General features: G+C 66.4%; 52 protein-coding genes (1 of these 52 running past the window's edge). 26 read left to right on the forward strand and 26 right to left on the reverse strand.

Annotated features, from left to right (window positions below; translation table 11 throughout):
• Positions 1–421: 421 nt before the first annotated feature.
• The 3 genes from GR702_RS13465 to GR702_RS13475 form a co-directional block, all read right to left on the reverse strand.
• Entirely contained in the window at positions 422–1531 is a 1110-nt protein-coding gene (locus tag GR702_RS13465) for an S-(hydroxymethyl)glutathione dehydrogenase/class III alcohol dehydrogenase (RefSeq protein WP_160986421.1), read from the reverse strand.
• 215 nt (positions 1532–1746) lie between these two features.
• Complete coding sequence (locus GR702_RS13470; RefSeq protein ID WP_160986422.1) at positions 1747–2037, reverse strand: metal/formaldehyde-sensitive transcriptional repressor; 291 nt, start codon at positions 2035–2037, stop codon at positions 1747–1749.
• A 285-nt stretch (positions 2038–2322) separates the two neighbouring features.
• Positions 2323–3312, reverse strand: a complete 990-nt coding sequence (locus GR702_RS13475) for a zinc-dependent alcohol dehydrogenase family protein (RefSeq protein WP_160986423.1) — start codon at positions 3310–3312, stop codon at positions 2323–2325.
• A gap of 96 nt (positions 3313–3408) precedes the next feature.
• Between GR702_RS13475 and GR702_RS13480 the strand changes: the two genes are divergently transcribed.
• Entirely contained in the window at positions 3409–4029 is a 621-nt protein-coding gene (locus GR702_RS13480; protein ID WP_160986424.1) for a TetR/AcrR family transcriptional regulator, read from the forward strand.
• A 251-nt stretch (positions 4030–4280) separates the two neighbouring features.
• A complete protein-coding gene (locus tag GR702_RS13485) occupies positions 4281–5111 on the forward strand; it encodes an aldo/keto reductase (protein ID WP_202408261.1) in 831 nt (276 codons plus the stop codon).
• Positions 5112–5634: 523 nt separating this feature from the next.
• On the opposite strand, the gene GR702_RS13490 is transcribed toward GR702_RS13485, so the two are convergent.
• The 6 genes from GR702_RS13490 to GR702_RS13515 all read right to left on the reverse strand — a co-directional run bounded on the left by GR702_RS13490 (position 5635) and on the right by GR702_RS13515 (position 11353).
• Entirely contained in the window at positions 5635–6687 is a 1053-nt protein-coding gene (locus tag GR702_RS13490) for an NAD(P)-dependent alcohol dehydrogenase (RefSeq protein WP_160986425.1), read from the reverse strand.
• A 176-nt stretch (positions 6688–6863) separates the two neighbouring features.
• The gene (locus tag GR702_RS13495) at positions 6864–7691 is read right to left on the reverse strand and encodes an SPOR domain-containing protein (RefSeq protein WP_160986426.1); all 828 of its coding nucleotides are present in this window, start codon (positions 7689–7691) and stop codon (positions 6864–6866) included.
• A gap of 3 nt (positions 7692–7694) precedes the next feature.
• Positions 7695–9443, reverse strand: coding sequence for an arginine--tRNA ligase (argS, locus tag GR702_RS13500; protein WP_160986427.1), 1749 nt, complete (start codon positions 9441–9443; stop codon positions 7695–7697).
• A gap of 94 nt (positions 9444–9537) precedes the next feature.
• Positions 9538–9915, reverse strand: a complete 378-nt coding sequence (locus GR702_RS13505; protein WP_160986428.1) for a VOC family protein — start codon at positions 9913–9915, stop codon at positions 9538–9540.
• Between the two features lie 82 nt (positions 9916–9997).
• Positions 9998–10936, reverse strand: coding sequence for an iron-containing redox enzyme family protein (locus GR702_RS13510; RefSeq protein WP_160986429.1), 939 nt, complete (start codon positions 10934–10936; stop codon positions 9998–10000).
• A 90-nt stretch (positions 10937–11026) separates the two neighbouring features.
• Positions 11027–11353 (reverse strand): hypothetical protein, encoded by a 327-nt coding sequence (locus GR702_RS13515; protein ID WP_160986430.1) that lies wholly within the window; start codon positions 11351–11353, stop codon positions 11027–11029.
• A gap of 147 nt (positions 11354–11500) precedes the next feature.
• Between GR702_RS13515 and miaB the strand changes: the two genes are divergently transcribed.
• Both miaB and GR702_RS13525 read left to right on the forward strand, forming a co-directional pair.
• Positions 11501–12835: a tRNA (N6-isopentenyl adenosine(37)-C2)-methylthiotransferase MiaB gene (gene miaB / locus GR702_RS13520; RefSeq protein ID WP_160986431.1), complete on the forward strand. Its 1335-nt coding sequence runs from the start codon at positions 11501–11503 to the stop codon at positions 12833–12835.
• Between the two features lie 10 nt (positions 12836–12845).
• Positions 12846–13541, forward strand: a complete 696-nt coding sequence (locus GR702_RS13525; RefSeq protein WP_160986432.1) for an alpha/beta fold hydrolase — start codon at positions 12846–12848, stop codon at positions 13539–13541.
• A gap of 61 nt (positions 13542–13602) precedes the next feature.
• On the opposite strand, the gene GR702_RS13530 is transcribed toward GR702_RS13525, so the two are convergent.
• On the reverse strand, positions 13603–14094 hold the full coding sequence (locus GR702_RS13530) for an RcnB family protein (RefSeq protein ID WP_160986433.1): 492 nt from the start codon (positions 14092–14094) through the stop codon (positions 13603–13605).
• A 264-nt stretch (positions 14095–14358) separates the two neighbouring features.
• On the opposite strand from GR702_RS13530, the gene GR702_RS13535 reads away from it, so the two are divergent.
• Together GR702_RS13535 and chrA are read left to right on the forward strand one after the other, a co-directional pair.
• Complete coding sequence (locus tag GR702_RS13535) at positions 14359–15384, forward strand: PhoH family protein (protein WP_160986434.1); 1026 nt, start codon at positions 14359–14361, stop codon at positions 15382–15384.
• A 276-nt stretch (positions 15385–15660) separates the two neighbouring features.
• The gene (gene chrA / locus GR702_RS13540; RefSeq protein WP_160986435.1) at positions 15661–16872 is read left to right on the forward strand and encodes a chromate efflux transporter; all 1212 of its coding nucleotides are present in this window, start codon (positions 15661–15663) and stop codon (positions 16870–16872) included.
• Positions 16873–16879: 7 nt separating this feature from the next.
• Here the strand turns inward: chrA and GR702_RS13545 are convergent, their stop codons facing one another.
• From GR702_RS13545 to GR702_RS13565, 5 genes are all read right to left on the reverse strand, one after another.
• Positions 16880–17671, reverse strand: a complete 792-nt coding sequence (locus GR702_RS13545; protein WP_160986436.1) for a DUF2059 domain-containing protein — start codon at positions 17669–17671, stop codon at positions 16880–16882.
• Between the two features lie 118 nt (positions 17672–17789).
• On the reverse strand, positions 17790–18674 hold the full coding sequence (locus GR702_RS13550) for a LysR substrate-binding domain-containing protein (protein WP_202408262.1): 885 nt from the start codon (positions 18672–18674) through the stop codon (positions 17790–17792).
• A gap of 58 nt (positions 18675–18732) precedes the next feature.
• Positions 18733–19650 (reverse strand): hemolysin family protein, encoded by a 918-nt coding sequence (locus GR702_RS13555; protein WP_160986437.1) that lies wholly within the window; start codon positions 19648–19650, stop codon positions 18733–18735.
• Between the two features lie 22 nt (positions 19651–19672).
• Positions 19673–20164, reverse strand: coding sequence for an rRNA maturation RNase YbeY (gene ybeY, locus GR702_RS13560; protein ID WP_160986438.1), 492 nt, complete (start codon positions 20162–20164; stop codon positions 19673–19675).
• A 139-nt stretch (positions 20165–20303) separates the two neighbouring features.
• On the reverse strand, positions 20304–20774 hold the full coding sequence (locus GR702_RS13565) for a peptidylprolyl isomerase (protein ID WP_160986439.1): 471 nt from the start codon (positions 20772–20774) through the stop codon (positions 20304–20306).
• Between the two features lie 311 nt (positions 20775–21085).
• Between GR702_RS13565 and mgtE the strand changes: the two genes are divergently transcribed.
• From mgtE to GR702_RS13580, 3 genes are all read left to right on the forward strand, one after another.
• The gene (mgtE, locus tag GR702_RS13570) at positions 21086–22522 is read left to right on the forward strand and encodes a magnesium transporter (RefSeq protein WP_160986440.1); all 1437 of its coding nucleotides are present in this window, start codon (positions 21086–21088) and stop codon (positions 22520–22522) included.
• Between the two features lie 24 nt (positions 22523–22546).
• A complete protein-coding gene (locus GR702_RS13575) occupies positions 22547–22951 on the forward strand; it encodes a DUF1489 family protein (RefSeq protein ID WP_160986441.1) in 405 nt (134 codons plus the stop codon).
• 127 nt (positions 22952–23078) lie between these two features.
• On the forward strand, positions 23079–23300 hold the full coding sequence (locus GR702_RS13580; protein ID WP_160986442.1) for a hypothetical protein: 222 nt from the start codon (positions 23079–23081) through the stop codon (positions 23298–23300).
• Positions 23301–23325: 25 nt separating this feature from the next.
• Here the strand turns inward: GR702_RS13580 and nudC are convergent, their stop codons facing one another.
• From nudC to GR702_RS13595, 3 genes are read right to left on the reverse strand one after another with little or no spacing between them, the layout of a single operon-like run.
• The gene (gene nudC / locus GR702_RS13585; RefSeq protein WP_160986443.1) at positions 23326–24258 is read right to left on the reverse strand and encodes an NAD(+) diphosphatase; all 933 of its coding nucleotides are present in this window, start codon (positions 24256–24258) and stop codon (positions 23326–23328) included.
• Positions 24230–25537: a serine hydrolase domain-containing protein gene (locus GR702_RS13590; RefSeq protein WP_160986444.1), complete on the reverse strand. Its 1308-nt coding sequence runs from the start codon at positions 25535–25537 to the stop codon at positions 24230–24232. Before GR702_RS13590 ends, nudC begins: the two co-directional genes overlap by 29 nt.
• Positions 25534–26634 carry an A/G-specific adenine glycosylase gene (locus GR702_RS13595; RefSeq protein WP_160986445.1) on the reverse strand — a complete coding sequence of 367 codons (1101 nt, stop codon included), beginning with the start codon at positions 26632–26634 and terminating at the stop codon, positions 25534–25536. The genes GR702_RS13590 and GR702_RS13595 overlap by 4 nt, the downstream gene beginning before the upstream one ends.
• 41 nt (positions 26635–26675) lie before the next feature.
• Between GR702_RS13595 and GR702_RS13600 the strand changes: the two genes are divergently transcribed.
• From GR702_RS13600 to GR702_RS13625, 6 genes are all read left to right on the forward strand, one after another.
• Positions 26676–27248, forward strand: coding sequence for a DUF721 domain-containing protein (locus tag GR702_RS13600; protein WP_160986446.1), 573 nt, complete (start codon positions 26676–26678; stop codon positions 27246–27248).
• Between the two features lie 23 nt (positions 27249–27271).
• Positions 27272–28009, forward strand: coding sequence for a thioredoxin domain-containing protein (locus GR702_RS13605; RefSeq protein ID WP_237449707.1), 738 nt, complete (start codon positions 27272–27274; stop codon positions 28007–28009).
• Positions 28010–28130: 121 nt separating this feature from the next.
• The gene (locus GR702_RS13610; protein ID WP_160986447.1) at positions 28131–28898 is read left to right on the forward strand and encodes a DsbA family protein; all 768 of its coding nucleotides are present in this window, start codon (positions 28131–28133) and stop codon (positions 28896–28898) included.
• Positions 28899–28925: 27 nt separating this feature from the next.
• A complete protein-coding gene (locus GR702_RS13615; protein ID WP_160986448.1) occupies positions 28926–32363 on the forward strand; it encodes an AAA family ATPase in 3438 nt (1145 codons plus the stop codon).
• Positions 32364–32457: 94 nt separating this feature from the next.
• Entirely contained in the window at positions 32458–34293 is a 1836-nt protein-coding gene (locus GR702_RS13620) for a cation:proton antiporter (protein ID WP_160986449.1), read from the forward strand.
• Positions 34290–34925 (forward strand): OmpA family protein, encoded by a 636-nt coding sequence (locus GR702_RS13625; protein WP_160986450.1) that lies wholly within the window; start codon positions 34290–34292, stop codon positions 34923–34925. Before GR702_RS13620 ends, GR702_RS13625 begins: the two co-directional genes overlap by 4 nt.
• A 39-nt stretch (positions 34926–34964) precedes the next feature.
• Here GR702_RS13625 and GR702_RS13630 read toward each other — a convergent pair whose 3' ends face one another.
• Positions 34965–35636, reverse strand: a complete 672-nt coding sequence (locus GR702_RS13630; protein WP_160986553.1) for a hypothetical protein — start codon at positions 35634–35636, stop codon at positions 34965–34967.
• A 212-nt stretch (positions 35637–35848) separates the two neighbouring features.
• The gene (locus tag GR702_RS13635; protein ID WP_160986451.1) at positions 35849–36778 is read right to left on the reverse strand and encodes a LysR substrate-binding domain-containing protein; all 930 of its coding nucleotides are present in this window, start codon (positions 36776–36778) and stop codon (positions 35849–35851) included.
• A gap of 131 nt (positions 36779–36909) precedes the next feature.
• Between GR702_RS13635 and GR702_RS13640 the strand changes: the two genes are divergently transcribed.
• A complete protein-coding gene (locus GR702_RS13640; RefSeq protein WP_160986452.1) occupies positions 36910–37608 on the forward strand; it encodes a pirin family protein in 699 nt (232 codons plus the stop codon).
• 42 nt (positions 37609–37650) lie between these two features.
• Here GR702_RS13640 and rfbB read toward each other — a convergent pair whose 3' ends face one another.
• The 5 genes from rfbB to GR702_RS13665 form a co-directional block, all read right to left on the reverse strand.
• Complete coding sequence (gene rfbB / locus GR702_RS13645) at positions 37651–38706, reverse strand: dTDP-glucose 4,6-dehydratase (protein ID WP_160986453.1); 1056 nt, start codon at positions 38704–38706, stop codon at positions 37651–37653.
• Complete coding sequence (gene rfbD / locus GR702_RS13650) at positions 38699–39556, reverse strand: dTDP-4-dehydrorhamnose reductase (protein ID WP_160986454.1); 858 nt, start codon at positions 39554–39556, stop codon at positions 38699–38701. Before rfbD ends, rfbB begins: the two co-directional genes overlap by 8 nt.
• The gene (gene rfbC / locus GR702_RS13655) at positions 39553–40107 is read right to left on the reverse strand and encodes a dTDP-4-dehydrorhamnose 3,5-epimerase (protein WP_160986455.1); all 555 of its coding nucleotides are present in this window, start codon (positions 40105–40107) and stop codon (positions 39553–39555) included. The genes rfbD and rfbC overlap by 4 nt, the downstream gene beginning before the upstream one ends.
• A gap of 12 nt (positions 40108–40119) precedes the next feature.
• On the reverse strand, positions 40120–40989 hold the full coding sequence (gene rfbA / locus GR702_RS13660; RefSeq protein WP_160986456.1) for a glucose-1-phosphate thymidylyltransferase RfbA: 870 nt from the start codon (positions 40987–40989) through the stop codon (positions 40120–40122).
• Between the two features lie 313 nt (positions 40990–41302).
• Complete coding sequence (locus GR702_RS13665; RefSeq protein ID WP_160986457.1) at positions 41303–42136, reverse strand: inositol monophosphatase family protein; 834 nt, start codon at positions 42134–42136, stop codon at positions 41303–41305.
• Positions 42137–42404: 268 nt separating this feature from the next.
• On the opposite strand from GR702_RS13665, the gene GR702_RS13670 reads away from it, so the two are divergent.
• The 6 genes from GR702_RS13670 to GR702_RS13695 all read left to right on the forward strand — a co-directional run bounded on the left by GR702_RS13670 (position 42405) and on the right by GR702_RS13695 (position 49194).
• Positions 42405–43409, forward strand: a complete 1005-nt coding sequence (locus GR702_RS13670; RefSeq protein WP_160986458.1) for a KpsF/GutQ family sugar-phosphate isomerase — start codon at positions 42405–42407, stop codon at positions 43407–43409.
• 23 nt (positions 43410–43432) lie between these two features.
• Positions 43433–44242: a 3-deoxy-manno-octulosonate cytidylyltransferase gene (locus GR702_RS13675; protein WP_160986459.1), complete on the forward strand. Its 810-nt coding sequence runs from the start codon at positions 43433–43435 to the stop codon at positions 44240–44242.
• Positions 44235–45944 (forward strand): glycosyltransferase family 2 protein, encoded by a 1710-nt coding sequence (locus GR702_RS13680; RefSeq protein WP_237449708.1) that lies wholly within the window; start codon positions 44235–44237, stop codon positions 45942–45944. Before GR702_RS13675 ends, GR702_RS13680 begins: the two co-directional genes overlap by 8 nt.
• Positions 45941–46729, forward strand: coding sequence for a DUF5672 family protein (locus GR702_RS13685; RefSeq protein WP_337192607.1), 789 nt, complete (start codon positions 45941–45943; stop codon positions 46727–46729). The genes GR702_RS13680 and GR702_RS13685 overlap by 4 nt, the downstream gene beginning before the upstream one ends.
• A 121-nt stretch (positions 46730–46850) precedes the next feature.
• The gene (locus GR702_RS13690) at positions 46851–48239 is read left to right on the forward strand and encodes a hypothetical protein (protein ID WP_160986460.1); all 1389 of its coding nucleotides are present in this window, start codon (positions 46851–46853) and stop codon (positions 48237–48239) included.
• Complete coding sequence (locus GR702_RS13695) at positions 48229–49194, forward strand: hypothetical protein (RefSeq protein ID WP_160986461.1); 966 nt, start codon at positions 48229–48231, stop codon at positions 49192–49194. The genes GR702_RS13690 and GR702_RS13695 overlap by 11 nt, the downstream gene beginning before the upstream one ends.
• 64 nt (positions 49195–49258) lie before the next feature.
• On the opposite strand, the gene GR702_RS13700 is transcribed toward GR702_RS13695, so the two are convergent.
• The gene (locus tag GR702_RS13700; RefSeq protein WP_160986462.1) at positions 49259–49978 is read right to left on the reverse strand and encodes a glycosyltransferase; all 720 of its coding nucleotides are present in this window, start codon (positions 49976–49978) and stop codon (positions 49259–49261) included.
• 207 nt (positions 49979–50185) lie between these two features.
• Here GR702_RS13700 and GR702_RS13705 point away from each other — a divergent pair, with 207 nt between their 5' ends.
• The 4 genes from GR702_RS13705 to kdsA form a co-directional block, all read left to right on the forward strand.
• Complete coding sequence (locus GR702_RS13705; protein WP_160986463.1) at positions 50186–54361, forward strand: hypothetical protein; 4176 nt, start codon at positions 50186–50188, stop codon at positions 54359–54361.
• Positions 54358–55845 carry a hypothetical protein gene (locus GR702_RS13710; RefSeq protein WP_160986464.1) on the forward strand — a complete coding sequence of 496 codons (1488 nt, stop codon included), beginning with the start codon at positions 54358–54360 and terminating at the stop codon, positions 55843–55845. Before GR702_RS13705 ends, GR702_RS13710 begins: the two co-directional genes overlap by 4 nt.
• Positions 55842–57002, forward strand: a complete 1161-nt coding sequence (locus tag GR702_RS13715; RefSeq protein ID WP_160986465.1) for a hypothetical protein — start codon at positions 55842–55844, stop codon at positions 57000–57002. Before GR702_RS13710 ends, GR702_RS13715 begins: the two co-directional genes overlap by 4 nt.
• A 67-nt stretch (positions 57003–57069) precedes the next feature.
• Positions 57070–57671, forward strand: partial view of a 3-deoxy-8-phosphooctulonate synthase gene (gene kdsA / locus GR702_RS13720; RefSeq protein WP_237449709.1) — the 5' portion only. It continues 238 nt past the right edge of the window; 602 of the gene's 840 nt are visible here — the first part of the coding sequence; the start codon lies at positions 57070–57072; the stop codon falls past the right edge of the window.

The following is a 57671-nucleotide window of genomic DNA, read 5'->3' on the forward strand; positions in this document are numbered from 1 at the left end:
ACCGGCCTCCTGCTCGCGCAGGATCCCGATGATCTGCTCTTCTGTGAACCGTGATCGCTTCATTCTGTCCGTCCTTTCGAGGGGCGGACTCTAGCTATTCCTGGAGGAGTTTCAGGGGGTCACGTCACATCCAACGGCCACGATGGCCCGAGCTTCGAAACCTTTGGAATATTTTCCAGCACTAAACTAAGGTACGACAAAGCCTTTTTCCGTCGGGTCGCGCGACGAGGCCACACACCCCGCAGGTAAGCGCACGGGTTAGGCGGCCGTGGTCCGTGCCGCTATCGGCGTGTAACGACTGCACTTCGGCGGTTGTACCGCATCGCTCAGTTGCCAGGGAGCCTTCATCATGGCCGGGGTCGGGCCATGATGAAGGCTGGCTTGTCGATCCGAGCGCCTGGCGCCGCTTCGGATCGGCGGGTCAGTAGTGAATGACCGTGCGGATCGACTTGCCTTCGTGCATCAGTTCGAACGCCTCGTTGATCTCCTCCAAACCCATGGTGTGGGTCACGAACGGGGCCAGATCGATATCGCCTCTCATGGCGTCCTCGACCATGCCGGGGAGCTGTGTCCGTCCCTTGACGCCGCCGAAAGCGGACCCCTTCCAGACGCGGCCCGTAACGAGCTGGAATGGACGGGTGGAGATTTCTTCGCCCGCGCCGGCAACGCCAATCACGATCGACTGACCCCAGCCACGGTGCGCTGATTCAAGAGCGGCGCGCATGACATTGACGTTGCCGATGCACTCGAAGGTATGATCGATGCCCCATCCCGTCATCTCGATCAGCACTTGCTGGATGGGCTTGTCATGGTCCTTGGGGTTGATACACTCGGTCGCACCGAACTGGCGTGCCAGCTCGAACTTGGACGGATTGGTGTCGATGGCGATGATGCGACCCGCCTTCGCCTGGCGCGCACCCTGAATCGCCGCGAGGCCGATGCCGCCCAGGCCGAACACGGCGACCGAGTCTCCGGGCTGGACCTTGGCGGTATTGTGGACTGCGCCGATGCCGGTCGTGACGCCGCAGCCCAGCAGACAGACATGTTCGGGGTTAGCCTCGGGATTGATCTTGGCGAGCGAAACTTCGGCGACGACAGTATATTCACTGAAGGTTGAACAGCCCATGTAATGATAAAGGGGCTGGCCATTGTACGAAAAGCGGGTGGTGCCATCGGGCATCAAACCCTTGCCCTGCGTTTCGCGGACAGCGACGCACAGGTTGGTCTTGCCCGACACGCAGAAATCGCACTTGCCGCACTCGGCTGTGTAGAGCGGAATCACGTGATCGCCCGGCCTGACGCTGGTGACGCCCTCACCGACCTCGACAACGATGCCCGCGCCCTCGTGGCCTAGAACCACCGGGAAAACGCCCTCCGGATCACTGCCCGCCAGCGTGTACGCATCGGTGTGGCACACACCGGTGTGCGTCACCCGGATGAGCACTTCACCCTTCCGGGGTGGGGCGACATCGATTTCGACGATTTCGAGTGGCTTGCCCGGCTCGAAGGCTACAGCGGCGCGAGATTTCATGTTGGGATACCCTCGTTGATGGAAACTGATTGCCGGTGCGAGGCCGTTGCGCCATCGCAAATTCGTCGACGTTCTCATACTGTCAGGGAGTATCTTTGTCATACTCCCTGACAGTATACAAGAGGTGTCCTACCGAGGATCTCAAACCAGAGAAGGCAGCAGGGGCTGGCTTCTAAGTGCGAGAGAACACGGGCAAGAAAATGAGCCTGAAATCGTCATTTAAGATAAGTACGCAGAATCTTCATTACGCCCTCCACGCCGTCATCGTGATCGCCACCCTCGCTTTTGAGGGCCGGATCTGCGCCGGAACCGAATGTTTCCCTGAGGTGACTCTCCATCACTTCTGCCATCAGCCCGTTTGTCGCGCCACGCATGGCGACAATTTGCTGCAGCAGGGGAGCGCAATCGGCCCCGGCTTCGATCGCGCGTTCCAAAGCGTCCGCCTGGCCCTTGATACGACGCAAGCGTGTGATGGCTCGCTTCTTGTCCTCTGGTGAATGTGGCATCGCGCTTTCCCAAGAAATCGCTTCAGCATACTATACAGGGGGGGAGTTTCAATCCTATCCAGAGACTGGCGCTTCTGTAATCAGGCGAGGTTGCCTGGCCAATCTCCAAATTCGCCCCCAGATCGGGCAGGCATAGCCGCCATGTTACCCTGAGACAGGTCTGGCACGCGGACGAGGAGCATCATGCTCTCAAGCCTGCGCCACAAGCAACGACGGCATGCGCGCTTAGGGTCCGATCCTGTGTCCGGGAGGGGGAGCCATCGCTCGCTCCCCCAGGTTTGCCGGTCAGACCGTAACGACGACCTTGCCGATCTGGTCATTCGATTCGAGGAAGCGGTGTGCGTCTTGGATGGCGTCGAGCGAGAAGGTGCGCGCGATCCGCGGCTTGAGCGCGCCCGATTCCAGTCCCGCCACAATGAACGCCTTGGCGCGATCAAGGGCGGCGTCGTCCGAGACGATCTCGCTGTAGAGATAACCCTTGAGCGTGAGGCTCTTGCCCAGCACGGAGAACAACGGGAACGGCGTCGGCTCGCCGCTGAGCGCGCCATATTCAAGCAGAATGCCGCCGCGCGCCATGCTCGCGGTCAGCGGCTCGAACGACGGGCCTCCGACCGGGTCGAGCACCACGCGCGCACCTGCACCATCGGTTATCTCCATCACCTTTGCTACCAGATCCTCTTCCCCGGTCGCGACGACATGATGTGCACCGGCATCAAGCAGGGCTTGGCGCTTGGTGCCGGTACGCGTCGTCGCGATCACCGTCGCGCCGACCATCCGCGCAATCTGGAAGGCAGCAAGACCGACGCTGCTGGAAGCAGCGGTGACGATGACGAAATCGCCCTCGCCGAGCTTCGCCTGCTCCACCAGCGCACCCCAAGCGGTGACATACTGCATCCACACGGCCGCCGCTTCCTCGAACGAAAGCGCCGCCGGATGCTTGACGACGAGGCGGGCAGGCACGTTGGCGACCTCGCCATAGGTGCCCCAGCGCGCGATATCGAGCGGGGGGATGAGGCTGACGGCTTCGCCTTCCGCAAACCCGGTCACGTCCGCCCCGACCGTAACGACAGTGCCGGCAGCCTCGTAGCCGAGGCGGCTCGGGAACTCGGCTTCCTGAAGGTAGGCATGGTTGCGGAACATCACTTCGGCGCGGTTTATGCCTATCGCCTTGACAGCGATCTGCACCTCGTCGGCCGCGGGCGCGGGCACTGCCACATCTTCAATCTTGAGGACGCTGGCGTCGCCATATTCGTGGATCCGAACGATGCGGCTCATGGACCATTCCTTGATTATTGAACGATCGTTCTGTATCGATGTCAGCGACGAGGTTCAAGATATTATTTATCGATCATTCCATATCGGGCGCCAGACATGACAGAGACGAAAGCACGTCGCGGCGCAGGTCGCCCTCGCGTGTTCGACACTAACGCAGCGCTCGACAAGGCGGTACGGCTGTTCTGGCAGCGCGGCTACGAGGCGACTTCGATGGCCGATCTGGTGGCGGAGACTGGCGTCGCCGCCGCCAGTCTCTATGCGGCGTTTGGCAACAAGGCGGGGCTGTTCGCGGCGGTGATCGAGCGCTATGCCGCGACGTTCAGCGTCCACCTCTATGCCCCCATCAACGACCCGGCGTTGTCCACCTTCGAGGCCGTCAAAGGCCTGCTGGAGCGAGCGGCGTCATCGTTCTCGGAGCCTGGAACGCCGGCCGGCTGCTTCATGTATTCGGCAGCGGCAGCCGTTTCGCCGGCGTCCGCCGCCATCGAATGCCTGCTGCGCGACAAGCGTATCGCGGCGGAGGCCCTCCTGATCGAGCGTCTGCATCGCGGCGCCGCGCAGGGCGAGCTTGCGGCCAATGCCGATCCGGCCGTGCTAGGCAAATTCATCAATACGGTCATGGAAGGCATGTCCGTTCAGGCGCGCGACGGCGCTACGATCAACGAACTGCTCTCCATCGCCAAAATGGCACTCGATCGATGGCCGGCTGCGGTGTGATGGTCGAAGCGTGCTCGTCCTCGGTGTTCTTGCAACAAGCCTCTGTCGATCTGCAGCAAAGCCCACTCCGACCGAAGTCCGCATGCCCAAATCATCATCCCATTCCGGGAGACCGCAGCGTTCGACAGGATTTTTGAACAGCCGCGGAAAGTTGTGACACCAAGTATCGATATTTATTTGTGCGTGGCGGGGATCTACCTATCCGCCTCGCTCGAACGAATAGCCGAACACATCTGATAGGATGAAAGCACATGAAACGCGTGACGCTGCCAGGCGGGGAAGTCGTTCCTTCAATGGGTCAAGGCACCTGGAAGATGGGCGAACGTGCCGAGCGGCGATCCGATGAGATCGCCGCGCTACGCGCCGGTGTCGAGTTGGGCCTGACGCTCATAGACACCGCCGAAATGTACGGCGACGGTGCGGCGGAAACGCTGATATGCGAGGCGCTGGGCAGCTTTCGCGACCAGTTGTTCCTCGTCAGCAAGGCATATCCGCAGAATGCATCGCGCTCCCGCCTTGCTGGTGCGTGCGAGGCGAGCCTGAAGCGGCTCGGCACCGATCGGCTCGACCTCTACCTTCTCCACTGGCGGGGATCGGTGCCGCTCACTGAAACAGTGGAGGCATTGGAGACGCTGAAATCGGCGGGAAAAATTCGGCACTGGGGTGTCAGCAACCTCGATACCGATGATATGGACGAGCTTGTCGCTGCCGGCGGGGGGGGCTGCGTGACCGATCAGATCCTTTACAATCTGGTCCGTCGGGGCCCCGAATTGGACCTTTTGCCTTGGCTCGCCGAGCACAAAGTGCCTGTCATGGCGTATAGTCCGGTCGAGCAGGGACGACTTTCTACGCACCCCGCTCTCGACAAAATTGCAGCCGAGGTTGGTGCAACCCCTGTGCAGGTCGCACTTTCCTGGACGTTGCGGCACGATGGCCTCATCGCCATCCCGAAAGCGAGTTCAGTCGCACATGTGCGGGAGAACCGCGCGGCCGCCGATATCGTTCTTTCCGATGCCCAACTTGCGACGCTCGACGCGGCATTTCCTAGGCCAGGCAACCGTCGTCCACTTGAAATGCTGTAGCGTCAGATGGCGATATTCTCTCTCGAAGGCACTGACGTGACCCGCGTGATAGTTGGCCGCATTGATGATAGAGCTACGTCGTGAAATCGGCGGAATGCATGGATCGGATCGGATTGTTTCCTGTGTTTCTCGCTTGACGATAGATCCCGAAAGTACGGTTTTTCGGGGCATCTCGGAAAAACCCAATAAATTCATAAGCCGGCCAATTTTCCAGGATGTATGACGGTATATCGCCGCAAGAAATATTTTTAATTGCTATATTTCAAGGATTTATGCTTTCAATCAATAATCGAGTGGGAATGATCGCCCTTCCGGCGATTTGAGCCCGCTCCCCTACCTGAACGCAGGAAAGCCGACTGCGCGGCATACCGCCATCGCGGATGCCCTGCCACGCCTGCTCCGGTAGACGCCGGCACGACCAGCGGCATCGCGACGCCGCTGGTGAGCACATCTCCGATGGTGGGAAGTGCACGCGCTCTGTCTGTAGGGACCGGCCCGGGCGTGCCGGAGCCGGTCCCCAGAATCAGGCCGCCAGCGTCGCGTTGTCGATGACGAAGCGGTACTTCACGTCGCTGCGCTGCATGCGCTCGTAGGCTTCCTCGATCTGATCGGCGCGGATCATCTCGATATCGGCGACGACGCCATGCTCGGCGCAGAAGTCGAGCATTTCCTGGGTTTCGGCAATGCCGCCGATCAGCGAGCCGGCAATGGACCGGCGGCGGAAGATCAGGGCACCGACGTTCGGCGAGGGGTGCGGATGCTCGGGCACGCCGACAAGGGTCATGTTGCCGTCGCGCTTCAGCAGCGCCAGGAACTGGTCGAGGTCATGGCTGGCCGCAACCGTGTTCAGGATGAAGTCGAAGCTGTTTGCATGCGCCTGCATCTCCTCGGCATTGCGCGAGACCACGACTTCGTCCGCGCCGAGCTTCAAGGCGTCTTCGCGCTTCGATTCAGACGTGGTGAAGGCCACGACGTGCGCGCCCATGGCGTGGGCCAGCTTGACGCCCATGTGGCCAAGGCCTCCGATGCCCACGATGCCCACCTTGGAGCCCGCACCCACGTTCCAATGGCGCAGCGGCGAGTAGGTGGTGATCCCGGCGCACAGCAGCGGAGCGACGGCCGCAAGCTGGTCCTCGGCATGGCTGATGCGCAGCACGAAGCGGTCGTTCACGACGATCGACTGCGAGTATCCACCCAAGGTGTGGCCGGGCGCGTCGTCGGTGGCCCCGTTGTAGGTACCGACGAAACCGTTGTCGCAGTACTGCTCCAGACCCTCGTCGCAGGAGGCGCAGTGCTGGCAGCTGTCGACCATGCAGCCCACGCCGACGACGTCGCCCACCTTGAACTTGGTCACGCCGCCGCCCACGGCCGTCACCTTGCCGACGATCTCGTGCCCGGGGACGCAGGGGAACAGGGTGCCGGACCATTCGGCCCGCACGGTATGAAGGTCCGAATGGCACACGCCGCAATAGGCGATGTCGATCGCGACGTCGTGCTCGCCCGGTGTGCGGCGCTCGATCGTCATGGGTTCCAGCGGCTTGTCACCGGCGGTGGCGCCATAGGCCATTACTGTCATGTGGAGGTTCCTCGCAAATCGCCCCGGCGAACTCTTCCGCCGGCGCCTGCGAGATAGGGTTCATTCGCGTCTGCAAAAGACGCACTACGCAGAACGCGGCGTTGAGCAATACTCGTCATGCCGCAGCGCAACGAAGGATCGCGACGAGGGGATCGCGCCGCCGAGCGGCTGCCGCGTCAGTTCTTGACCTGGCAGTTCAGCCCTGCGGCCTTCATTCCCGAGCAGAGCGCTCGTGCCGCATTGCGATCGCCCGGAACCGCCTGGAGGCGGTAGACGGTGCCGATGTCGGCCTGACCCTGCACGATCCGGTGGCTCACGCCCGCAAGCGGCTCGTACTGGCCCTTGAGTGTCGCCCAGCCCGCTTCCGCCTGCTCGCGCGAGGCATAGGCGCCGATCTGGACGCCCACGCCGGAGACCGGCGCGGTATTGGTCGCGGCAGTGGCCGTAGTAGCGGCCGTGGCTGCCGGCGAGGGCTTCGCCTGGGGCGGAGGGGGCGCCATCGTCTCGAACCCGGGGCCGGGCGCCTGTGACCGTCCATCGATCTGCGGGCTGCGCGACTGCCCCTCGGCGACCGCGAAGCTGGTGTCTCCCGTGCCCGCGACCACTTCGCCGCCGGGATTGTCGGGCCGCACCTTGTAGGGCTCGGTGGGAGCGGCGATCACGCCGCCATCGGCGACCAGCGGCTGCTCCGGACGGCTGTTCACCACCCATACCACCGCGGCGACGATCATGCCGAGCGCGACGACGCCGAGCCCGCCAAGCAGCAGGCCCTGTCCAAGGCCGCCCTTCTCTTCCTCGTAGTCGTCCTCGTCGCCCTCGAGCCAGGGCAGGCGCACCTCCGCCTCGCCAAGCGGGAGCTGGCGGTGCTGCTCGAAGCCGGTGCCGAACGGCGCGGCATTGGCCGCCGCGTCCTTCTCGAAGTAAGGCTGCGCCGGGCTCCCGTCACCGAAGACGGGGTTCTTCTTTTCCGGCCGGGGGAAGTAGCCTTCGTCAGCGCCCGCCATAGATCACATTTCCTCCACAGCCTCGACGCCGAGCAGCGCCAGCCCGTTGCGGACAAGTTGCCCGATCTGCGCGGCAAGGAAAAGCCGCGCTTCGGTGAGCTTACGATCCCCGGCGTTAACAAAGCGCTTTTCCACCCGGTCGTTGCCGAGATTCCAGTAGCCGTGGAACGCGGCAGCAAGGTCGCCGAGGAAGAAGGCGATGCGGTGCGCCTCGCGAGCGGCTGCGGCGGCCTCGACGATGCGCGGGAACTGCGCCGCCAGCTTCACCAGCTCGAGTTCCTCTTCGCCGAGGAGTTCCAGGTTCTCCGCCGAGGGTCTGAAATCGCCTTCGGCCACGCCCTTGCGCAAGGTCGAGTGGACGCGCGCATTGGCGTACTGGACGTAGAACACCGGGTTGTCCTTCGAGGCTTCCACCACCTTGGCGAAGTCGAAGTCCATCTGCGCCTCGGGCTTGCGGGTCAGCATGGTGAAGCGCACCACGTCCTTGCCCACTTCGGTGACGACTTCGGCCAGCGTTACGAAGTTGCCCGAGCGCTTCGACATCTTCACCGGTTCGCCATCGCGCAGAAGCTGCACCATCTGGACGAGCTTGATCTCGAAAGGCGTGGGCTCGCCCTCGGCGCCGGTCATGGCGGCGACGGCGGCCTTGATGCGCTTGACGGTGCCGGCATGGTCCGCGCCCCAGATGTCCACCAGCGCGTCGGCGCTCTGGGCCTTCTGGAAGTGATAGGCGAGGTCGGCGCCGAAATAGGTCCAGGTGCCGTCCGACTTCCTGATCGGCCGGTCCTGGTCGTCGCCGAACCGGGTGGAGCGGAACAGCGGAAGCTCCACCGGCTCCCAGTCCTCGGGCGTCTTGCCCTTGGGCGCTTCGAGCACGCCATCGTAGACGAGCCCGCGCGAGCGCAGCCACGCCTCGGCCTCGTCGGGTTTGCCCGAGGCCTGAAGCTCCGCTTCCGAGGAGAACAGGTCGTGGTGGATGCCAAGAAGCGCCAAATCCTGCCGGATCATCACCAGCATGGCGGCGACGGCCTTTTCGCGGAACAGCGCCAGCCACTCCGATTCGGGAGCGGCGGCATAGCGGTCACCGAACTCGGCGGCGAGTGCCTGGCCGACCGGCACCAGATAGTCGCCGGGATAGAGCCCCTCGGGAATCGCGCCCACGTCCTCGCCCAGTGCCTCGCGGTAGCGCACGTGGGCCGAGCGGGCGAGTACCTGCACCTGCGCGCCCGCATCGTTGACGTAGTATTCGCGCACGACCTTGTGGCCCGCGAACTCCAGCAGCGCCGCGAGGGCATCGCCCACCACAGCGCCGCGGCAATGGCCCATGTGCATCGGCCCGGTGGGATTGGCCGAGACGTATTCGACGTTGACGATCCTGCCGCCGCCCATGTCCGACCGGCCATAGTCCGCCCCAAGAGCGGCGATGGTCCGCAGTTCGGCCAGCCATGCCGCAGGCGCGAGGCGCAGGTTGATGAAGCCCGGCCCGGCGATCTCGGCGGAAGTCACCGCCTCCAGCTTCGACAGTTCCGCCACCAGCGCCTCGGCGAGATCGCGCGGCTTCATGCCCGCAGGCTTGGACAGCACCATCGCCGCGTTGGTGGAAAGGTCCCCGTGCGACGTATCGCGCGGCGGCTCGACCGTGATCGCTCCTCGCTTCAGGCCGCCGGGCAGCGTTCCGGCGGCTTCCAGCGCATCAAGCGCGGCAGAGAGGTGGCCTGCGAAGGCGGTGTAGAGGGTCTGGGTCTTGCTCATGACGCGCGCGGATAGCCCAGTTGCGCGCAAAGGGGAACAGGCGGGTGCGCGGCCCTGTCGCAAGACAGCGCGCTACGCCCGATCCGTGGGCCCATCACTGACCCGCGAAGGTCAGGGCCTCGATCTTGTTGCCGTCGGGATCGCGCACGAAGGCCGCATAGTAGTTGGGATCGTAGTGCGGCCGCAGCCCCGGCTCGCCATCGGCGGTGCCGCCATTGTCCAGCGCTGCACGGAAGAACGCGTCGACAGCGCCGCGCCGTTCCACTTCGAAAGCCACATGCACGCCGTTCCCCGGCAATGGCGGCGCTCCATCGGTCGGCCGGTTCAGGCTGAAGACCGTGATACCGGCTCCGTAACCCACGGCGTCTTCCACGTCGAGCGTACGCCGCAGGCCAAGTTCGTGCATCACCGGATCATAGAAACGGCGGGCACGGTCGAGATCGGACGTGCCAAGGGAGACATGGTGGACCATACCGCCTCAACGCCGCTGCGGGAGGCCGGGTTCCGGCCCTCCCGCTTGGGTCGCACCTGTCGCCAGATCGAGGCGCTGCGCCTCAGGCGGCCTGGGCGTGCTCCCTTGCAGCACTTTCCTCGCGCCCGTTCCAGAGGTGCGAACGGTAGCGATCGAAGCAACGCTCGCCGCAGCAAAGCCGCATCAGCGCACCTTCCGCGATGGCGACCGCGCGGCGCGGATCCTCGCGGACGAGCGGGATCAAGGCCTCGCGGTTCCAGTCCTCGCTGTGCTTCACGTCAAGCACCGCGTGGAGATCGAAATAGCGCCGCTCGGCATTGGAGAGGCCGACACGGCGCAGGCCCTTGGCCACCAGCGCGGAACGTCCGGGCGCCGTCAACTCGATCACGCCGAGCGCACCCACCGAATGCCAGGCATATCGTCGCGACGTGGCCATGCCGGTCATGGCATTCGCCAGCGCCAGGCTTTCCGGCACGGTATTCTCGATCGTCGGGTGAACGTCGAGCGCGCGCGCGACGATCTGCAGCATCGGGCCGTGCATGCCCTTCATGTTGCCACGCCCCATCTCGTCCCAGTAGTTGCGGGCCAGCTCCATCTTCGCCTGATCGGGCAGCTTGACCTGCGTATAGGCGACAAGGTCGTCGAAACCGGCCTCGCCCGCCGCTTCCTGCTCGAAGAACCAGCGCAGTTCCTCGCGGGTGGCGTGCTCGGCCAGCCACGGGAAAAGCGGATCGTTCTGGCCCGGACCCCATTCCTTGAGCGTCTCGAACCAGGCCACGAACGCTTCCGCGTCCATTGGCGCCTCGGCCGCCTTATCCAGCACGCTCATGCGCAGGCTCTCGAGGAAGTCGCCCTCGAGGGTCTGCATGCGGGTGTCGTCGAGCATGGTCTGGCGCCAGTTCTCCCTGGGGAACTGCGGCTCGAGCCGGGTGCGATTCCAGCGCGCGAGCGACTGCTGGAAATCGTCGGAAAAATAGAACTCCGCAGAAGCGTTACGGTCGGGAGTGGGTAGTTCAAGCATCAGGAATCTCCGAAGCGCATCAGGACGCAGGCGGCGCGCCGTGTCATGCGAAGGCACGACAAAAGCTGGGCGCGGCCCGCCGAGGCAGGGCTATGCGTGGGGTCGGTGGGTGCCGGCATGGGTCGTCCACTTGGCGGCCGTCCGCTTGGCAGTGAAGGCGGGGTGGTCTGCGCCGGTCATCCGGTTCTGTCCGAAGTACCGGATCGGCACACCGTAGCGCCGCAGATCGTCGATCAGGAGCTCCACCCGAGGCGTGAAGGCAACGGTCCCTATGTAGGCGACCGCGGGCATCTCTTCGCCGAACAGGGCAAGCGCGTCCCAAGCCGTCTCCGGCATCCGGACGCGGTAACCGCTCTCGCGTAGCGAAAGGGCCTGACGGGCCGCTTCCGTGCGCGGTCCGCCGAGTACCAGGGCCAAGCCCTTGTCCTGAAAGTCTCTCTCCATGCCAGTCAAATGCGCGTGGAGGCCGAAAGGCTCCCGAGCATTTACAAGAGTCATGTTCGCGCGCCGCCGCGCAGCGCCGCCCCCTGTCCACGCCAGCGGTTTTGAGCTAACGGCGCGCTCATGCAAACCACCGCGAATCCCAGGACCTACCGGGTCAAGAGCTTTGGCTGCCAGATGAACGTCTATGATGGCGACCGCATGGCCGAACTGCTGGCCGAGCAGGGCATCGCCCCCGCGCCCGAAGGCGAGGAGGCGGATCTCGTCGTGCTCAACACCTGCCACATCCGCGAGAAGGCGGCGGAGAAGGTCTACTCCGACATCGGCCGGCTCAAGCGGGCGGACGGCACTTCGCCGCTCATCGCCGTCGCCGGCTGCGTCGCCCAGGCCGAGGGCGAGGAGATCATGGCCCGCGCGCCTTCGGTGAAGATGGTCGTGGGTCCGCAGGCCTATCACCGCCTGCCCGAGATGATCCGCGCGGCAGGCGAAGGGCAGCGCGTCACCGATACCGACATGCCTGCCGAAACCAAGTTCGATGCCCTGCCCCGCCGCAAGCGTTCGGGCCCCACGGCGTTCCTGACGGTGCAGGAAGGCTGCGACAAGTTCTGCACCTACTGCGTCGTGCCCTATACGCGCGGCGCCGAAGTCTCCCGCCCGCACGGAGCGCTGGTCGACGAAGCGCTGCGACTGGTCGATGCCGGCGCGCGCGAGATCACGCTGCTGGGCCAGAACGTCAACGCCTGGACCGGGGAAGATGCGAAAGGCCGGCGCGTGGGGCTCGAAGGGCTGGTGCGTGAACTTGCGGCGATCCCGCACCTGGCGCGCATCCGCTATACCACCAGCCATCCCAACGACATGACCCAGGGCCTGATCGACGCCCACGGCGAGATCGACAAGCTGATGCCCTTCCTCCACCTGCCCGTGCAGGCAGGCAACGACCGCGTGCTCAAGGCGATGAACCGCAGCCATACGGTGCACAGCTACCTCGCGATCCTCGATCGCGTGCGCGCGGTGCGCCCCGACATCGCGATTTCGGGAGACTTCATCGTCGGCTTCCCGGGCGAGACCGACGCCGAGTTCGAGGACACGCTGCGCCTTGTCGATGCCGTGGGTTATGCCCAGTGCTTCAGCTTCAAGTACTCGCCCCGCCCCGGGACGCCCGCCGCGACAATGGACGCACAGGTGCCTGCGGCCGTCATGGACGAGCGGCTCCAGCGCCTGCAGGCGGCGCTCAACCGCCACCAGCACGCCTTCAACGCCGCTTCGCTGGGCAAAGTCTGCAACGTGCTGGTCGAGCGGCGGGGCAAGCTGCCGGGGCAATGGCTGGGCAAGTCGCCGTGGCTGCAATCCGTGCACTTCACCGGCGAGGCGGACATCGGCGCGCTGGTGCGGGTCGAGATCACCAGCGCCGGACCCAACAGCCTGGGCGCCGTGCAGCTCGCCCCGGCGCTCGCTTAATCGCGCTCGCTTGATCGCGCCCCAGCCGCTTGTCCTCGTCCCCGGGCTCACCTGCGACGCCGAGGTCTGGCGCGCCCAGCTTGGCGCGCTGGGCGATGCGGCCTCGATGCAGGTGGCCGACACGCTGCTGGACGACAGCATCGCGGCAATGGCCGAGCGCCTGCTGGCCGATGCGCCGGCATGCTTCGCGCTCGCCGGGTTCTCCATGGGCGGCTACGTCGCAATGGAAGTGCTGCGCCGCGCTCCTGAACGGGTGAGCCGCCTCGCGCTTCTGGACACAAATGCCGAGGCCGACGATCCGGGCCGCGCCGCGGTTCGCCGGGCAGCCGTCCGCACGGCGCGCGAGCGGGGCCTGGAAAAAGTGCTGCGCGGCAGCCTTGGCCTGCTCCTTCATCCCGATGCTCTGCCCGCGCTCGGCGAAGCGGTGGTGGCGATGGCGCTGCGCGTGGGGATCGAGGCATTCGAGCGGCAGCAGGGAGCGATCATCTCCCGCGCCGACTACCGGCCGAGCCTTGCGCGCGTGAAGGTGCCGACGCTCGTGCTGGTGGGCGCAGAGGATCGCACCACGCCGCCCCGCTACGCAGAGGAGATCGCCGCCGCCGTGCCGGGGGCGGTGCTGCAAAGGATCGAGCGCTGCGGTCACATGGCTCCGATGGAGCGTCCGGCGGAAGTGAATGCTGCCTTGCGCGAGTGGCTGGCGAGATAGTGCGCGAACGCGGGAACGCCCCGAAGCGCAAGGCTCCGGGGCGCTGCGTCTGCCTGGCGGTTTACCAGAAGAAGCCGTTGTAGGCGGTGGCGACACGCCCGTTGCGGGTGTTCACCATGACCACATCGTTGCCGTAGCGAACCCAGCGGTGCCCGGCGCGCGGGGCGGGCAGGCGATAGCTGCGGTAGTCGCGGACCCAGTAGCGGTCGCCGTAGTAGGCGCGGTCGAAGCGGTGACCGACCGCCACGGGGCGATAGGCGTATCCTCTCGGGCCGACATAGGCGGGGCGATGGAAGGCCTGGCGGTTGGAGCGGCGATAATCGCGCCAGTCCTCGCGAAGTTCGCGGCGCGAATCGTTGACGTCGCGGCGGGCATCGCGCACGTCGCGCCTGTCGCCATAGCGCTGTGCGTCGCGCAAGTCGCGCTGGTCGCGCCGCAGGTCACGGGCGCTCTCGCGAACTTCGCGGGCGCTCTGCGCGGAGGCGGCGACGGGTACCGCAAGGGTCGGCAGGGCAACGCTTGCAGCAATTGCCGCGATGAGGAACTTGCGCATGACATCTCCTTCTTTCCTGGTTCGAAGCTGGTCGGGACCGGCCCGACCGGCCTTGTGACTGCAAGCTGCCCCTCCGCCCCTGAATGCCCGGGGAACATTGCTTGCAGCTTCGAGTCATAAGTGTCGCCCGGCTGCGACAACTTGCCTGGCGACAAAGGTTATCCCCCACGAAGGGCGAGCAATTTCCTGCATTCGCCCTTGCCGGAGGCGAAATGCGGGCCCATCTTCGAACCAGACCGAGACTCATCTCGTCGAAAGGAGCGCATGGCCCGCAAAGCAGCACGTGCCGTTGATCCGGCGCAGTTCCGCCCAGAGACTCACCGTCGGGCGCGTGTCGAAATCGAATTCGACGAGCCCACGCTGCTGGGGGCCGTGTTCGGCCAGTTCGATTCCAACCTCGTGCAGGTGGAAAACCGCCTCGGCGTCTACATCGCCGCGCGCGGGAACAAGATCCAGATCGAAGGTCCGGAAGATTCCGTCGCGCGGGCGCGCGATACCCTGAAGGGCATGTATCATCGGCTGGAGATGGGGCAGGACCTTGACGCGGGCGCGATCGAATCGCTGATCGCGATGTCGTCCGAACCGACGCTGGAAGGCATCATCAGCGGCGATGCGGGCGGGGGCGAACCGCCGATCATGATCCGCACCCGGCGCAAGACCATCGTGCCGCGCTCGGCCACGCAGATCGAATACATGCGTGCCCTCACCCGCTCGGACGTGATCTTCGCGCTTGGCCCGGCGGGCACCGGCAAGACCTATGTCGCCGTGGCGCAGGCGGTCTCGCAGTTGATGACCGGCTCGGTGCAGCGCCTCATCCTCTCCCGCCCTGCGGTGGAAGCGGGCGAGAAGCTGGGCTTCCTGCCCGGCGACATGAAGGACAAGGTGGACCCCTACCTGCGCCCGCTCTACGACGCGCTCTACGATTGCATGCCGCCCGAACAGGTGGAACGGCGCCTTGCCAGCGGCGAGATCGAGATCGCGCCGATCGCCTTCATGCGCGGCCGCACGCTGGCCGACGCTTTCGTCATCCTCGACGAAGCGCAGAACACCACGCGCGAGCAGATGAAGATGTTCCTCACCCGCTTCGGCCAGAACAGCCGGATGGTGATCTGCGGCGATCCGCGCCAGATCGACATTCCGGGCGGCGAACGCATGTCGGGACTCGCGGACGCGGTCGGCCGGCTGGAAGGGGTGGAAGGCATCGCCGTCACCCGCTTCACCGCCGCAGACGTGGTGCGCCATCCGATCGTCGGCCGCATCGTCGAAGCCTACGAAGGCCCCACGCAGTAAGCTTCCACGCAGGACGTGGTCGCCAGGCCCGAACGCGCGCCAGCGCAGGCGGGCAAGGAAGGCGCTGACTCCCCGGTCTCGGCGTTCGTTCGCCGTATCAACCAGCGCGTGCGGTCTGCTCCGGAGCGGCCGCTCCGGTGGCTTTCGCAGCGCGCGCTTGACTTACCGCCCGTCGTGCACGAACAAGCATGAACGGGCCTGACGCGGACGCCCGTCCAGACGGCTACCGTCCAAGTCCGCTCCATTCGCCGCGTCTGCGGCGCAAGGAGCGTTCGAATGACGATCACGCATGCAAATACGGCCGTCGAGCCCGTTGCCCCTTCCATCACTCTCGGGACGCTGTTCCTGAAGTTCCTGCGCTTCGGGGGGCTCGCCTTCGGAGGGCCGGTCGCGCAAATCGCCATGCTGCGCCAGGCATTCGTCGAGGAAGAGCGCTGGATCGCGAAGGACCGGTTCAACCGCCTGCTGGCGGTGCTGCAGGTGCTGCCCGGGCCCGAGGCCCACGAGCTTTGCGTACACCTTGGCATCATCGCGCGCGGACGCATCGGCGGTCTCCTCGCGGGACTGGGCTTCATGCTGCCGGGGCTCGTGCTGATGCTGCTGGCGGGCTGGGCCTATGTCACCTGGGTGGCGCGCGCGATCCATCTTTCGGGCGTGCTGCTGGGCGTGCAGATCGTGGTGCTTGCGGTGATCCTGCGCGCGGTGGTGCGGATCGCGCAGCATATCGTCGAAACGCCGCTTCTGGGCATGATCGCAGCGGCCGGCCTGATCGCGACGCTGGCCGCAGTGCCCTTCTGGATACCCCTGCTCGCCGGCGGGTTGGTCCACGCCTTCAGCCGCCGTCCCGCAGCCGCCGCGCTGATCGTGCTGGCGGCACTGGCACTGGCCGCCCTCCTCCACTTCATCGCCGCCTCGCCCGGAAGCTTGCCGCAGGCGGGCGCCATGGCGCCGGTCACCGTTCAGGGCCTGTTCCTGGCCGGCCTGAAGGGAGGGCTGCTGACTTTCGGCGGCGCCTATACCGCCATTCCGTACGTGCGGGCGGACAGCGTGGGTCGCGGGTGGATCAGCGATGCCACTTTCCTCGACGGCATCGCCACAGCCGGCATCCTGCCCGCGCCGCTCGTGATCTTCGCGACTTTCGTGGGATACGTGGCCGGAGGGCTTGGCGGCGCGCTGGCGATCACGGCAGGCATGTTCCTTCCCGCGTTCGCCTTCTCGCTCATCCTGTTCGAACGGCTCGAAGCGCTGGTCGAGAACCCGGCGCTGCACCGGTGTCTGGAGGGCGTGGCGGCAGCGGTGGTTGGCATCATCGCGGCCACTTTCCTGCAGCTCGGCGCGGCGACGGAAGCGCGGGTCACCGCTCCGGCAGCGGCGCTGTGCATCTTCGCGGCGGCGCTGGCGATCGCGTGGAAAGTCAGGGGAGCGTGGGTCACGCCCGCTCTGGTAGCGGCGGGCGCGGTGGCGGGCTGGCTCCTGCTAGCGCGATAGGGCCCGGCTATTCGGCCTCGTCTCCTGCACCGGCCTCTGCCTCTGCCTCTGCCTCTGCCTCTGCTTCCGCTTCGGCGGCCTTGGCGGCTTCCTTTTCCTCCAGCTCCTCGCGCGAGATGCCCAGGATCTTCGCCAGCTTCGCCTTCTCGGCGTCGGACAGATCGGCGTAGGCGCGCGGCTGGGGCAGCTTCTCGGTCGCGACCTTCACCTTCTCGACGATGGCCGGCATGGCCTGCATCACCTGCGGCATGAAAGCCTGCATCTTCTCCATGACGTCGGGCGACATCATGATGATGTAGGCGTCCGCCGCGTAGGCCTTGCCCGTGGGCGTCGCGAAGAAGCGGTTGAGCTCGCCCAGCTGCGCCGCGTCGAAGCGGCGGGCGTAGGCGGTGGCGAGGCCATCGCGGATGTCGGGCTCGAAGCGCGTCATGAGCGTGGACATCTCCGCCATCATGGTGCGGGTGGAAAGGCGCATGCGCTCCTTGTAGGCGGGATCGTAAATCTCCATCATCTCGGCCAGCGATCCTTCGCCGATCTTGCCGGTATCGACGCCCATGGTGCCGCCAAGGTCCTTCAGGGGCATGCGCATGGTGGAATCGAGGATCGTATCCATCATCTTGTCCATCGTCTCGCCCATCATCCGCGCATACGTGCCGATCGGGAAGACATAGTCGACGGTCTGCCGGGCCGCGGCGAGGCGCGCGGGATCGGCCTGCGCCGTCTGCGCGGGCTCCGCCGCGAAAGCGGGAGCGGAAAGGGAGAGCAGGGCCGCGGCGGCGGCGGCGAGGACGGGACGCATATCGATTTTCCCCTGAGATCGCGAAGCGCGAGGCCGCAGCCTAGCGCGTTCGCGTGACAGGGAAAATGAAAATGCCCGTCAGAGTGGCAGAGCAGGCCAGCAAGGCCCAACGGGGCTCTTACAGCCCTGCCTGGAGCAGCCACTCGTGGAAGATGCGGACGGGGCGCGCCTCGAGCGACTTGGGTCGGCAGACGAACCAGTACCTGTAGGGGCTTTCCACGTCGATATCGTAGAGGCGGGCCAGGCGGGTATCGTGCGCGCGGCGGAAATGGTCGTCGTGCATGATCGCGATGCCAAGGCCCTGCGCAGCGGCTTCGAGCACCAGCTGGCCCGAATCGAAACGGTCAACCGAAGCCGGCTCCAGATCGGGCACGCCGATGGCCTTCTTCCACGCGTCCACGCTTTCGGGCAGGTCCTGGTGGATGAGGAAGGTCTGGCGCGACAGCTTGACCTCGTCCGGCTCGGACCCGAGTTCCTCTGCCAGTTCGCGCGAGACGATGGCATAGACCTTATTGTGGTCGAGCTGCACGCGGTAGTACTGGGGATCGGGCTCCCGCGCGAGGATGATCGCGGCATCCAGCGTGTCGCCCACTCGGTCTTCCAGATGGGCGCCCGTGTCGATGTCGATGTGCAGACGCGGATGCAGCTTGCGCAGTTCGGGAAGGCGCGGGAACAGCCGCTGGCCGCCGAACAGCGAGGGCACGCCAAGATGCAGGCGCAGCACCTGCCCGCGATCGATCTGCGCCTCAACCGCCTCGGCGAGCTCTTCCAGCTTGGGGCCGATGGCGTTGTAGAACGAAAGCCCCTCGTCGGTCAGCTTCATCGCCTGGTGCTGGCGCGTGAAGAGGCGCTTGCCGGTGAAGTCCTCAAGCGCGGCGACACGGCGCGAGAGGGCGGACGGGCTCAGCGCGAGTTCGTTCGCGGCGGCCTTGGCGGAACCGAGGCGCACGACACGCACGAACGCCTCGAGGGCGCGCAGGGGGGGAAGGCGGCGTACAGGCAATGTCTTGGTCTTTTCACTCAGCTGTGGCCGCGCCCCGCCGCTAAGCGGGAAACGGCGATTAGGTTGCCTCTCTCTCCAGTTCCTCCACCGGCGGATGCAGCCGCAGACGCGTGACGTGGCGCTCGTTCCCGTCCGTCACTTCTATTCGCCAGCCGCTGTCGTGATCCACGATCGTGCCGACCTGCGGGACCTGTCCGGCAAGGACGAAGGCCAGCCCGCCGAGAGTGTCGACCGATTCCTCCACTTCGGCGAGCCGCGGGTCGATCCGCCGCGCCACCTCGTCGAGTTCCACGCGGGCGTCGGCGTCCCACATACCCTCATCGTTTGCAACCAGCAAATCCTCGGGCGCGTCGTCGTGCTCGTCCTCGATGTTGCCGACGATCTCCTCGACCAGGTCCTCGATGGTGATGATCCCGTCGGTGCCGGTATACTCGTCGATCACCACTGCCAGATGGATCCGCTGGGCGCGCATGTCGGCAAGGACGTCGAGCGCCCCGCGCGACTGGGGCACGTACAGGGGCTGGCGCATCAGCTTCGTCCAGTCCTCGGGAGCCGGGGCCGCCCGTGCCAGCAGGGGGAACACGTCCTTGATGTGGATCATGCCCCTGATCTCGTCCAGCGTCTCGCCGTAGACGGGCATGCGGCTGTGGCCATGCTCGGCAAAGGCCTCGACCACTTCGGCCCAGCTGGCGGAAGCTGGAATCGCGATGATCTCGCTGCGCGGGATCGCCACGTCGTCGGCGTCATGCTCGCTGAAATGGAGCAGGTTGCGCAGCATCTGCCGCTCTATCGGCGAAAGATCGCCCTTCGAGCTCGCCTCGCTCTCGCCCTCGTGGTCGTTGATGACCTCTTCGAGCTGGGCACGCAGCGATTGATCGCCGTCGCTCTGGAACAGCCTGCGGAAGACACGCCAGAGCGTGCCGCTACTGTCGCCTTCTCCCGAGCCCGGCTCGGTGTGGCGGCCATTGTCGGCCATCGTGCTTGATAATCCCTGTTGCCTAGAAACGGTCTCCATATGGGTCGGGAATGGCAAGAATCGCAAGTGCCTTTGTTTCGAGAGCTTCCATCGCCTCGGCCTCGGCCTCGCCGGTCTCGTGGTCGTGGCCGGCGAGGTGAAGCAGCCCGTGGATGATGAGATGCGCGGCGTGATGTTCCACCGGCACGCCCTTTTCGGAAGCCTCGCGCGTGCAGGTCTCACATGCCAGCGCAAGGTCGCCCAGCATCTCGGGCGGGCCGTCCGGCGCCAGATCGAGCAGGTCCTCGCGCTCCATCATGGGGAAGGAAAGCACGTTGGTGGGCTTGTCCTTGGCCCGCCACTCGCGGTTGAGAACGTGAACTTCCGCGTCGCTGGTGAACAGGACGCTGGCGAGGAGGCGCGGGTTGTCGAGCTCGGGCGCGACCTGCTGCAGCGCTTCCAGGGCCCGCTGCGCAAGGTCGGCCCAGTCGGTTCCGGGAAGCCACGGCTCTTCGATGTCGATTTCAAGATCCATGGCGCACCGTCTACCGGGTGGTTGCGCCAAGGAAAAGCCGGAACCCCGCCGGCGCGCGAACATGCTCTTGCGAAACGGACCCCACAAACGAAAAGGGCGGCCCCGCGGGACCGCCCTCGTCTACGCTCGGAAGAGCCGCTCAGCCTTCGCTGACGGTCGCCTTGACGATCTTGCCCGGCTCGCGCGGCGGCTCGCCCTTGGGAAGCGCATCGACGTGGTCCATGCCTTCGACCACCTGGCCCCAGACGGTGTACTGCTTGTCGAGGAAGCGCGCATCGTCGAAGCAGATGAAGAACTGGCTGTTGGCCGAGTGCGGATAGCTGGTGCGCGCCATCGAGCACACGCCGCGCACGTGCGGCTCGGCGTTGAATTCGGCCTGCAGGTCGGGCTTGTCGGATCCGCCCATGCCGGTGCCGTTCGGGCAGCCGCCCTGCGCCATGAAGCCCGGGATCACGCGGTGGAACTTGACGCCGTCGTAGAAGCCTTCGCCCACGAGCTCCTTGATGCGCTCGACGTGGCCCGGCGCCAGATCGGGGCGCAGCTTGATCTTGACGTCGCCGCCTTCGCCGTTGCCGGTGTCGAGCGTGAGGGTGAGAAATTCGTCAGCCATTGTGCCTGTCTCCTTCTGCCCGGCGCTGGCCGCGCCGGTCGGCTTGGCGCCCGATATAAGGCGCGGCGCGGCAATGTCACGCCGGGAGCAGGTGAAAGGAGAGCATCTCACGCGGAGGCGCGGAGACGAAAGGATGGCGATCCCGCAGAGACGCGGCGGGAGGTGCAACCTCGAAAGGGAAGGCGCCGTTGCCGCGTCCCTGCGTTCCATCGCGTTTCCTTTTCTCCGCTGCGCCTTCGCGCCTCCGCTCGATCCCGTTTTCCCCTCTCCCCCCTGTTGCAATTGCGAAATAGCTGCGTAGACCGGCGCCTATGAGCGACGCGGACCTCAAGGACGACCTGCCGGGCGAGGCGGAAGACATCGCGGTCGTCGATGCGCCTGAATCCGAATCGCTCGACGAGGACAACCGCCTCAAGCCCGAGTTCGTGCGCAGCGTGAAGGAAGCGCTGCACGAGGAGGATTCCGACCGCGTCTACGACCTGGTCGAGCCGCTTCATCCCGCCGACATCGCCGACCTGTTCGAACTGGTCGACGAGCGCGAGCGCCTGACGCTCGCCCGCTCCATCCGCGACCTCATGGGCGTGGAAGTCATCGCCGAGATGAACGACTGGGTGCGCGAGGCGCTGATGGAAGCGCTTCCCGCCGACGTCGTCGCCGAGATCGCGGGCGAACTCGACACCGACGACGCCGTCGCCATGCTCGAGGACCTCGACGAGGAGGACCAGCAGGCGGTCCTTGCCGAGATGGAGCCGGAAGACCGCGCCGCGATCGAATCGGCGCTGTCCTATCCCGACGAATCCGCGGGCCGCATGATGAGCCGCGATCATGTCGCGGTGCCCGAAACGATGACCGTGGGCGATCTTATCGATTACCTGCGCGAACATCGCGAACTGCCGACCGAGTTCTGGGAAGTGTTCTGCGTCGATCCGATGCACCGCCCGGTCGGCACCTGCGCGCTTTCGTGGATTTTGCGCTGCCCGCGCAACATCCCCCTCTACGACGTGATGGCGCGCGACCAGACCCTGATCCCGGCCGACATGGACCAGGAGGAAGTGGCGCTGCGCTTCCAGAAGTACGCGCTCATCTCCGCCGCCGTGGTCGACAAGTCGGGCCGCCTGATCGGCCAGATCACCGTCGACGACATCGTCCACATTATCCAGGAAGAAGCGGGCGAGGACGCGCTGCTGCTTTCGGGCGCGGGCGACGGCGACATCAACGAGCCGATTCGCGACGCCTACTCCGCGCGCGTGCGCTGGCTGATCGCTAACCTTCTCACCGCCACTCTCGCATCCTCGGTCATCGCCATGTTCGAGGACACGATATCGAGGATGGTCGCGCTTGCGACGCTGATGCCGATCGTCGCCGGGCTTGGCGGGAACGCCGGCACGCAGACCCTGGCGGTCACCGTGCGCGCCCTCGCCACCAACCAGCTCACCGCGTCCAATGCCTGGCGCGCGGTGCGGCGCGAACTGTCCATCGCCCTGCTCAACGGCTGTACGGTGGCCGTGGTGATCGGCATCGCGGTAAGCCTGATCTTCGGCAACGTGATCCTGGGCCTCGTCATCGCGCTTGCCATGATGACGAACATCCTGATCGCGGGCATGGCGGGTGTCTTCGTCCCGCTGACCCTGGAACGGCTGAAGGCGGACCCGGCGATTGCATCGTCCATCTTCGTGACGATGACCACGGATTCGATGGGCTTCCTCGTGTTCCTCGGGCTCGCGACGGTTTCCGGGCTGGTAGGGTAGGCCGCGCCTTCCTATCTTCGCGCCATGCCGCTGCACATGACCAAGATCGCCTTTTCCGCGACTAGCCCGGCGGACCTGCGCGAATGGCTGGAAAGCCATGCCGATCTGGGCGAGGCGCGCCTGACCACCCGCTATCTGCCCACCCGCCACGAGGAAATGGCGGGCGGCTCGCTGTACTGGATCCTCGAGCATGCCCTGATCGGCCGCTCGCCCATCCTCGGCTTCGAACAGCGGCAGGAGGACGGACGCTGGCACATCCGCCTCGCGCCGCAGCTCGTGGCGGTGGAAACCAAGCCCAAGCGCGCGCATCAGGGCTGGCGCTATCTCAAGGACGAGGATGCCCCGCGTGACCTCGCCGCCGGCGAGGACGCGGGCGACATCATGCCGCCAAGGCTCGCGCACGAACTGATGCGGCTGGGGCTGGTTTAAGCCGTCCCCTTATTCCCGCCTACGTCCGTCCTTGCCTGAACCGACCGGCGGGGCTGGGGCTCGCCTGATCGACTTGCGGGAACGGGGCGCCTGCCGACGCGGTTGCTTCCTTCATAGGAGAAGGAAAATGACCAAGCGCGATCCCCATGCCGACAACGACCTGATCGACGATCTTGCCGCCGACGGCGGCGGAACGGGACAGGGCAGCGCCGCCGGAGGTGACCTGCAGCGGGATGTCGGCTCCCGGGCCGAACTGAACGAGGCCACCGGCAGCGATCCCGAGCCCACCGGCGTCGAGAAGGGCGACAAGCCGCCCGAACCGCCGCAATCCAAGACCAATCGCGAATGAACCCGGGCGGGGCTGGCCCTGCCGGTCAGCCTCGCTCCACCCACCACCGCAGGAGCAAGTGCGCCACCGCATATGCGGGAGGCGCGCCGAACGCGCGCCCGCTCTCTCCCCTGCCCACCGCGCCCAGAGCATCCACCACTTCGCCGCGGGTGAACCAGCGCGCGTCCTCCAGTTCGGTCGTGTCGATGGTGATGGCAGGATCGTCGGCGTAGGCGTGGCAGCCGATCATCAGCGAGGAAGGGAACGGCCAGGGCTGGCTGGCCACGTATTCGACGTCCCGCACCCGCACGCCCGCTTCCTCGAACGTCTCGCGGGCAACCGCTTCCTCGATCGTCTCGCCGGGCTCCACGAAGCCTGCGAGCGCGGAGTACCGGCCAGCAGGGAAGCGAGGCTGGCGGCCGAGCAGCAGGCGCCCGTCATGCTCCACGGTCATGATCGTGACCGGATCCACGCGCGGGAAATGCTCCGAGGAACAGGCCGAGCAGGTGCGCTGCCAGCCGCCTTTCGCCAGCACCGTGGGCTGGCCGCAGAACGAGCAGAAGCGATGCCGCGCATGCCAGCTGACGAGCGCACGGGCCCCGCCGTAGGCCGCAAGTTCTCCCGCTTCCAGCACGCTCATCGCGTTCCAGCTTGCCGGACCCGCGTGCGGCCCTCCGGACGGAGCGTCGCTCGGCACTTCGACGAAGCAGCCGCGCTGCGCCTCGTCGATACCCAGGAAGATCAGCTCCGCGCCGCGGTCGGCATCGGCCAGCGTTCCCCAGTCCAGCCCGCCCTGCTCCGTCAGAACCGGATCGAGCCCATCGAGCCGCAACACGCGCGCGCCTGCCGTCTGGAGCGCGGCTATGGCCGCAGGATCGGCGCGGATGTGATCGGCGCGGTCGATCCGCGAACCGGCGAAAGCGATGGGCGGGCGGGTAGCGGAAAGCACGTCAGCGGGTCTCCAGAAGCGCGAGGACATCGGCTTTCAGCGCCGACTGGAACTGGGGCAGCAGGTCGAGCGCGTCGGGCGGCATGAACTGGGCGAAGATTTGCGAGCGGATGCCGCGCGTCATGTCGACCATGCCCACGGTTCCGGCAGCGCCCGACCAGCCGTATATCCCCGCCTCAGCGCCTTTCCCCACCCGGCCACCGGCGCCGAAGCCCGATGCGCCCATGTGCGCGGGCATGGCGGCGCCGGGCGGCAGCAGGTCGGAAGTGCCCGCGCGTACCGCGCTTTCATCGAACACCCGCACGCCGCCTATCGTCCCCATCTGCGCAAGCAGGCGCAGGAACCGGTCGTAATCGCGCGGAGTGCTGACAAGGCCGGACCCGCCGAAGAGAAACGCCGGCTCGTCGAGGTAGACCGAGGTCGGCGCCTCGTCGATCGGCACCAGCACCTGCCCCAGCGCGCCATAGTTCACCGTCAGCCGGTGCGCCTCGGCGGCAGGCACGCGGAACCAGGTGCTCGTCATGCCGGCTGGCACGAACAGGCTTTCGTGAAGGTGGCGGTCGAACGGTGTGCCGGTGACCACCTCGATCACCCGGCCCATCAGATCGAGGCCCATGGAATAGCTCCAGCGCGTGCCGGGATCGGCGACCAGCGGCACTTGCGAGAGACGGTCCGCGAAACGGTCCAGCCCCTTCACGGGGGTTCCCCAATCAAGCCCCGGCGCCTTCATGCGCGTGACCTGGCCCGGCACGAGCCCACGGTCCTGCATCAGCTGGCGGATCGGACCTTCCTGCACGATCGTGTAGCCGAGCCCGGACGTGTGCGTCATCAGGTGCCGCATGGTGATGGGGCCGGACGCGGGATGAAGCGCGGTGATCGAGCCGTCGTACGTATCCTGCACCAGCATGTCGCGGAATGCCGGCAGGACTTCGTGCACCGGCTGGTCGAGCGCCATCTTTCCCCGCGCGACAAGCTGCATCGCCGCCATCGCGGTGACCGGCTTGGTCATCGAGTAGATGCGGAACAGGCTATCGGGGGTCACCGGATCGGCGTCGGTGAAGCCTTCGGATCCGCGGGCGATGTATTCCGCCTCGCGTCCGGGCAGGCCGAGCGAGGCGACGATGCCGGGGAACCTGCCGGGCCCGACCCAGCGCTCCACCAGGGCCCTGACGCGCGTGGCCGTTTCGGGCGCAGCCGCCGCTCGTGCAAGCCGGGCGGAGAGCGCCGCGCCGACGCCCGCTGCCGCTGCCATGCGCATCAGCGCGCGCCGGTCCATCGCTCGTTCCAGGGCCGGAAGGTCGCGGATCATGCCGGCTCCCTTTCGGCCGCAAGCGCAAGACGGGCCGCCTTGGCGAACAGCGTGGGCAGGCCTGCCTCGTCCAGGCGATCAACCGGCCACCACTCGCCCGGCCCGGACGGCTCCCCTTGCCCGGGCGCTCGGGTTCGTTCGCCGGGGAGCACCGCAAGCTCCAGCTCGAGCGCGAAGTGCGTGAAGACGTGGCTCACCCGCCCCGCGCTTTCCCACGAGCCCGCGAGCGGCGGATCGCCGGAACCGTCCGCGCGCGCACTCCACCCATCGTCGGGCAGCGCGCGCATTCCGCCCAGCATGCCCTTGCCCGGACGGCGGACCAGCCACACGTCGCGCGCGCCGCCCCGCTCCCGCTCGATCCAGAAGGCGCGGCCTCGGCGCGCCGGTTTCGCCTTTTTCGCCGCCTTCACCGGCAGCCGCTCCGGTTCGCCGCTCGCCCGCCCGGCGCAGGATGCGGCGAGCGGGCAGAGCAGGCAGCGCGGCGCGCGCGGAGTGCAGATCGTGGCGCCAAGGTCCATCATGGCCTGCGCGAAGTCGCCTGCCCTCTCGTCCGGAGTGACCGCGTCGGCCCCTTCGCGGATGAGAGGCCGCGCGGCGGGGAGCGGCGTATCTATGGCGAAGAGGCGGGCGACGACGCGCTCGACGTTGGCGTCCACCACCACGGCACGCCGCCCGAACGCGATCGCGGCGACAGCGGCGGCGGTATAGGCGCCCAGCCCGGGCAAGGCGCGGAGCCCTTCCTCGGTATCGGGGAAACGCCCGCCGCGCGCCGCCACTTCGCGCGCGCAGGCGAGGAGATTGCGGGCGCGGGCATAGTATCCAAGCCCCGCCCAGGCAGCCATGACGTCTTCCTCGGACGCGGCGGCAAGCGCCTCGACCGTCGGCCAGCGGGCGGTGAACGCGGCGAAGTACGACTTCACCGCCGCCACCGTCGTCTGCTGCAGCATCACTTCGGAAAGCCACACACGGTAAGGATCGGGGCCTGCTGCCGCACCCGGCGCCACGCGCCAGGGCAAAGTGCGGCCATGGGCGTCGTACCAGGCGAGCAGGTCCTGCGCGATCCGGGAGCTTGCTGCGGTATCCGAACTGGCGTCCATCCCGCTGCTATGGCATTGGAGCCCCAGCAATGGAACGGGCCATGGAACGCGATCGCGGCAAACAGTCTGACAATGTGGCCTCCAGGGGTAAGTCGATGACGAAGACCGCCCCAGGCGCGAAGCGGTTCGAGCGCGCGCGCGGCGGCGCGGCGCGTCCGATCGCCGAGCTCATGCCCGAAGTCGGCCGCACCGCCTTCCGCCGCTTCGGCTTCGTGCAGTCCAGCGTGGTCTCGCGCTGGCCCGAGATCGTGGGCGCCCGCCATGCCCGCGTCTGCTCTCCCGAAAGCATCCGTTTCCCTCCGGGCGAGAAGAGCGACGGCATCCTCCAGCTGGTGGTCGTGGCCGCGCACGCGCCCATGATCCAGCACGTCATCCCCGAGATCGTCGACCGGGTGAACCGGTTCTTCGGCTACAATGCCGTGGCCCGCGTCAAGATCCGGCAAGGCGAGGTTAAGCCGCCGCCTGCTTCAAAGCCGCGCCCGGCAGCGCCGCCCTCGCTCAAGCCGGTGCCGTTCGAACTGGGCGAATCGCTGCGCGACATCGGCGACCCGGAACTGCGGGCAGTGCTGGAATCGCTCGCACGGAGCATCGAAGCCAAGGACGGTCAGGACTGATGGCGATTTCTGGAAGGCCTGTGATGAAAGTTCCCCGCAAGACCGCGCGCATCGCCGCGATCCTCGCCTGCGCCGCTCTCGGTCTTGGGGCAGGCCCGGCGAAGAAGCCGGCGCTGCCTGCGGCCGGCAAGGTGAACTGGCTTACCCAGGTGGGGCTCACGGCCCAGGGCGCCCACCGCTATGGCAATCCGGATGCGCCGGTGAAGCTGGTGGAATACGTCAGCTACACCTGCCCGCACTGCGCGCACTTCCACAAGGAGTCCGAGGCCGTGCTGCGCGCGACCGTGGTGCCCAAGGGACAGGTTTCCGTCACCGTCTCCAACTTCCTGCGCAACCCGTTGGACCTGACTGTCGCCACGCTGACCAATTGCGGCGATCCCAAGCGGTTCTTCGTGCGCCACGCCGCATTCATGGGCACGCAGGAGACCTGGCTCGCCAAGGCGCAGGGCTTCAACAAGGAGCAGCAGGCCCGCTGGTATCAGGGTGAGCTGCCGATCCGGATGCGCGCCATCGCCAGCGACATGGGCTTCTACGCGAAGATGGAAGGCTGGGGCATCTCCCGCCCCCAGGTGGACGCCTGCTTCGACGACAAGGCTGCGTTCGACCGCCTGCGCGCGCAGCAGGCCGACGCTGAGGCGCTGGGAGTGCAAGGCACGCCAAGCTTCACGCTCAACGGCAAGCTGATAGAGGAGCACGACTGGCCCTCGGTATCCAAGGCCATTACCGAGAGCCTCGCCCGCCAGCGCTCCGGCAACATCTGAAACATACCCTGTCCGGGAATGGCTGTGGAGACATGGCCCTTCCCGGCCCGCCCGCACTTGGTCCTGCCCCCGTGCTTGGGCTAGCGCTTTTCACAACCGCACCCTTCAAGGATTCGCCCCGATGATCCGCAACCGTTTCCGCCAGATCGCCCTTGGTCTCCTCGTCGCGCCGCTCGCCCTGGGGCTTGCGGCTTGCGGCGACAAGAAGGAGGAGGCCGGTGCCGGAGCCACCACTTCGGGCGAACCGCTCGCGAAGGTCGCCGCTCCCGCAGGCAAGGCCTGGGCCGACACCATCGAGAAGACCGCCGAGGGCGGCTATCGCATGGGCAACCCGGACGCGCCGATCAAGCTCATCGAGTACGGTGCGCTCAGCTGCTCGCACTGCGCCGAGTTCGCGAAGGAAAGCTTCGAGAAGCTGCGCGACGACTACGTCGCCAGTGGCCGCGTCAGCTACGAGCTGCGCTATTTCATGCTGAACGCGCTCGACGTGCCGGCATCGCTGCTGGCGACCTGCGGCTCGACCGAGGCTGTGATCCCGCTCAGCGAGCAGTTCTGGGCATGGCAGCCCAAGATGTTCGAGAACCTGCAGGCCGCCGGCGATGCGCGCCTTCGCCAGCTCGACGCCCTGCCCAAGGAACAGCAGTTCGCCGCCTTCGCCGATGTGGCGGGCATGACCGAGTTCTTCTCCTCGCGCGGGATCGCCCTCGACCAGGCCAAGGTCTGCCTTGCCGACACCGCGAAGGCGAAGGCGATTGCCGACATGACCCAGAAGGCGACCGAGCAGTTCAACGTCACCGGCACTCCCACGTTCATCATCAACGGCAACAACGTGGGATCGATGGGCTGGAAGGAACTGGAGCCCAAGCTGCAGCAGGCCGGCGCGCGCTGATCTCCCGACTGCGACAAGTCTGAAAACGTGCGTATCCACCGGCTGAAACTGAGCGGATTCAAAAGCTTCGTCGAGCCGGCGGAACTGCGTATCGAACCGGGGCTGACGGGTGTCGTCGGCCCCAACGGCTGCGGCAAGTCGAACCTGCTCGAAGCCATCCGCTGGGTCATGGGGGAAAGCTCGCCCAAGTCCATGCGCGGCGGCGGGATGGAAGACGTGATCTTCGCGGGGACCGACAGGCGCCCGCCCCGCGCCTTCGCCGAGGTCGTGCTCAAGGCCGACACCGCCGCCCGGGCGGACGGCACGCGCGAGGAACTGGAAGTCGTTCGTCGGATCGAGCGGGGCGCCGGCAGCGCCTACCGCGTGAACGGCCGCGACGTGCGCGCGCGGGACGTGTCGCTGATCTTCGCCGATGCGGCCACCGGCGCGCACAGCCCCGCGCTCGTCAGCCAGGGCCGCATCGCTGCCGTCATCGCCGCCAAGCCTGCCGAACGGCGCGCCATGCTCGAGGAAGCGGCGGGGATTGCCGGGCTCCACGTTCGCCGCAGGGACGCCGAGCAGCGCCTGCGTGCGACCGAGGCCAACCTCGCCCGTCTCGACGACATTCTCGCCGGGCTCGACAAACAGGTCGGCACCTTGCGCCGACAGGCCCGCGCGGCCGATCGCTATCGTGGCCTCAGCGAGCAGATCCGCTTGGCCGAGGCGCGCCTCGTCCATGCCCGCTGGCGCGACGCCGCCGCTGCTGCCGAAGCCGCGAAGCACGACGCGCAAGCCGCCGAAACCCGCGTCGCACAGGCGCAGGCGCTCGCGGCCCAGGCCCAGTCTCAGCAGGCCGCCGCAGCGCATGCGCTGGCAGCGGCCCGCGACGAACTCGCCGACCGGCGCGACGATGCCTCGGCGCAGGGCCACCGGATGGCCACGCTGACCAGCCAGCTGGAAGCGGCCGAGCAGCGGCTCGCCGATCTCGAGCGCCAGCGCGTACGCCTCGAAGGAGACCGCCAGGACGCCGACCGCCTCACCCGCGATGCCGCCGAGGCGCTGGCCCGCCTCGAACGCGAGCTGGCGCTGGGCGAAAACCAGCTGGAGGCCGACGAGGCCCAGCGGCCGCGCCTTGCCAACGCCGTGGACGGCGCCGAACAGGCAAGCCGCGCGGCCGAGCTGGACCTTGCTCAGGCGACCGCGCAGCAGGCCGGGGTGGAAGCCGAGTGGCGCATCGCCGAAGCCGAGGTTTCGCAGGCGCAGGGCCGGTCCGTCCGGATCGAGCAGGACGCGGCGCGGATCGAAGGGCAGATCGCAGCGCAAGTTGACGCGGCTGAACTCGACGCCGCGATCGTGGTGGCACGCGGCAAGTCCGAGGCCGCCACTGCCGCCCTGGCCGAGGCGCGTGACGGCCTCGCGGCGATGCAGGCGCAGAAGGATGGGCTGCAGGCCGAGCGCGACGGCGCCGCCTCCGCCCTCGCGGGGGCACGGGCCGACCTCACCGGCATCGAGCGAGAGCACGCCGCTCTCCTGCGCGACCGCGAGGCGCGTGCCAAGGGCGCGAAGGCCGCGCACGGGCTCCCCGTCGCCATCGACGCCCTGCGCGCCGCGCCCGGCTACGAACGCGCGCTTGCCGCGGTGCTGGGGCGGGACGCCAAGGCGCCTTTGGGCGAAGTGCCGCGGGCGGACGGGCGCTTCTGGACCGGTGCGCGAGCGCCCGTGCCGGTGGCCGATACCCTTGCCGCGCATGTCTCCGCCTGCCCGCCCGAACTCGCCGCCCGCCTCGCGCTTGTCCACGTCGTGGACGAGGACGACGGCCGCAACCTGAACCCGGGCGAATGGCTGGTGACGCGCAGCGGCGTGCTGCGGCGCTGGGACGGCTTCATCGCTCGCGGCGAAGGGGCGGCCGAAGCGGCGCGTCTGGAGGCCGAGAACCGCTTCGCCGAACTCGACGCGCAGCTTCCGCCTCTGCGCGACGCGGTGGCGACAGCGCAGGCGCGTCAGGCCTCGGTCCAGCAGGAACTTGCGGCCCTGACCGCGCGGCTGGTCGCCGCCGAGCGCGCCATCGCCGCTGCCGCCGATGCGGAGCGCAATGCCCTGCGCCTCGCCGACCAGGCCGAGGATGCGCGCGCCCGCCAGCAGGCCCGCCGCGCCGAACTGGACGAAGGCCTTGCCGAACTTGCGGACCAGCGCGCCTCCGCCACCGCCGAGGTGGCGGCCGCAGAAGCGCGGCTGGCGGCTCTCCCCGACCCCGCCACGGGCCGCAGCGCACTGGAGGCCGCGCGCACGCGCAATGCCGCAGCGCGCGGGGCGCTTCAATCCGCGATGGCCGCGCTTGCCGCGCACGATCAGGCGCTTGCCGTGGCGCGCGAACGGACGGCCGCGCAGCGAGGCGACATCAAGGGCTGGCAGGGCCGCGCGGGCGATGCCACCAACCGGCTTGCGCAGATGGCCGGTCGGCTGGAGGAGATCGAGGCCGAGCGCGCGATCGTCGCCGCACGGCCCGCGGCGCTGATGCAGCAGATCGAAGAGGGCGAGGCGGTGCGCGCACGCGTCGGCGCCGATCTCGCGCGCGCGGAGGCTGCGGTCACGGCCGCCACCGACGCCTCGCGCGGCGCGGATGCCGCGCTTTCGGCCGCGCAGGAAGCTCTTGCCGCTGCGCGCGAGGCCCGGGCCGGCGCCGCTGCCCGTGCCGAACACGAGGACGAGCGCCGCACGGAGATGAACCGCCTTTCCGGCGACCGCTTCCAGTGCCCGCCCCCTCTCCTGCCCGAACGCTTCGGCTTCGATGCCGCCGGTGTCGGCAGTGCGGAAGCGGAAGGCTCGGCCATGGAGCGCCTCGTCGCCGAGCGCGAGCGGATCGGCCCCGTCAACCTCGTCGCCGCCGACGAGCTTGCCGAAGCCGAGGCACAGCTTGGCACCGGCGCGTTCGAGAAGGCCGAGCTCATCGAGGCCGTGAACCGGCTTCGTGGCTCCATCGGCAATCTCAACCGCGAGGGCCGCGAACGCCTTCGCGCCGCCTTCGAGGCGGTGGACGGTCATTTCCGCCGCCTGTTCATGCAGCTGTTCCAAGGCGGCAAGGCGCATCTTGCGCTGGTCGATTCGGACGATCCGCTGGAAGCCGGGCTCGAGATCTACGCGCAGCCTCCGGGCAAGCGGCTGCAGTCGCTCACGCTGCTGTCGGGAGGCGAGCAGGCGCTGACGGCGGTGGCGCTGATCTTCGGCCTGTTCCTCACCAACCCGGCACCGATCTGCGTGCTCGACGAGGTGGATGCGCCGCTCGACGATGCCAATATCGAGCGCTTCTGCGACCTTCTGGAAGCGATGACGCGCGAGACCGAGACCCGCTACCTCGTCGTCACGCACAATGCCGTGACGATGAGCCGCATGCACCGGCTGTTCGGCGTCACCATGGTGGAAAAGGGCGTGTCCCGGCTCGTCAGCGTGGACCTGGGGGCCGCCGAGGAACTGCTCGCGGCGCAGTGACCCGCCCGCGAGCGCGGGCCGGGCGTCGCCTCTGCGGTAGAAAACCTTTGCAGCCCGGTTACCTTCGCCGTCCTCGTCGGTTATGCCCCGCTATATGGAGCAGCAAGCCCTCGTCTTCGCGCTGATCGGTATCCTCGGGATCGGCGCGCAGTGGATCGCCTGGCGTACCGGCTGGCCGGCCATCGCCCTCATGCTCGCCGCGGGCGTTCTTGCCGGACCGGTGACCGGCCTCGTCATCCCGGAACACACCTTCGGCGAACTGCTGGAGCCGATGATCTCGGTCGCGGTCGCGCTCATCCTGTTCGAAGGCGGGCTCAGCCTCAACTTCCGCGAGCTGCGCAAGACCGACGGCGCCGTCGCGCGTCTCATGGTGATCGGCATCCCGCTCGGCTGGGTCCTGGGAGCGATCGCCTGCTACTACGTGGCGGGGCTGGTGTGGCCCGTGGCGATCCTCTTTGCCGGCATCCTGGTGGTGACGGGGCCGACCGTGGTCATACCCTTGCTGCGGCAGAGCAACGTGGCGCCCCGTCCGCGCGCGATCCTGAAGTGGGAAGCGATCGTCAACGATCCGTTCGGCGCGCTCTGCGCCGTCGTCACTTACGAATACCTGCGCCGCTCGGACGAGGGCGGCACGCTTCTTTCGGTCATCGCCGCGCTGGCGGCGGCGGCCGTGGTCGCGGGGCTGATCGGCTATGTCGTCGCGCGCGCGATCGCCTGGGCCTTCCCGCGCGGGCACATACCCGAGTACCTGAAGGCGCCTGTCCTGCTGGTGGCGGTGATCGGCACTTTCGTGCTGTCCAACCTGATCCAGCAGGAGACCGGCCTCCTCGCGGTGACGGTGATGGGCATCGCTATCGCCAACATGCGCCTCGATTCCCTGCGCGACATCCACCCGTTCAAGGAGAACGTCACCGTCCTCCTCATCTCGGGCGTATTCGTCCTCTTGTCCGCCTCGCTCGACCTCGACGTGCTGCGCCACTTCGAGTGGCGCTTCATCGCTTTCCTGCTGGCGCTGCTGTTCCTCGTGCGTCCGGCGACCGTCCTCGTCAGCCTTGCCTTCAGCAAGATCCCCTGGAACGAGCGGCTGCTGATCGCCTGGATCGCGCCGCGTGGCGTCGTGGCGGTGGCCGTGTCCGGTCTCTTTGCGCTGCGGCTCGACCAGCTGGGCTACGGCGACGGGCAGATCCTGGTGACGCTGTCGTTCTCGGTGGTCGTCGCCACCATCGTCGCGCACGGATTCTCGATCCGGCATGTCGCGCGCTGGCTCGGCGTCACCGGAGCGGAGCGCAAGGGCCTGCTGATCGTGGGCAGCACTTCGTGGAGCCTCAGCCTCGCGCAGCAGCTGCGGCAGATGGAGGTGCCGGTGATGATCGCGGACACCAGCTGGCAGCGCCTCTCCGCGCCGCGACAGGCCGGGATTTCCACTTACCACGGCGAGATTCTCGCGGAAGCGACCGAGGACCGGCTCGACCTTGCGCAGTTCCAGGTGCTCGTCGCCACGGCGGAGAACGAGGCGTACAATGCCCTCGTCTGCAGCGAGTTCGCGCCGGAGATCGGGCGCGATTCTGTCTACCAGCTGGGCGGAATGGGCGACGACGAGGATCATCGCAGCCTGCCCGAGGCATTGCGCGGGCGCGCCATGTTCACCTCAGGCCTCGGTGTCGCCGAGATCATGGAGCGCGAGGGGCAGGGCTGGGCCTTCCGCAAGACGCGCATCAGCGAGCAGTTCGACTTCGCCGCCGCGCAGGCCGCGCTTGCCGAAGAGGCGGACATGCTCTTCGTGCTGCGCAAGGACGGGCGGATCCGCTTCTTCACCCACGCCTCGCGTCCCAACCCGCAGCCGGGCGACACGGTGGTCTCCTATGGACCGCCGCGCAGCCCCGAACCCGATACGTCCCGCCAGAACCCGACGAAGGAGGCGACATCATGAAAGGCCCCGCCGCAATTCCCGCCCGGCTGCTCTGCACGGCATTGCTGGCCGTCCCGCTGCTTCTTTCCGGCTGTGAGGACGCCGGGCGCCCCGAGGACGCCCCAAGCGAAGCTGCCGCCGCCGAGGAGCCCGCCGACGCAAGCGAGGCAAGCGAGGCAAGCGAGGACATCGTCAAGAAGTCCATCATCCGCGCCGAAGTCGACACCGGGCCGACCGAAGCGCCGCGCATTGAGCCCGAGGAGCTGATCGTGCCGTTCCCCGCCAAGGGCGCCCAGCCCGATGCCGAGGCGCTGGCCATCGCCGAGCGCGTGCTCGCCGCTCCGGCCTATCTCGCCGGGGGGCCGGTCACGCTGCGGGGGCACAGCGATTCGCGCGGCTCCGATGCCGAGAACTTGGCTGCATCCCGCCGCCGCGCGCAGGCCGTGCGCGACTTCCTTGTGAGCAAGGGCGTGCCGGCCGAGCGCATCACCGTTGTCGCGATGGGCGAGGCGAACCCGGTCGCGCCCAACCGGCTGCCCGACGGCAGCGACGACATGGAAGGCCGCGCACGCAACCGCCGCGTCGAGATCGCCATAGACCTGCCGCAAGTTCCGCCCGAGAAGCCGCAGGTGCCGGAGAAGCCCGCCTCCTGACCCTTGGCGCCATCCAGCGGTCGCGGCGCCCGGCTTCCCTTAGTCGGCGATCTTGCCGAAAGGCAGAAGCTTGCGCGCGAGCGCCGCGGCACCTTTGCCGTCGTTGGCCCTGAGCATGGGAAGGATCGCCGAGGCCGCGCGCTTCATCGTGGCATCGAGCGCGGTGGGCGTCTGCCCGGCCGCGGCGGCTTCGGCCCAGCGGCGTGCGGGCGCGAGATCGGAGTGGTTCTTGCGCAGCTGAAGCAGCGCCGCCATGCCCGGATAGAAGGCGCGTTCCCCGCCCAGTGTCAGCGCCCGTCCCAGCGCTGCCTCGCCGGAGGCCGACTTCGCTCCGAGCGCCGTGCGGGCCAGGAAGCCGCCAAGCTGGTCGATCGCGCCAAGATGCCATCCCGCGATCACCATCTGCACTTCCGCGTCGCGGGGGTGCTGCGCCGCCAGCCGTTCGAACGCGGCGAGCGAGGCCTTCACGTCCGATCGGCTGCGGGTCAGCTTGCCCCGGTAACCGATGGCGATGCCGCGCTGGAGCGTTGCCTCGCGGTCGCCGGGGCGCTTCGCCAGGATCGCGTCGGAACCGGCGATCGCCTGCCCGATGAGCGCAAGGGCGCGGGGCTTGTCCGAGGTCTGGAATGCGGCGGTGGTGAGCAGTTCACGTGGCGTCTCGGCCTTGGCGGCTGCCGGTGAGGCGATGGCGATCGCGGCGAGGGCTATCATCGACTGACGGTACACGCATTCTCCTGCGGATGTGGCGGGCGCGACGATGACCGATGACATGGCCGTCGGCCAGTGCTTATCGGCGCGCCGTGCCTGGCGACCCTTCACGCCGTTGTGCATCGTGTGAGAAAGCCTTGCAACTCATGCCGTTCCCACCGGTCCTAAGGGATTATGCGGATGGTCCCCGAACTCCGCGCGCCGCGCCTCACTGCTCAGACGTCTCCCAGCCCCTCCATTTCCACGTCCGCGGTGCCAAGCTCCACGAAGCGGTCGAGCAGCCAAGTCGCGGCAGGGCCTGGCGGTGCATCGCGCCGCCAGATCCCCGCAAAGCGGTACGTGCCGCCCACGTGATCGGGCATCGCCAGGCGCACCAGCGTGCCCGACACTAGGTCCGCCTCGATCATCGGCAGCGGCATGTTGCCCCAGCCGATCCCCTGCCGCAGCAGCTGGTGCTTGGCGCCAAGGTCTGCGAGCCGCCAGGTCTTGGGACTGGAGACCGAGAAGTCACGTCCTTCGGTGAAGCGCGAGCGGTCGGAAAGCACAAGCTGCGTATAGTCGCGCCCGGCGCCGGGCTCGACCCGGGCCATGCGGCCGAGCGGATGGTCGGGCGCGGCCACCGGGACCATCGGCACCGAGCCGGCGGACCGGCAGTCGATCCCCTCAACACCGGCTGCAAGCGGCCCCGATATGCCCACCACTGCCTCGCGGTCGAGCACAAGCGCGCTGATCGCGCCGAGTGCCTCCACGTGGAGGCGCAGCTGGACGGTGGGGAAGGTATCCGCGAATTCGCGCAGCACCAGCCCCAGACGGTCTGCCGGCAGCATGACGTCCACCGCCAGGTGTACTTCCGCCTCGAGCCCGTCGAGCATGCCTTTCACCTTGGCGCGAAGGCCGTCGACGCCCTGCGCGATCATCTTCGCCTCGGCCAGCAGCGCGCGGCCTTCCACGGTCAGCTTCGGGCGCCGGGTGCCTTCCCGCTCGAAGAGGAGGAGGCCCAGCTGCGCCTCCAGGTTGGCGATGCCGTAGCTGATGACCGAAACCGCGCGGTTGAGGCGGCGGCCCGCGCCCGCGAAGCTGCCGGTCTCCACGATGGTCAGGAAGATGCTCAGCTGGTCGAGAGTGGGCGTGCCCGGGTTGCTCACTTTTCCATTCCTTCGAATACAACGGCAGGTTTTATCCACCTGAACAGGAAAGCTGGCAACCCATACAAAGGGTGCAACGAAGCGGCTCCCATTCCCAACGGCAACTCCCGCCGCTTCACCGGAGACCCAAGATGATCGAACTTCGTCCCTTCGACAGCCTCGGCGGTGCAAACCACGGATGGCTCGACGCCAAGCACCACTTCTCCTTCGCCGCTTACCACGATCCGGCGCGGGTGCACTGGGGCAACCTGCGCGTCTGGAACGACGACACCATCGCACCAAAGACGGGCTTCCCCCCGCACCCGCACAACGACATGGAGATCATCACCTATGTCCGTGAAGGCGCGATCACCCACGAGGACAGCCTCGGCAACAAGGGCCGTACCGAAGCCGGCGACGTCCAGGTGATGAGCGCGGGCACCGGCATCCGCCATTCGGAATACAACCTCGAGGACGTGACCACGAAGATCTTCCAGATCTGGATCCTGCCCACCCATACGGGCGATGCACCCAGCTGGGGCGCGCGGCCCTTCCCGAAGGGCGAGCGGGCCGGGCGCTTCGAAACGCTGGCGTCGGGTTACGAAAGCGATGGCGACGCGCTGCCGATCCGCACCGACGCCCGTGTAGTGGCCGCGACGCTGAAGGCGGGCGAGACAGCGGAATACCCGATCGGCACCGACCGCAAGGGTTATCTCGTCCCGGCCACCGGCGCGATCGAGATCGACGGCCTGCGCGTCAACGCCCGTGATGGCGCGGCGATCCGCGACCTCGACGTCATCCGCGTGAAGGCGATCGAGGACAGCGAAATCGTCCTGGTCGACGCCGCCTGATCCGGAGAGGGCCCTTGCCGCGTGCAGGGGCTCTCTTCGTCCTTACCTAGCCAGCAGCGGCCGCCACCAGTCTTCATTGTCGAGATACCAGCGAAGGGTGCTCCTCAGGCCGTTCTCGAAATCGTGCTGCGGCACATAGCCCAGTTCGGCACGGGCGCGGGTTTCGTCGATCGCATAGCGGCGATCGTGGCCCTTGCGATCCTCGACGAAGGTCTTGAGTTCGCTCGTCGCACGGCCCTTCGCGGCGGGCGCGTCGGGATAGCGCTGCGCAAGGCCCTCGATCTCGGCGAAGGCGCGGTCCACTTCGGCGCAGATGCGGTCGATCACCGCCATGTTGGGCAGTTCCTCGCCACCGCCGATATTGTAGGTCTCGCCCGGCTTGCCATTCCTCAGGCACGCCTCGATCCCGCGGCAGTGATCCTCGACGTAGAGCCAGTCACGCACGTTCATCCCGTCGCCGTAGATGGGGAGCGGCTTGCCCGACAGCGCGTTGAGCAGGAACAGCGGGATCAGCTTCTCGGGATAGTGGTAAGGCCCGTAGTTGTTCGAGCAGTTGGTGGTCGTCACCTCCAGCCCATAGGTGTGGTGGTAGGCGCGCACGAGATGGTCGGACGCGGCTTTCGATGCCGAATATGGCGAGTTCGGCTGGTACTGCGTGGTCTCGCTGAACGCGGGATCGCTGGGGCCTAGCGATCCGAACACCTCGTCCGTCGAGATGTGGTGGAAGCGGTGCGCCTTGCCCGAGCCTTGGTCCAGCCACACCTTGCGCGCGGCTTTCAGCAGGCTGTTCGTGCCAAGAACATTGGTGTCGATGAAGGCATCCGGCCCGGTGATCGAGCGGTCGACGTGGCTTTCGGCGGCGAAGTGGACGATCGTTGCCACATCGTGCTCGCCCAGCAGCTTTTCGACCAGATCGGTGTCACGGATGTCGCCAACGACCAGTTCCGCCTGTTCCACCCCGGCGATGGTCGAGGCATTGCCCGCGTACGTCAGGCAGTCGAGAACGACCACGCGATCATCGGGATGCGTCTTGCTCCAGTAATGGACGAAGTTGCCGCCGATGAAGCCGGCACCCCCGGTGACGAGCAGGTTAGCCAAGCGTCTTTTCCTCTTTCAACATGGTTCGCAGGTTCACCCGCCAGTGCGGTGGACGATCGCCCAGCACCGCGCGCGTGGCGCTGCTGTCGAGCAGCGAGAATGCGGGGCGGCTGGCGGGAGTGGGGTAGGCGCTGGTCGGGATGGGCACTATCGCGACATCGCGTTCCAGGAGGCCGAGCGCCCTGCCCTCCTCGTAGATGGCGACCGCGAAGTCGTACCAGCTGGCGACGCCTGCATCGCTGTGGTGGAACGTGCCGCGAGCCTGTTTCGCGACGAGACCGAGCAGTGTCGCGGCAAGCCCGGGTGCCCAGGTCGGTGCGCCGATCTGGTCGGCCACCACGCGCAGTTCCTCGCGCTCGCGCATCAGGCGCAGCATCGTGCGCACGAAGTTCCCACCCCCGGCGGTGTAGACCCAGGCGGTACGCAGCACGATGGCGTCTTCGCCCGCCGCGTCTTCTCCGGCCGCCTTGCTGCGGCCATAGGCGGAGATCGGGTTGCGGGCATCGTCGGGCCGGTAGGCGCGCGGCGAGGTGCCGTCGAACACGAAGTCAGTGGAAACATGGGCGAGCCTGCCGCCGGTCTCGCCAAGCGCCCGGGCCATGGCACCAACGGCGCGGGCGTTGACTGCCATCGCCAGCTCTTCCTCGGCTTCCGCCTTGTCCACCGCGGTATAGGCCGCCGCGTTGAGGACCACATCGTAGCCGCCGCGCGCCACCCTTTCGTAGACCGCGTCGCTGTCGGAAAGGTCGAGGTCGGCGCGAGCCACGGCATCGACCTGCCAATTGGCAGGAACCTGCGCGAGCAAGGCCTGTCCCAGCTGTCCGTTGCTGCCCGTCAGCAGGACTTTCACGCGAAGGGCTCGATATCGGAAAGGCGGGTGCCGACCTTGTCCTTGGCGGAAATGTTCAGTTCCGAGGCGTCGAACCCGTCGAGCGGCCACTCGATACCTACCTCGGGATCGTCCCAGGCAAGGCTGTGCTCATGCTCAGGAGCATAAGGAGCGGTGCACTTGTAGAGGAAGTCGGTGTCGTCCTCCAGCGTCAGGAAGCCGTGAGCGAAGCCTTCGGGCACCCAGAACATGCGCTTGTTGCGCGCGCTCAGTTCCACGCCCGCCCATTTGCCGAATGTCGGGGAAGAGCGGCGCAGGTCCACCGCCACGTCAAACACCGCGCCGTTCACCACCCGCACGAGCTTGCCCTGCGATTCCGGATTCTGGAAGTGCATGCCGCGCAGCACGCCCCGGCGCGACCGGGAGTGATTGTCCTGCACGAACGCCAGGTCGAGGCCTGCCCGCGCGAAGGCATCGGTGTTCCAGCTTTCCATGAAGAAGCCGCGCTCGTCGCCGAACACCCTGGGCTCGATGATGAGAGGGCCGGGGATGGCGCATTCGATGATGTTCAAGGCGATGTGTCCTCAGTCCAGCAGTTGGATCAGGTATTCGCCGTAGCCCGATTTGCGCAGAGGCTGGGCGATCTTCTCGAGCTGTTCGGACGAGATGAAGCCCTGGCGCCAGGCGATTTCCTCGGGGCAGCAGATCTTCACGCCCTGCCGCTCCTCGGTGATGCGCACGTAAGTGCCGGCATCGATCAGCGAAGCGTGCGTGCCGGTGTCGAGCCAGGCGAAGCCGCGACCCATGATCTGCACGTTCAAGGCGCCTTCGTCCATGTAGAGGCGATTGAGGTCGGTGATCTCCAGTTCGCCGCGCGGTGAAGGCTGGAGATCGCGCGCGCGGGCAACGACCGTATTGTCGTAGAAGTAAAGGCCCGTGACCGCATAGTTGGACTTGGGCACGGCGGGCTTCTCCTCGATCGAGATCGCCCGTCCCGCCTGGTCGAACTCGACCACGCCATATGCCCCGGGATTGTTGACGCGGTAGGCGAAGACGCTGGCGCCCTGCCCGTGCGCGGTTGCGCCCTGCAGCAGTTCGGGGAAGCCATGGCCGTAGAAGATGTTGTCGCCAAGGACCAGCGCGCTGGGATCGTTGCTGAGGAAGTCCGCGCCGATCTGGAAGGCCTGGGCCAGACCGTCGGGGCTGGGCTGCACCGCATAGGAGAGCGAAAGGCCCCATTCGGACCCATCGCCGAGAAGGCGCTGGAACTGGTCGGAATCCTCAGGCGTGGTGATGATGAGGATGTCGCGAATACCCGCGAGCATCAGCGTGCTGAGGGGGTAGTAGATCATCGGCTTGTCGAACACGGGCATGAGCTGTTTCGATACGCCGCGGGTCAGCGGGTAGAGCCGCGTTCCCGAACCGCCTGCCAGAATGATGCCCTTGCGTGCCATACCTTGATCCATGGGGCGGGATGAAAGGGATCGGGCAACGACCGTCGCCCGCCTCGCGCCGCAGCCACCCCGCTGCGGCAAATGACGCATCGCAGCAAGAACCGACAAGGTCAACAGCCACTAGCCTGCGGTAAAATCGCCATGAGAAACCGGGAGGAACGGTCTTGCGGCACAAGTCCATGCCCGCTGCCCCGGCCCTGTCGAAGACGGCGTGGACAGGGCGTCATCGATGAACGTCGTGCCTTCCGCCACGAGGACGAAGGCCCCGTCGTGTCAGTGGCCATAGCCAGGGCTGCGCACGGAAGGCGCGCGCTCAGTCCGCGATGGCGGCGCCGGCGAGTACGACCCCGGCATCCGTCAGGAGCGTTGCCACCTCGTTCCAGCGCTGCGGGCATGCCGCGGCGATGAGCCCGCCCTGCGCGTCGTCGCAGCGGTATGAACTGCCGTCCGGCCGCGCGGCACGCCCGCCCGCCTCGTTTAGGAAGATGACGCCGGCGGCGTGGTCCCAGGCGATGGTGCGGGTGAACAAGGTGGCGTCGTTCTCCCCAAGTGCGATGCGGGGATACTGGTCGGCGGCGCACCGCGGGCTGTCATGCACGTCGCAAGTGCCGGAGAGCGTCGCGAAAAGCGCTTCTCGCCGGGTTGGGTCGGCGAACAGGCGGGTTACCGCGATATGCGGTATTGTCCGGGCCTGCGCGCCCGCGCGAACGGGTGCGCCATCGATCGTGGCGCCTGCCCCTATCCGGGCGCTGCAGAAGCGCCCGGTCAGCGGATCGAGGATCCACCCTCCGACCGGAATTCCTTCCTCCGCCAGCGCCACCAGAATGCCGAAAGGCCCCTCTCCCGCAGCGAAATTGGCGGTCCCGTCCAGCGGATCGACGATCCAGCAGACGCCCTCCCCCAGACGACCCAGAAGGGCGGGATCGTGGTGAGAAGCTTCTTCGCCCACGACATGCGCGCCGGGAATGAGGCCGGACAATCGCTCCGTTAGGATGGCTTCGCTTTCACGATCGGCGGCGGTCACCGCCTCGCCTGCGGCCTTCCAGTCCGCAGCAATCGGCTTGCCGGCGGTGAAGCGCGGCATGATCGCGGCGCGGGCGCTTTCGCGCATCGCGTTTTCGACCGCCCGGTCGAGGGCGTTATCCATGCGATGCTCCCACTCTGCCGATAAGGTCGTTTCCAGGAGTATTACGTAGGCGATGAACGTCAATCATATCGAGGCTGTCCAAGAGCGAGCAGGGGGATGCAAGTATAAACTGCGGCCGCCGGTTAACTTCACCTTGATCCATGCTGCGCACCTTGTGCGACGAAGCGCCGCGCGCCCACGTCATAGTTCGTCGCCCCGTCTTGCGTGAATTATAGACCACCGATAAGCGGGCTTACAAAATACCCCCTCGCAAGAAGGATATCAGCCGATGATTGTCACCTCGTTACAGCCGTCGATCGCTCATGACGATGAAGCGATCCTGGCGAGGGGCTGCGAGGTCCTGCAGATAGAATCCTCCGCGCTGCAGGCCATGTGCCACAGCCTGGACGCCTCATTCGCGAACGCCTGCCGCACGATTCTCGCCGCGAAAGGCCGCGTGGTCGTGACGGGCATGGGCAAGTCGGGCCACATCGGGCGCAAGGCCGCCGCGACCTTCTCGGCGACCGGCACGCCGGCAAGCTACGTTCACCCGAGCGAAGCCGCGCACGGCGACCTGGGCATGCTCGTTCCCGGTGACGTTCTGGTGGTCATCTCGAATTCGGGCAACACCGCGGAACTCCAGGCATTCCTGACTTACGCCAGGGCAATCGGAGTGCCTGTGATCGGCATCGCCTCGCGTCCCGGATCGCTGGTCATGCGCCATGCCGACGTGGCGCTGCCCATCCCCGCCGCGCGCGAGGCGTGCAACGCCAACATCGCTCCCACCACGTCGACCACGCTGCAACTCGGGCTTTGCGATGCGCTGGCCATGACGGTGATGGACATGCGCGGCTTCTCCCGCGAGGGCATGAAGGTTCTGCACCCGGGCGGCGCGATCGGCCTTCGCCTGCTGCCCGTGAAGGACATGATGCATAGCGGCGCCTCGATGCCGCTGGCCACCGCCGATGCGCGCATGCCCGACGTGGTGTCGATGATGACGTCGGGCGGCTTCGGCATCGCAGGCATCATCGATGAGGACGGCGCTCTCATCGGCGTCATCACCGATGGCGACTTGCGCCGCCATTTCGACATTCTTGGCAGCGTCCTGGCCTGTGACGTGATGACAAGCGCGCCCCACACCCTCGACGCCGAGATGAGTGCTGAGGCCGCGCTCGAACTGCTGAACGAGCTCAAGATCTCGGCGGCCTTCATCGTCGAACAGGGACCGGGGAGCCGCCCGATCCCCTGCGGCGTGGTTCACATCCACGATTTCCTGCGTATAGGGCTCTCGTAAAGCTCTCGCAGGACAGCATCGTCATGGATCTTCCCGAATTCGCGATCATCATCCCGGCGCGTTATGCATCGACGCGTTATCCCGGCAAACCACTCGTACCGCTTCGCGGGTGCGACGGTGAAGCCAAGACCCTGATCCGGCGAAGCTGGGAATGCGCGATGTCGGTCGAGGGCGCCAAGGGCGTGTGGGTCGCGACGGACGATGAGCGCATCCGTGAAGAAGTGCTCGGCTTCGGCGGACAAGTGGTCATGACCGAGGAAAGCTGCGCCAACGGGACCGAGCGGTGCGCTGACGCCATCGCCAAACTGGGGGACGTGGCCGAAGTCATCGTGAACCTGCAAGGCGATGCGCCGCTGTCGCCGGCCTTCGTCGTCCACGATCTTGTCCGCAGGCTGGCGCAGGACACCGAGGCCGCGATGGCGACGCCAGGCGTACGGTGCTCCCGGTCGGTCTACCGGCACCTGGCCGAAGACGCCGCCCAAGGCCGGGTTGGCGGCACTACGGTGGTGTGCAACAGCGCGGGCCGCGCCCTCTACTTTTCCAAGCGCCTGCTGCCCTACCTGCCTGCGGCCGAGGCGGAGCGGGAATACCCGCCCATCAACCTGCACCTTGGGCTCTATGCCTACAGGCCCGACGCGCTGCGCCTCTACAGCGCCGCGCCGGTCTCGGAGCTGGAACAGCTAGAAGGGCTTGAGCAGCTTCGCTTCCTGGACATAGGCCAAGCGGTGGCCGTGGTCCATCTTGACCCGTTGGCCTGGGATTCGATCGAGCTCAACAATCCGAGCGACGTCGAAGTGATCGAGCGGATACTGAAGCAACGCGACATTGCGTGATCGCGCCGGCTTGTCGGGCGCCAAAGTGTCCTTCTGGCGGCGTGTGGCGCTCGGCACGCTGGTCCGGATCGAGGCGTTTCGCCTGGCTCCTCAGCGTTACCTGCAAGGCCTGGGCTGGCGCGCAAGGGGCTTGAAGCTGAGGGCGCGGCATCGCCTGTCCGAACTCATGGGCAATGCGCCGCATGCCTATTCCCTGTGGATCGCCACGCGTGAGGCGCAGCGGCACGAAGCCTTGCTGGCTGATCCGATCCCGGACGTGCCGCCATCCCTCGTAATCGTCGTCGACGCGCGGGAAGACGCTTCGCTGCTGTCCGACACACTGCTTTCGGTCGCAACGGCCTGCGACGTCGCACGCTCGAAAGGCTGGGGCGATCTTCCGGGTGTTCTGGTCCTGGGGAACGCCGCGACCCCGCCTTCCTTCGCAGAGGATGTGCAGACAGTGCCCTGTACGCAGACGCTGCGACGTGCCCTGAGCCCACGCATGGATGCCTATGCACCATCAGGTGCCCGGCCGCTGGTTCTGACCCTCAAGGCGGGCGATCAACTCGCTCCGGTGGCGCTGCTGGCCTACGCCGCAGCCATCGAGGCCGATCCGACAGCAGGCCTGTTCTATGCGGACGACGATCTACTGGCGGATGGCAGGCACACGCCTCATTTCAAGCCCGAGTGGAACGCCGAACTGGCGCGTCACCACGATTTCCTGACCGACAGCTGCGTGTTCAGGCTCGATCCGCTGTGGTCAGGGCCACTTTGGCCGGAACCGGCCCGCCTTGTCTGCGCCCGGCCCCGGCATGTCCCGTATGTGCTGCACCACCGCCGCGCTCGGCTGGCACCGGTCATTCCCGCAGCCTGTCCAGGTTCGTCCACGGCGCCGAGCAACTTGCCGCACGTCAGCATCGTCGTGCCCACCCGCAATCATTGCGGGCTGCTGCGCATGTGCATGGAAGGGATCGCCGCAACGCGCTATCCCTCATATGACGTGACGATCATCGACAACGGCTCCGACGAGCCTGAGACGCTGGCGTATCTGCTCGAACTTGCCCAAGCCGGTATGCGCATCGTGCGCGATCCGGGGCCGTTCAACTATGCCGCCATGCACAACAGGATCGTGGGGCAACTGGCCGGTCCGCTGATCTGCTTTCTCAACAACGACATCGAAATGATCCGCCCCGACTGGCTGGAGATCATGGCGGTCGCCGCGGGGCGCTCCGAGGTCGGGGCGGTCGGCGCAAGGCTTCTCTACCCCGACGGGACAATCCAGCATGCCGGCATCGTCACCGGGGTGGGCGGCGGTGCCGCCCATGCGCATCGCTTTCTGGCCCCGGGAGACGAAGGCTACTTCGCTCGCGCGCACCTGCCCCAGTTCGTGAGCGCGGTGACTGCCGCCTGCCTGGTGGTTCAGAAGGCGCGATTCCTCGAAGTCGGCGGCTTCGACGAGGCCAATTTCGCCGTCGCTTTCAACGACGTCGACTTGTGCCTGAAACTCACGGCACGAGGTTGGAAAAGCCTCTACGAGCCGCGCGCGGTGCTGATCCACCACGAATCCAAATCGCGTGGGACGGACCACACGCCCGAGAAGCGCGCGCGCTTCGCCGGGGAACTCGCCGCGCTCAAACGGATCTGGCACACCGATCATAAGACAGACCCCTATCACCATGCCGAATTGAGCCCGTTTTCCGAGCACTTCGTGGTACGGCTGTGAACGCACGGCTCGCCTTGCCGCAGGTGACGCTGTGCGCCGCCAGCAGCGTCAATGTCGAAGCCACCGTCCATGCTCTTGAACGCTGTATGGCAACGGCGGATTTCGGAGCGGCCATGCTGTTCACCGACGATGTCGACGTGCTCCTGCCTCCAGGCATACGCCGGGTGCCGATCGCGCCGTTACGCTCTTCGCAAGCCTACTCGCTATTCATGCTGCGCGAGCTTGGAGACTGGGTGGACACCTCGCACTGCCTGGTCGTGCAGTGGGATGGCTTTATCATCAACCCTGGCCTGTGGGATGTGCGGTTCCTCGACTACGACTACATCGGCGCCTCCTGGCCGCAGTTCGCCGATGGCCATGATGTCGGGAATGGAGGCTTTTCACTACGCAGCCGCCGCCTGATCGATGCGTGCCGGACTGCCCGGTTCCGGTATGACGGCGAGGCCGAGGATCTCGCCATCTGCCGCACCAATCGCGCGATGCTCGAGGCCGAGCACGGCCTGCGCTTCGCGGACAAGGACATGGCGGACCGTTTCTCGGCGGAACGGCGCGGCTCGGTTCGGACGGCCTTCGGCTTTCACGGGGCGTTCAATCTGATCGACGCCGTGGGCGCTTGCGCGTTCTGGGACATCTACGACAAACTGAACCATCGCACCGCGCTACGGGTAGATTTCTGGTCGATCCTGGGCAAACTGCTAAGGCGCCGAGCGATCGGAACGGCGATCAGGTTTGCCCGGAAGGAATACCGCACGGGTGACAGCGTCGCGAACGCTTCGGGGGCGTAGAACGCCGATTTTCCATCCACTTCCAACCAGTCGTATGCTGACGGTTCCTGAAGTGGCATTATACTCCGGTCCATGACTTGTCTGGAAGGACAGAAAGCCATTGCGGGGCAGTAAATCAGAAATGGTGCCCGTGCTGCTCGCCGAGGCGGGGGAGCACATCGCGGCCGGCAGGCTGGCAGCCGCCGACGCCGCAGTCTCAACCTTGGAGCAGAAGGGCTGGGGCGGCATCAAGACGCTCCGGATGCGCGCCAACGTCCAGAAGCGACTTTCCCAGAAGGCGGAACACGGAGAGACGCTGAAGCGCGTCGCCGAAGATCGGAACAGCACTCCGTCGGACCTGTTCCGGTGGGCGGTCCATCTGATCGAGACCAACCATCTGGATGCTGCCCGAGGCGTGATGGCGTCGCTTCGGGGACGTGAAGATTGCAGGCACTTGCTGCTCAACATCGATTATCGCGACGGCCTGCATTCGGGGAACATCGAACTGGTGCGCTCTGCCCTGCTCGGCCTTGTCGAACTGGACGTGACGCCTCTCCACCTTCCGGAACTGCGGCTCGCACTCAGGGAACTCGCCCCTTGGGAACGAAACACCATCGCGGACACGATCCGTGAAAAGTGGCCGCAAATGGCCGCACAAGTCGAAGGTATCGGCTCCATCGGCGCGCAAGGCAAGACGGGTGTGCAGCAACGCGCCGCGGAGCTGGCGACGGCCGGGCAACTCGCCGAAAGCGAAGCCCTCCTCGGCACCGGACGCGAAACGGACGAGGAGCTGCGCCGCGCGCTCAGGCTCGTGCCGCCACCGGAAGCGCGTGTCCGCACGCTGATCGAAGACAATGGTGATAACGTCATCGTTAGCGCTCGCGGAACGAGCGACACGACGCTGCTGGTGTTCACCGGCCTTGCCGATCAGGCCATGGTGCCAATTGGATGCATCGATGCGTTCTGCGCAGCCGCGGGGCACTCGGCCGTTTACTTGCGTGATCGTTCCCGTTCGCTGTTCGTGGGCGGAGTGCCGGACCTGGCGCTCGACTATTCGTCCTCGCTCGACGCGATCGGCCGGATCGTGGAGGAACTGGGCACCCGCCGCCTGCTTTCTTTCGGATCGTCTGCAGGGGGCCTGGGTGCCATAAGGTACGGACTGGACCTGTCGGCTTCCGGTGTGCTCTGCGCATCGGGAGCGACCTGCGCCCACGAGGCATTCCTTGACAGACACGCCGACCAGAGAGGGCGCGTCGTTGTCCGGCGGCTACAGCGCTCCTTCGGCCGCGCCGAACTGGACGTGTACGATCAGGTTGCCGCAAACTGCGGCCGGACGCAGATCGTCATGTGTTATGGGGACGGTTCGGAGAGCGACGCCGCTCACGCCAAGCACCTGGACGGTTTGCCCGGCGTGACCCTTCACCCGCTGGCGGGGCTGGGCCGCCACGGTTCGTTCGCACGCATGGTGCTCGACGGGATCTTCGCGGCTTTCATCGCCGATGACCTTAGGAGCACACCGCTTGTTCCCTGAAACACCCGCTGACAGAATAGGCCGGCTTCGCACCAGCAATTACGACATCAGCAATGTCTGCAACCTGCGGTGCGAGGGGTGTCTGTACTTCTCGGGCGCGGGCGACGAGATCCTGGCGGCCGAGCACAGCATCGAGATGTGGCGCAGCTTTTTCGCGGCAGAGGCGAACCGGGGCATCAACTTCGCTTATATTGCCGGCGCTGAACCATCACTTACTCCCGACCGTATTCGCGCTTGCCACGAACACATTCCAATGGGCGTCATCTTCACAAACGGCACGAAACGGATCGACAGCGACATCGATTACCGCATCCATGTTTCCATCTGGGGGGACGAGGTCGGGTCTAAGCGGTATCGCGGTGCCGACATAAACTCCAAAGCTATGCGCAACTACGTGGATGACGACCGCGCCGTCTTCGTCATGACGCTCAATTCACACAACCTGTCCGAAGTCGCCGCCGTCGTCGCACAGTGCGCGGATAATGGGTTGACGCTTACGTTCAGCCTGTTTTCGCCGACACGGGAATACAATGCGCCCGACGCGGCAAGAAGCGGAGCGGACCTGCGTCTGAGCGCGGACGACCTTGCCGCCGCCCGCGACGTCATGCTGCAAGCGGAACAGCTGCATCCGGACACAGTCAGGATATCGCATCCGTTCATCAACTGGGTGACGCAGGAAGGCAGCCTCTACACCCTCGACGAGGCACAGGTCGCGACCGATTGCGGTAACCGGCTGACGCGTAGCCATGTGCATTGGAACGCCGACCTTCAGCGAAACTCCGGCAAATGCTGCTCACCCAATCTGGATTGCCGGGATTGCCGTCCTTACGCGATGAGCCTTGCGACCTACTTCAACCGCCGCCGGCAGATGCCGGACGACTGGCCCGCCGTGTGGCAGTTCTGGAGCGAACTTTTCCTGCCCGTCCGGCGCGAAACACCCGCGCTCGCACCGTAGCGCAAGGCTGCAGGGCGGCGGCGAGGTATGGACCGCCGCCCGTAGTCATTTAGGCGCAGTCAGGTCAGGCCGCCTCGCGCTCTTCGATAGAGGCGAGATACAACGCTTCTTCCTGCCGCCACAGATCGGCGAAATCGACATTCTGCCATTCTTCGAACCATGGCCCGCCATTGGTGAAATGGATCACGCGCGGCGTGGTGGCAGGCGCGGCATACTCCCCTTCGAGGAAGTTCCAATCCAGATCGAGGGCACCGATATGATCATCGTTCTTCACCCACTCGAACCGGTGAAGAAACGCAGGTGAGGCGGAGTTCACCAGGTCGGGCGTAAGCGAGCGCACATCGGGATGCGCACAGTTGAGCACCATGAACGAGGACCAGTTCTTGCGCGGATAGACGGTCTGTTTCTTGCCATCCATCTTGATCGATTGTGTCGGTTCATATTCATGCTGAACGACGTAGACCGCCTTCTCCGGGTCGAGCCCCTCCAGTACGCGGCGCAGGTCGATAGTGTATAGAAAGTCGCAATCACTGAACACGGTCCACCCAGTTTCCTGTGCCGCAAGGTAAGGCGTGAGGAAACGGGTCAACGAGAATTCCGTTGTCGCAGTGGCATCGACGGGCCGGGTGTACAGGCCAAGATCGCGAACGTATTGCTGCCGGATCGGATTGACGATCAATTGATTTGCGGAATGACGGAGCAACGAATGACGGGCGACCTGCCAAGCTACATCTTCGCGACTGTCGTAACCGATAAAGACCTTCAACTTATCAGAACCGCTCATTTAGCCAAGACCACTCGCCTGTCGATGCAAGCGAATGGTATGTTGGAATAGCGGGGAAAAAGCAATCCGGCTGCCTCATTCTTTCTGCAGAACAACAGGGAAACGCGGTGTGCTGCAAGGAACACGCGAAAAGCCCGGCAGCACATTTGCTTTTGCCTCTTGCGCCTTGTAACTGCCCTTCAACTTTGCAGGGATCCGCAGTCATAGATGGTCGAATTCCGTTACGACATGGCCGCTTTCGTCATGGGCATGCACCGATCGGGCACTTCTGCCCTGACGAGGGTCCTGATGCTGCTTCACGGAGATGGTCCCTCCGCGGTTCTCGAGCCGAACAGCGCCAACCAGCGTGGCTTCTGGGAATCTCCGGAGATCAACGCGGTCAACCAGACCATTCTCGACGATTACGGCACCAACTGGCACAGCATCGCCGCCCTTCCCGGTGAAAAGCTGGCCGCCGATGCACTTCGGCAGGAAGCCGTCAGGCGCATCGTCGCAGACCAGTTTCCCGATGCCCGCCGTCCGGTCATCAAGGATCCGCGCATCTGCCGGCTCGCCCCCTTGTGGATAGAGGCGCTGAAGAGCGAGGCGCGCGATCTCGTCTTCCCGTTCGTCCTGCGCAATCCGGTGGAGGTTGCCGGATCGCTTTCGCGGCGGAACAAGTTCTCGACCGCGCTCGGCCTCAATCTATGGGCGCGCCACTACCTCGATGCGGAACGCGCCACCCGCGACCAGCGGCGAGGCTTGATCCGATACGCCGACCTGCTCGCCGACTGGCGGAACGCGCTTGGCGGGCTTCGGGATCTGGTGGAGCTCGACCTCGGGGGAAATCCCGCCGCCAAGGCGGTCGACGCGTTTCTGACCCCCGACCTTCATCACGAGCAGGTTCCGGTCTGGCAGGCGGACGCCGAACTCGGCGAGTTTCCAATGGTGGCGGAGCTTTGGGTGCTGCTGAACGAGTGGGCCGAGACGGGCTCTGTCACTCTCGGCAACATCGCCCGCTTCGACAGCCTGCGAGAAGATTTCGATCGTGTGGCGCCCCTGATGGATACGCTTCTGGAACAGCAGCGCGTCCTCGAGAAACGTCGGATGGAGGAAAAGAAGGCGAAGCGTGAGGAGGCGGCAGCCTCTCACTCGGAGTTCCAGCCTGTCCTTGCGCAGATCGCCCGCCTGCAGGACGATCAGAACGCCGCCGTCCGCAGCCTGGAACACAATCTCAAGGCGATTATGGCCGACCTCGAGGCGGCACGGAAGGCAGACATCCGGATCGATGCCGCGCGGCTTGAGGCCGAGCGCGAACGTGCCACGCTGCGCAACGATCACGAGCGCGCAGTTTCCGCCCTGCATCGAGCGATGGATGCGACAGCCGGGCGGGAGCGCGAGTGGCGCAAGCGCCTTGATGCGGCGAAGCTTGCACTGAATGAGACGGCCCTGGCCCGGGACACAGCGCTGCAGCAGGCCACGGACTTGCAGTCGAGCCTTGATAGCCTCGCCCGCCGACTTGAGGACCTTGCCGCGCAGGCCCGCGTGGTCGTCAGTCACGATGCGGCGGGCGAGGCTTTCGCCCACACGCCTGCCAGCACTGGTGATCAGGCGCAGGACGCCTGCGCGCTTGTGCAGGCTGCCATAGCGGCTGCACATCAATTGCAGGCCGATCTGGCGGACGCGCGCAGTGAAATCCGCCGGCTCGTGGATGAACGCGATGCCGCTTTGGACAAGGTGTCTGACGCACACGACGAATTGGTATCGGTGCGCCTGTCCTTGCATGCTGAGCTTGATGCCGCACGCGAAGAAACCGCCGCCGCCTGGCAGGAGGTCGCGTCGATGCGCCAGGTTCTGGAAGCCGCCGAGCAGGAACGCGATGCGGCAATTGGCGAAATCGCGGCATCCCGGGCCGAAACGCTTGAAGTCCGCGCCGATCTCAAGGAAGTCACGCGCAAGTACCGCACCACACAGGCCACGCTGACGCGCACCAAGGCCGGGCTGGATCGCGCGAAGGAGCGCGCCGCCACGTTCAAGGAACTTGCGCAACGCACTCGGCAGGATCTGGATCTTGCCCGTGCGGCCTGGCCTTATCGGCTAGCGCGGGCTTTGGCCGTGCTGTGGGCGAGCATCGTGGCGCCTTTCGCGGCGATGCTCGCCAGGACACGGCATGGACGTCGTAACGTAGCAGAGACGATAGCCGGATCGGGGCTTTTCGACCGTGCATGGTATCTTGAGCGCTACCCCGATGTCGCCGGGGGCTCGATGGATCCGCTGCAGCACTTCGTCCGCTTCGGCTGGAAGGAGCTTCGCGATCCTGGCCCGGATTTCAGCGCCTCGCGCTATCTTCGGGAGAACCCTGATGTCGCTCAGGCCGGGCTGAACCCGGTTCTGCATTTCATCGAGTTCGGACAGGCGGAAGGGCGCAGTTCGCGCAAGTCGAAACTGTCGAACAAGCCTGCCGAGACGCTTCCCGTCTTCGCTCCCGCAGCTCCCGTATACGTTCCCGCGCCGTCAGCCACTCCCCTGCGCGCACTTGCACCGGTACCGGCAACTGCACCGCTGCCAGCATCCTTCGATGCCGTAGCCGCAGCCTGCGCAGCCGATGCGGGGAGCGCGGCCGCGCTGGCGCGGTTCCAGCAGCTTTGCGGCATTGCCGCTTACGATGCCGCGTCGTGGGAAGACGCCTTCAGTGACGGAAATTACTCGCCCGCCGATGCCTGGTTCGTGAATGGCACCCTTTTGCGGATGCGTTGGAACGTCCAGGATGAGCCCAGGCAGGTCGTGGTCTGCCAGTTCGACCCGGCGACACGCACCGGGGCGCTGCTGGCCACGACCGATGGGGGCGATGGCGGGAGCGGGGGCGATCTGCTCGACGTGACGCTTCTCTCGGCCTACCATCCCTTGCTCGTGGCAGAGTTCGCTCCTTCGGGCGTGCTGCTCCACGCCTTCGCGGTGGCGTTTCCGTCGCTCTTTCGAAACGGGCCTCACCACGCAGACTTCCTGAGCGAGATCGCCAGGCCTTCCCGGGGCAGAGCCGATCATCCGCTGGCCCATTCCGCCTGGCTGGCGGATAGCCTTGCGGCGATTCGCGACGGCGCGCTGCCGGCGGTCGCACGGATCGCCGTCGAACTGGAAGGCGCGATCGGCACCGGGCCGCTGTTCGACCCAGCCATGCGCGGATGGCTGCGCGACATCTTCGACATCCTGATCGAACCTGCGCAGCAAGCCAAGCGCGGCGACGGGGCCGAAGGCGGCGAGGGGGCGGAGATCGTGGCCTTCCTGCAGGCCGGCGAGCGCTACCTGACGGGCATTGTTGGACAGGAAGGCACTCCCCGGCCAGGCGGCGGCACGCTGTTCATCCATGGCGATGCCATGCCATCGGTGTCGATCCTGTGCGCGACAATGGACCGGGAGGGCATGAGCGAGGGCAAACCAGAGGGCGATGTATGTGTCGCTCTTTCCGAAGCGTTCGTCCGCCGCGATCCGTCACAGCCTTCCTTCGCGTTCATGCAGCCACCTTCGATGCTGCGCGGGCCCTGCACCGCGACCACTCCCCATCTTCGCGCGCCTCATTTCCGCGGCCCTCGCTTGAAGGGTAGCTTCGCTCCGCGCAAGCCCCTGCCCGCCGCCGCAATTTCGCCCGATCGCGGCAGTCAGGTGCGCGACGCCGAGATCCTGTTTCCGGTTTCGTCCATCGTGGCGCTGACCTCCTTCCGGCCCTCTGCCCTTCGGATGATCGTTCCAGTCGACGGCGCGGGCGAGCATGATCTCGACCGCTCGCTCGAGGCCCTCGCCATGCAGGACTGCGCCTCGGCCATTCGCCTGGTCCTTCTGGGAGACCCCGGGGAGGGCAGCCTCGGGCGCGCACGCCGGATGTTCGATGGGCGCGTGGATCAGGCGCGGGATCTACGCGACGCGCTTGCCGACGGCTCGGAAGAATTTTGCGGCATCCTGTCGCCAGGCATCGTGCCACATGACGGGCGCACCCTCAGCCTATTGGCGGATATGGTCACCGATGGCGCCGCCTCGGCTTCGTGCCCGCTCGTATCCAGCAGCCGCTTGGGCAAGAGCTGGTCGGTCAAGGTCGCTGCCAACGGCTTGTTCCCCGAGACGCCGCGCGGCCCTTATGCTCAAGCCGAGATCGCAAGTTCCTGTGGCTTGTGGCGCCATATCTACCCGGTACGCGAACCGATCGCGCAATTCTGGCTGACTTCGCGCGACAAGCTGGCCAGGTGGGTGTTCGAGGACGTCCATCAACTCGCCCGCGACGACGGCGAGCACTGGTGCACGGCGCTTACCACCGTCAGCTTGACGAACGAGGCCGCCGCTCCTTCGATGAGCTTTCAGGCGCCTATCGCAGACCCTGCCTGCTTCGCCGCCGTACGGGTGCTCAACGGATGAAATTCACTTTCGTAATCCCGTCGCGCGAGTTTCTCGCCAGCGCGGGCGCCCGTATCCGCTACCTCCGCATGGTCACGCTGATGGAGGAGGCCGGCCACACGCTCGACCTCGTCCCCATCGCTGATTTCGGCAATCTGCGCGATCCGGGCGAGGTGGTGGTCTTCAGCAAGTGCTTCGATGCCCGCGCGATCGTTTTCGCAGCGCAGTGCCAGGCGCAGAACAGGCTGGTGGGCGTGGACCTGTTCGACGACTACTTTAGCCAGTCGAACGACAGCCGCATGACGATGTACCGCACCTGGCTCGCCCAGATGCTGGATAGGGCGCACCTTGCCATCTGCTCCACGCCGCGCATGGCCGAACTGGTGGCTTCGCTGCGGCCGCAAATCCCTGTCCATGTGTTCAACGATCCGGCATCCGATCTCAGGCTCAATGCGATGCCCGAACTGCTCGCGGGCAAGCGCGAACAGGCTTTGCAGGAACGGCGCATCAAGCTGGGCTGGTTCGGCATCGGCGACAATCCGTTCTTCTCGGTCGGCCTTGAAGACCTGACCGCGTTTGGCGCCCGCTTCGCGTGCCTTGCGACGCGGGGCTGGACGATCGACTGCACCGTCCTCACCAACGCACGCGCGTTGGATGCCGACCGTCTCGCTGCCATCGGCAACCTGCCCTTCCGCGTTCAGGTGGAGCTATGGACCGAAAAGGCCGAGACGGAACTGCTGCTGGACAGTTTCTGCTGCTTCCTGCCAGTCAACGCCCAGCCCTTCAGCATCGCCAAGTCGCTCAACCGGGCGATCAGCGCACTGACAGCGGGATGCCAGGTGGTCTGGGCCGGCTACCCGCTCTACAACCGGATCGACGACCTCCTCTACGCCGATCCGGCGGAGCTGGTGAACGATCTGGAACAGGGCACGCTGAGGCTCAGCGCCCGAAGCCTGGGCCGCTACGCGCAGCTCATGGAAGAGCTCGCCTCGATCGAGGTCGAAGTCACGCGCCTGCTGACCTTCGTGGAAGGCCTCGGCCGGCCGGCAGCGAGCGAAGGCGGCAAGGTGCGTGCGCTTGTCCACGGGCACCAGACGGTCGGCGATGCCCACAAGGCCGCGCGCAAGCTGGGCATACTTTCCGTGGCGACGCCCTTCGCGCCGCCGACACTGACTTACGACGTCATATTCACCGGTCATCCGGCCGATGGCGGACTGCTGATGCTGATTGCCGAACCCGTGCGGGAGCGCCTGCTGCCCGACACGAGCGTCCCAATCCGCTTCTTTGGCGAGATCAACAAGACGCGCTATGTCGCGGTGGACTGGCCGCAGGACACGCCGCTGGCGATGAAGGACTGGTCGAGTGCATCGCTACCGGATCTTCTGGCCGCCTACAGGGGCATCTTCCCCGCCGTCCACCGCCGACTGGAAGCGGTTTTCGGACCTGTCGAGATGATGATTTCGGAATCCTCCAAGCTCCCCTTCGATCCGGGTGCCTCCGCATGACCGCACGCGCCCAAGCCGTATTCCTGGTCAATCTGGTGCAGGACGTGAACATCCTGCGCCCCCTGATCGTCATGGCGCAGCGCGATTTCGCGATGGACGTTCGCGTGCTGGTGTCAGGGGCATTCGAAGGGCGTGACATCTCGGGCATCTGGCGGCGTGAGCTGGCCGAGATTGCTGCGGAAACCCGCGCGCGCCTCGATCAGTTCAGGTCTGAGTTCGAGGCGCTTGCCCTGCTTGACGGGCACGGAGTGATCTTCGCCGCAAGCGAGTCCCACTTGCGCGGCCATGCCACCTGCCATGACGTATTTCGCGTCGCCCCGGCATCGTACCTGCGCGTCACGCTGCAGCACGGTTTCGAATGCGTGGGTTTCCGCCACAGCGGCGCGCACAAACTGGCGCACGGCTCAACCGCCTCCTTCGCGGCCGACATCGTGTGCGCCTGGTTCGCGACCGAACACATCGACGCGATCAGCGCCGCGCAGCGCGGCAAGCTCGTGGTGACGGGGCCGAGCGCCGTCCTGCAACAATTTCGCGAGCCGCTGCCGCAAGACGCAAGCCGACCCGGCCTCGTCTGCGAGAACCTGCATTCGGTGCGCCTGAACGCGGCCGGCGACATGAAGGCGGAATTCGTCGATGTATTCTCCGCGTTCTGCAAGGCGGTGGACGATGGCACCCGGACGCCTGCCGTGTGCCTCAGGCCGCATCCCGGCGGCCAATATATGCTGCGCAACAAGGTGCCGCTGCCAGACAACGTGACGGTGGAGAACGCCCCGATGTACCGGCTGGACATGCGCAGGTTCGCCTACGGCATCTCCGCCCCGTCCTCGGTGCTGCTCGACATGGTACTGGCCGGTATCCCGACCGCCGTCTGGCGCGACGGCGCGGGGCTGATGGACACCGACAACTACGCCGATCTGCCCGGCGTCTCCTCCCTCGCGGACTGGGTCGCATTCGCCCGCAAGGCGCAGGAAGATCCGGCCTCGTTCGCATCGGGCCGCGAGGCGTTCCTCGCGCGGTTCGGCCTGGTGATCGATCCGGCGGACGTGCATGCCCGGTACTCGCGCATCTTCGACATGACCTTGCGCCACGCGCCGCGGCTTGCAGCGACCCGCACCGTCAGCGGCATCGTGGCCGTGGCGCCGCCCGCCACCGACTGAAATCCGCCGGCACCGTTGCTGAGAACCGGCGCCACCGATCCCGTTCCCCCCTGAAAGGATGCCTCACTTGCATACCGTCACGATCACGCCGGACATCCGGTTTTCCAACGAATTGCCGTTCGTCCTCATCGGCGGAATGAACGCGATCGAGGATCACGGCCTGCTGCTGGAAGTCGCAGGCGAATTCGTCGCGGTGACAAAGGACCTTGGCATTCCGTACGTTTTCAAAGCCTCTTTCGATAAGGCCAACCGCTCCTCGATCCACAGCTTCCGCGGCCCCGGCATGGAAAGCGGACTGAAGAGCCTGGCGGCGGTGAAGGCGCGATACGGTGTGCCCATCATCACCGACGTCCACGAGCCCCATCAGGCGGCCCCTGCGGCACAAGTGGCGGACATCATCCAGTTGCCCGCCTTCCTTGCCCGCCAGACCGATCTCGTCGCGGCCATGGCAGCGACCGGCGCTGCGATCAACATCAAGAAGCCGCAGTTCCTGGCCCCTCACGAAATGCAGCACATCATCAGGAAGTTCGCCGAGTGCGGCAACGAGCGCGTGATGCTGTGCGAGCGGGGCAGCAGCTTCGGCTACAACAACCTCGTCGTGGACATGCTCGGCATCGACCAGATGCGCGAATATGCACCCGTCATCTTCGACACCACACACGCGCTGCA

The organism is Novosphingobium silvae (assembly GCF_009856825.1).
GTDB classification, from domain to species: domain Bacteria; phylum Pseudomonadota; class Alphaproteobacteria; order Sphingomonadales; family Sphingomonadaceae; genus Novosphingobium; species Novosphingobium silvae.

Excerpts from the sequence above, each read along its gene's own strand:
- GR702_RS13465 (WP_160986421.1), bottom strand. The coding sequence starts at position 1,531 with ATGAAATCTCGCGCCGCTGTAGCCTTCGAGCCGGGCAAGCCACTCGAA.
- GR702_RS13470 (WP_160986422.1), bottom strand. The coding sequence starts at position 2,037 with ATGCCACATTCACCAGAGGACAAGAAGCGAGCCATCACACGCTTGCGT.
- GR702_RS13475 (WP_160986423.1), bottom strand. The coding sequence starts at position 3,312 with ATGAGCCGCATCGTTCGGATCCACGAATATGGCGACGCCAGCGTCCTC.
- GR702_RS13480 (WP_160986424.1), top strand. The coding sequence starts at position 3,409 with ATGACAGAGACGAAAGCACGTCGCGGCGCAGGTCGCCCTCGCGTGTTC.
- GR702_RS13485 (WP_202408261.1), top strand. The coding sequence starts at position 4,281 with ATGAAACGCGTGACGCTGCCAGGCGGGGAAGTCGTTCCTTCAATGGGT.
- GR702_RS13490 (WP_160986425.1), bottom strand. The coding sequence starts at position 6,687 with ATGACAGTAATGGCCTATGGCGCCACCGCCGGTGACAAGCCGCTGGAA.
- GR702_RS13495 (WP_160986426.1), bottom strand. The coding sequence starts at position 7,691 with ATGGCGGGCGCTGACGAAGGCTACTTCCCCCGGCCGGAAAAGAAGAAC.
- argS (WP_160986427.1), bottom strand. The coding sequence starts at position 9,443 with ATGAGCAAGACCCAGACCCTCTACACCGCCTTCGCAGGCCACCTCTCT.
- GR702_RS13505 (WP_160986428.1), bottom strand. The coding sequence starts at position 9,915 with ATGGTCCACCATGTCTCCCTTGGCACGTCCGATCTCGACCGTGCCCGC.
- GR702_RS13510 (WP_160986429.1), bottom strand. The coding sequence starts at position 10,936 with ATGCTTGAACTACCCACTCCCGACCGTAACGCTTCTGCGGAGTTCTAT.
- miaB (WP_160986431.1), top strand. The coding sequence starts at position 11,501 with ATGCAAACCACCGCGAATCCCAGGACCTACCGGGTCAAGAGCTTTGGC.
- GR702_RS13530 (WP_160986433.1), bottom strand. The coding sequence starts at position 14,094 with ATGCGCAAGTTCCTCATCGCGGCAATTGCTGCAAGCGTTGCCCTGCCG.
- GR702_RS13535 (WP_160986434.1), top strand. The coding sequence starts at position 14,359 with ATGGCCCGCAAAGCAGCACGTGCCGTTGATCCGGCGCAGTTCCGCCCA.
- chrA (WP_160986435.1), top strand. The coding sequence starts at position 15,661 with ATGACGATCACGCATGCAAATACGGCCGTCGAGCCCGTTGCCCCTTCC.
- GR702_RS13545 (WP_160986436.1), bottom strand. The coding sequence starts at position 17,671 with ATGCGTCCCGTCCTCGCCGCCGCCGCCGCGGCCCTGCTCTCCCTTTCC.
- GR702_RS13555 (WP_160986437.1), bottom strand. The coding sequence starts at position 19,650 with ATGGCCGACAATGGCCGCCACACCGAGCCGGGCTCGGGAGAAGGCGAC.
- ybeY (WP_160986438.1), bottom strand. The coding sequence starts at position 20,164 with ATGGATCTTGAAATCGACATCGAAGAGCCGTGGCTTCCCGGAACCGAC.
- GR702_RS13565 (WP_160986439.1), bottom strand. The coding sequence starts at position 20,774 with ATGGCTGACGAATTTCTCACCCTCACGCTCGACACCGGCAACGGCGAA.
- mgtE (WP_160986440.1), top strand. The coding sequence starts at position 21,086 with ATGAGCGACGCGGACCTCAAGGACGACCTGCCGGGCGAGGCGGAAGAC.
- GR702_RS13575 (WP_160986441.1), top strand. The coding sequence starts at position 22,547 with ATGCCGCTGCACATGACCAAGATCGCCTTTTCCGCGACTAGCCCGGCG.
- GR702_RS13580 (WP_160986442.1), top strand. The coding sequence starts at position 23,079 with ATGACCAAGCGCGATCCCCATGCCGACAACGACCTGATCGACGATCTT.
- nudC (WP_160986443.1), bottom strand. The coding sequence starts at position 24,258 with ATGTCCTCGCGCTTCTGGAGACCCGCTGACGTGCTTTCCGCTACCCGC.
- GR702_RS13590 (WP_160986444.1), bottom strand. The coding sequence starts at position 25,537 with ATGATCCGCGACCTTCCGGCCCTGGAACGAGCGATGGACCGGCGCGCG.
- GR702_RS13595 (WP_160986445.1), bottom strand. The coding sequence starts at position 26,634 with ATGGACGCCAGTTCGGATACCGCAGCAAGCTCCCGGATCGCGCAGGAC.
- GR702_RS13600 (WP_160986446.1), top strand. The coding sequence starts at position 26,676 with ATGGAACGCGATCGCGGCAAACAGTCTGACAATGTGGCCTCCAGGGGT.
- GR702_RS13605 (WP_237449707.1), top strand. The coding sequence starts at position 27,272 with ATGAAAGTTCCCCGCAAGACCGCGCGCATCGCCGCGATCCTCGCCTGC.
- GR702_RS13610 (WP_160986447.1), top strand. The coding sequence starts at position 28,131 with ATGATCCGCAACCGTTTCCGCCAGATCGCCCTTGGTCTCCTCGTCGCG.
- GR702_RS13620 (WP_160986449.1), top strand. The coding sequence starts at position 32,458 with ATGGAGCAGCAAGCCCTCGTCTTCGCGCTGATCGGTATCCTCGGGATC.
- GR702_RS13625 (WP_160986450.1), top strand. The coding sequence starts at position 34,290 with ATGAAAGGCCCCGCCGCAATTCCCGCCCGGCTGCTCTGCACGGCATTG.
- GR702_RS13630 (WP_160986553.1), bottom strand. The coding sequence starts at position 35,636 with ATGATAGCCCTCGCCGCGATCGCCATCGCCTCACCGGCAGCCGCCAAG.
- GR702_RS13640 (WP_160986452.1), top strand. The coding sequence starts at position 36,910 with ATGATCGAACTTCGTCCCTTCGACAGCCTCGGCGGTGCAAACCACGGA.
- rfbA (WP_160986456.1), bottom strand. The coding sequence starts at position 40,989 with ATGGCACGCAAGGGCATCATTCTGGCAGGCGGTTCGGGAACGCGGCTC.
- GR702_RS13665 (WP_160986457.1), bottom strand. The coding sequence starts at position 42,136 with ATGGATAACGCCCTCGACCGGGCGGTCGAAAACGCGATGCGCGAAAGC.
- GR702_RS13670 (WP_160986458.1), top strand. The coding sequence starts at position 42,405 with ATGATTGTCACCTCGTTACAGCCGTCGATCGCTCATGACGATGAAGCG.
- GR702_RS13675 (WP_160986459.1), top strand. The coding sequence starts at position 43,433 with ATGGATCTTCCCGAATTCGCGATCATCATCCCGGCGCGTTATGCATCG.
- GR702_RS13690 (WP_160986460.1), top strand. The coding sequence starts at position 46,851 with ATGGTGCCCGTGCTGCTCGCCGAGGCGGGGGAGCACATCGCGGCCGGC.
- GR702_RS13700 (WP_160986462.1), bottom strand. The coding sequence starts at position 49,978 with ATGAGCGGTTCTGATAAGTTGAAGGTCTTTATCGGTTACGACAGTCGC.
- GR702_RS13705 (WP_160986463.1), top strand. The coding sequence starts at position 50,186 with ATGGTCGAATTCCGTTACGACATGGCCGCTTTCGTCATGGGCATGCAC.
- GR702_RS13710 (WP_160986464.1), top strand. The coding sequence starts at position 54,358 with ATGAAATTCACTTTCGTAATCCCGTCGCGCGAGTTTCTCGCCAGCGCG.
- GR702_RS13715 (WP_160986465.1), top strand. The coding sequence starts at position 55,842 with ATGACCGCACGCGCCCAAGCCGTATTCCTGGTCAATCTGGTGCAGGAC.